We start from the raw sequence: 56804 nt of genomic DNA, 5'->3' as shown, positions 1-56804 counted from the left end.
GCTCGGCTATTGGCCAGTGCCGGTGGAGGGCGAAAACGAAGCACTCGGCGAGGCTGCGCTCGAGGAGATCGAGGCGGTGGCCATCGAACATATCGCCGTGCCGTCGACCAGTGCCGATGCGGGCGAAACGGTATCGAGCTTCGCCGATACCTTCGATCTCGTGGACGAGCCCCCCGCGGACGAGGAAGCCGCCGACGTATCCGGCGACACCGCCACTGCGTCCACGCCCGCCGTGGCCGCTGGCGATGACGACTGGATCGAGATCGAGGAAGAAGTCGAGCAGGAAGTGGGCGGACACGGCATGGCCGAGTTCGCCGGTTTCCAGATCACGGTGGACGGCATCGACGACGAGATCCGCGAGATCTTCCTCGAGGAAACCGACGAGGAAATCGCCAATCTCCGCGCCGGTCTGGGCCACTGGTTGACCGACCCCGAGCGCAGCGACGCACTCGTGCCCATCCGGCGTTCGTTCCATACGCTGAAGGGTTCCGGCCGCCTCGTCGGCGCGCGCCTGCTGGGCGAGTTCGCCTGGAAGGTCGAGAACATGCTCAACCGCGTGCTCGACGGATCCATCGGGCCGCACGAAGGGGTCCAGGCGCTCGTTCGCCATGCCGTCGACGCGCTGCCGCAACTCAAGGCCGCGCTCGAAGGCGATGCCACGCCTGGCGCCCCGATCGCCGCGATCATGGAAACCGCCGACCGCCTGGCGATGGGCGACACCGCCTTCGTCGAAGACGTGGCGCGCAGTTCCATCCATCGCGTGCGCAGCAAGGTCAAGCGCCGCGTGCCTCGCGATACCATCGCCGCCGTGCCGACGGCCGGCTTCGCCGCGTATGGCCAGCCCCCGGCCCCGGCCGAAGACGGCCCGGACGCCATCGAGGCCGCGTTCGACGAACCGGCCTATGTCGCGCCGCCGCTGCCGCCCGTGGACTCGGTCCTTCTGGACATCCTGCGCACGGAAGTCGCGCAATACCTCAACGTGATCCGCGCCAACCTGGCGCGCGCCGGAGACGGCGACCTCCAGGTGGACGACGCCCTGCTGCGTGCCGTGCACACGTTGCACGGCGCGATCGGCATGGTCGACATCCCCGTGCTGATCCAGGTTCTGGCGCCGCTGGAAGGCCTGATCAAGCGTGTTCGCGCCACGGGCCTGCCGTTGAGCAAGGACGGCGTCGACGCATTGACCGACACGGCCGACCTGGTCGACCACGTGATGGAGCAGTTCGACGCGCCCGATCCGCGTGTGCCGGACGTCGTGGCGCTGGCCGCCCGCATCATCGCGCTGCGCGACGAGCAACCAGAAGCCACGGTCGCGCACATCCTCTACGAGCCCGACCCGCTGCCGTTCGATGACGAACTCGTCGAGGGCGCACTGCCGATCGACACGGGCTCCATCGACGCGTTCACGGAAACAGCGGAAGCGTACCTGCCGGAACAGGCGGAAGTAACGAGCGTTCCGTCACTCGACGAAGCACTGATCGCGGAAGAGATCGCGGAAGAAGAAGGCGAGCTTCCGGGGATCGAGCTGGCACCGGTCGAGCCGGTCGGTGGCAACGAGGATTTCACCGCCGAACTGTTGGCGTCGCTCGAAAGCTTCGAAAACTTCGAGATCGATAAGCCGGAAGGCGAGGTCAAGCCGATCCTCGCGTTCGACGCCGAGGAAGACGCCGCCTGGCGTGCGCTGGTGGGCGAGGACACCGAAGCGGAAGCGCTGCCGCAGCCGATGACGCGCGACGGCGAGGTGTTGCATACGGATGGTGGGCTGGTCGAACCGCTCGTCGTCGAGGAAGAGATCGACGAGACGGTGTCGGAGGAGGAAGGGTTCGTCGCGGACGAGTTGCCCGCTTCGCAGGAATCGCCGACAGGGTCGGCTCCCACTGAACCTTCCACTGAAGCTGAACCTTCCAGCGAAGTCGAGCTTTCCGTCGGCACGGATGGGCCTGAGGGTGGGTTCGAGCCGGTGGTTATCGAGGACCAGTCGCACGAGGCATTGGCGGAGCCGGTGCATACGCCGGCCGACGAGCCGGTGGTGGCGCTGGTGCCGGAGTTGCCGCCTTACGCGGATATCGATCCGGACCTGCTCGAGGTCTTCATCGAGGAAGGCCGCGAAATTCTCGACCACGCCGACGCGGCCCTTGCATCGTGGCGTGCCGAGCCGGAGCAGGCGGAGCACGTGACCGCGTTGCAGCGTGACCTGCATACGCTGAAGGGCAGTGCGCGCATGGCGGGCATGGCCGCGGTCGGCGACCTGTCGCATGCGATGGAAGCGCTGCTCGACGCGGTGGCCGGTGGCCAGCGCGAAAGCGACCGTCCCGCCATCGAGGCGACCGAGGCCGGCTTCGACCGTCTGCACGGCATGATCCAGAGCATCGCCCTGGGCAAGCCGATCGGCTTGACCGACGCGGATATCGAACCGTTCGCACGGCTCGCCGGCGCACCGATCGCACCCGACACCGTCACGGCCGAGACGTACCGCGAGGAACGCGAAGCCGCGATCGTCGAATACGCGCCGGTGCTCCCCGAACCGATCCACGAGCCGGAGCCGGCGCAGGCGATCGAACGCGACCTGCCGGAGCTTCTGCCGGAGTTCGAGGAAGAAGAACTCCAGCGTGCATCGCAGGAGCAGATCCGTGTCCGCGCCGACATGCTCGACACCCTGGTCAACCACGCGGGCGAGGTCTCGATCTACCGTTCGCGCCTGGAACAGCAGACGGCGAGCTTCCGTTCCGCGCTCACCGAGCACGAGCAGACGGTCAGCCGACTGCGCAGCCAGCTGCGCATGCTGGAGATCGAGACCGAGGCGCAGATCATCGCGCGCTACCACCAGGAGCACCGCGACACCGGCGTGGCGGCCTTCGACCCGCTCGAGCTCGACCGCTTCTCGCAGTTGCAGCAGTACTCGCGAGCGCTGGCGGAGTCGGTGTCCGACCTTGTCTCTCTGCAGACCATCCTCGACGAGTTGACCCGTCAGTCCGAGAACCTCCTGCTCCAGCAGCAGCGAGTGAACGCGGAACTGCAGGAAGGCCTCATGCAGACGCGCATGTTGCCGTTCGACGCGATGGTGCCTAACCTTCGCCGCACCCTGCGCCAGGCCGCCTCCGACGTGGGCAAGCGTGCGCAGCTGGTGGTGGAGGGCGCCAACGGCGAAATGGACCGCAACATGCTCGACCGCATCAAGGCGCCGTTCGAACACATGTTGCGCAACGCCGTGGCGCATGGCATCGAGCCACCGGAGGCTCGCGAGGCCGCCGGCAAGAATCCCGAAGGCACGGTGCGCATCCAGGTCGCCCGCGAAGCCACCGAAGTGGTGGTGCGCCTTTCCGACGACGGTGCCGGCATGGATCGCGACGCGATCCGCGCCAAGGCGATCGAACGTGGCCTGCTACGCCCGGACGCCCGCGTGTCCGACGACCAGATCTTCCAGCTCACCCAGGTTCCCGGGTTCTCCACCGCGGAGACGGTGACCCAGGTGGCGGGTCGCGGCGTCGGCATGGACGTGGTCGCCAACGAGATCAAGCAGCTCGGCGGCACGCTCGGCATCGAGTCGCAGAAGGGCACGGGCACCACCTTCGTCATGCGCCTGCCGTTCACCCTCGCGGTGACCCAGGCCTTGATCGTACGCATCGGTGAAACGAACTTCGCGATCCCGATGACATCGGTGCATGGCGTGGCTCGCGTGGCGCCGAACGAACTGGCCCATCGCATGGCCGACGATCACCCCAGCTTCGAGTACGTGGGCGAGGATTACGGCATCCACGATCTACCGCAGTTGCTCGGCCTGCACGTGGTGTCGACGCCGGATGAGGGCGACATCCCGCTGCTGCTCGCGCGCTCGGGCGACCTGCGTGCCGCGATCCGTGTCGATGCCGTGCTCGGTTCGCGCGAAATCGTGGTCAAACCGGTCGGTCCGCAGGTGAGCTCGGTGCCCGGCATCCTCGGTGCGACGATCATGGGCGACGGTTCGGTGCTGATGATTCTCGACCTCGCGCCGCTGGTCCGCCACGGCGTGGCGCGCCGCGCGTTCGAAGCCGAAGCGCTGGTGCCGCACGCGCCGCGCGCGCAGGACGAAGTGCGCGTGAAGCCGCTGGTCATGGTGGTCGACGATTCGATCACGATGCGCAAGGTCACCGGCCGCGTGCTCGAGCGGCACGAGTTCGAGGTGATGACGGCGAAGGATGGCGTGGACGCGCTGGAGAAGCTCAACGAGCGCGTGCCCGACCTGATGCTGCTCGACATCGAGATGCCGCGCATGGACGGCTACGAGCTGGCGACGCAGATGAAGGCGGACGAGCGGCTCGCTGGCGTACCGATCATCATGATCACCTCGCGCACCGGCGACAAGCATCGCCAGCGCGCCTTCGACATCGGTGTCGACCGGTACATCGGCAAGCCGTATCAGGAGAACGACCTCATCGTGCAGATCAACGACGTGCTCGGAGTCCACCATGGTTGATCGTGAGTCGAGGGTCGCGTTGCTGTTCGATGACGGCAGCCTCTCCGCGCACCTGCGCGAGGCGCTCGTCGAGCAGGGCGCGCGCATCGTCTACGAATCCGACCTCGGCTCGTTCGCGCCCGCCGAGCTGGTCGGATCGTCGGCGAACGTCGTGGTGGTCGATCTGGACGATCCCAGCGATGCGGACCTCGATCGACTCTACGATACGGTGGAGGGTGGGCATCCGCGCCTCGTATTCAACGATGCCGACGTGAGCCGCAAGCTGGAAGGCTGGGACCGTGCCCGCTGGGCGCGTCACCTCGCCGCGAAGCTCGTCGGCGAAATGGCGCAGGACCCGCCGCGTCCCGAAGACGCGCGCGCCATCGAACCGCGCGTGGCCGCCATGGCTGGTGTCGCCGCGCCGGCAGAGGTCGTCTTCGACGAGCCGCTCGTGGACGATCTCGCGATCACCGGTAGTCATGGCTATCCCGAGACGTCGATGGTCGAGGCCGACATGGCCGCGGCCGGCACGCCCTACGACGTGGGCGGCGGCGCCGACGAGTTCGTCGACGAACTGACTTTCTCGACGCCTTTGTCCGATGCCGACGCGGAAGACCTCGACGCCGATCCGGCCGACCTCGCGGCGGAACTCGAAGCACTGCTCGCCGATACCGACGCGGCCTCGCTAGACGAGTCCGACGGCCTCGACCTGCCTTCCACGCCCGTCGAACTGACCGAGCTGGCATCGCTCGACCTGTCCGGATTCGAGGTGATCGAGGAAGAACCCACACCCGCGCCCGCCCCGGAAAACGGCTTCGACGCCAGCCGCTTCAGCCTGGAGTCGATCGACGACGAAACGTCGCCGGAGGCGATCCGCGAACCGGCCGAGTCGTTGCAGATCGAAGGGCGCGCGACCGAGTACGTGCCGCCGCCGGTGCCCGAATGGGACCTGGTCGACCACGACACCATCGTTGCCGAACCCGTCGCACGCGTCGCACCAGCCGACTTCGGCATCGAGACCATCAGTGCCGCCGAATACCTTGCGCAGGACGTGGTCGACGATGGCTCGCATGGCATCGAATCCGGATTCACGCTCGAACTGGTGTCGATGGAGGAAGCGGTGGCCCCATCCACCGACGGCCAGTTCTCCCATGAGATGTTCCTCGAAGCGGCACCACGCGCGGTCCGCCGCGTGATCGCGCTGGCGGGCGCGCGGGAGAGCGAAGCCTCGATCGCCGCTTTCCTTGCGGCGTTGCCCGAACGCCTGCCAGGTGTCCTGCTCGTGGCGGCACACCACGACGGCGACTCCCAGGCGTTCGCTGCCCGCCTGGGTCGCGCGCGCGTCGCCGGTGAGCGTTCGCATACCGTCCATGGCGAATGCCTGGTCGTGCCCCGTGGCTCGCATGTGCAGATTCGCCGCGACGGCAGCGTCACCGTACGTGACGACGGCAGCGCCTCCAGCGCGGTGGGCCCGTCGATCGACGGCATCCTCAGTACGATCGCCGGTGGTTTCGGCGCCGACGCGCTGGCGATCGTCTTCGCCGGGCGCGGCAACGACGCCGTCGCCGGTGCGCAGGCGGTCTATGACGCCGGCGGCCGCGTATGGGTCGAGACCGTGCCGCCGGAAGACGAGGCGGGCCACATGGTCGCCGGCGTTCGCGAAGAACGCGTGGCCGGCTATGCCGGCGACGTGCAGGCGCTGGCGCAGAAACTGATCGAGGAATTCCCATGAGCGAGCCGTTACCGCGCGAAATCCGCTGCGTCCTGATTCCCAGCGGCGGCGTCCGCTTGCTGCTGCCCAATGCCGCCGTCGCCGAAGTGATCACGCTCGCGGGCGTGGAGCCCGTGGCGGACGCGCCAGCCTGGTTGCTCGGCCGGATCGCCTGGCGCGGCTGGAGCATCCCGCTGGTCAACTTCGACCATGTCGCCAGCCTCGCCGACGACGCACCGCCCCAGGCATCACGCGTGGCCGTGCTCAAAGCGGTCGGCCATCGGCCGGACATGCCTTACATCGCGGTACTCACGCACGGCTTCCCGCGCCTGACCACGCTCAACGCGGAACTGCTGTTGCCCACGCATGACGGGCATGAGCTGCCGTTCGGCGTGCGCGCTCGCGTACTGGTGCGCGACGATACGGCGGTGATTCCCGACCTGGATCAGTTGGAAGAAACCCTGTCGGAAATGCTGGCGGAAGCCTGAGTCGATTCTGTCGTAGGGCAAACCCCAAGCCCGGTGGGAGCCGACCCTGTCGGCGATCCCGCGGCAGCGGGCCAGGTTACGGCAAACACCCATCGCCGACAGGGTCGGCTCCCACCTTGAGCGGATGCCACAAAAGCCGCCGCAGGGGGCTTGACGTGTAATTGAGAATCATTATCATCAACTCCGCACCCTCAATCGCGGAGTCCCGATCATGCTGCTTCGAACGCTCCCCCTTTCCGACAATGGCGGCCGCGAGAAGGTCGTCCCGCTTCGTGTCGCTCCCATGGTCACGCGCCGCATCGAGAGCAAGAACCTGCTCGATGGTTCGCGCGAACTCGTCATCGAGCACCAGGGCAGTGAGTACCACCTGCGCCTGACCCGCAATGACAAGCTGATCCTGACCAAGTAAACGCAGCTTCTCCCCGACGCCAAGCCACGCGGGTTCTCCCCGGACCGCCCAGCCAGGCATCCCTCGACCGCTTTCGTCACCGGGAGACGTCATGTTCGGCTGGCTCGCATCCTTCGGCGTTCACTCGCGCGCCCGTTCCACCGCCGCCACCACGCGCTGGCTGGCGCTCGCGCCACGCAGCCTGTTCGAAGGGCTGGGGCAACTGGGCGGCGTGCTCTACCTCGCGCCACGCTTGGCGTCGTGTCCCGGCCAGACTGAACCCGCTCGCGGCTGCCTCGTCGAGTCCGCCGATCTCGCGCCGCTTCTCGCAACGCGTTACGTGGGCCTCACCTGTGCCATCACCGCCGAAGGTCCGCGCGAATGGATCGATTGCGTGAATGGGAAGGGCGGCACGGTGGCTCGTATCTATCTACTGCCGGATACCGACTATCTCGCCTGGGATGGCCTCTTCGCCGATGCCTTGCCCATCATCGAACCCGAACGCGGCACGCCGGACCGCGAATGGATGCGCGCGTCACGCGCGCGCATCCTCTCCTTCACCCGCCGCCGGCTCGCCGGTTTCACCGTCCTGGGTACGTGCGAGGTGCCCGTGTCCTCGCTTGGCCGCGGCGTGGCGCGCGACATCGCCGTCTCGGAGTCGGTAGGCATCTGACCCGGCGAGAGTTCCTATTCGATGATCTTCGCCACGATGCCGGCGCCGATAGTGAGGTCGCCTTCGCGGATCGTAAAGCGCAGGCCCTCGTCCATCGCGATCGGGTAGTCCAGCCTCACTCTGATCGTCGCGATGTCGCCTGGTATCACCGTCTCCACGCCTTCCGGCAGCTTGATCGAACCGGTCACGCCCGCCGTGCGCAAGTGGAACGTCGGCTGGTCATTGCCCGAGAACGGCTTACCGAGCCCGCCTTCGTCATGGGTCAGGACGTACACCTCACCTTCGAATTCCTTGTGCGGCGTCACGGTACCCGGTTTAGCCAGGACCTGACCACGCTCGACGGCTCTATACTGCAGGCCACGAGCCGCCACGCCGATGTTGTCACCGGCCTGGGCCTGCTCCCGGAGTTTGCGGGATATCTCAACTCCTGTGACCGTCGTGGTCTGGGTGTCCGTCACACCGACCAGTTCCATCAGGTCACGCGTCTTCACGATGCCGCGCTCGACGCGGCCGGTCAGCACAATGGCAGGACCCGAGGACATGGACACGTCTTCCACTGCCATCAGGAATGGCTTGTCGATATCGCGTTCCGGGTCCGGAATCCAGGCGTCCAGCGCATCCACCAGCTTGATGATCGATGGCACGCCAAGCTCCGACTGATCATCGTCCAGTGCGAGAGGCGCAGAACCACGTACGACCGGTGTGTCGTCCCGCGAGAACCCGTAGCTGGACAGCAACTCTCGCATTTCGAGTTCTCTGCGACTGGCCAACCCGGGATCATCGCTCCCATCCCACATGTTCAGAAACACGACGATGCGCGACACACCCGCATGTCGCGCGAGCCGGATCTGCGCTTCCGCCTGCGAGGCAGCACCGTCTAGGACCCCGCAGACCAGTATCGCGCCTTCGATGGAGGAGGGAGGAGCAATCAGGTACTTGGCGCAATCCAGGTGGTCTGGAAAGTCGAGGTGAGCGTACCTCCTGACCGCGGAATCGTATTCCACGCGAGCGCCTGCCAGCCGTACCCCATGCGCGCCCTGCAACGGTTGCCCGGAAAGCGATTCATAGGTGCTGAACTCACCGGCAAAGCGCTCCGCTCCGACCTTTGTCAGGCTTGCCGTCAGCGTGGTCTTCCCTTGGCCTGCCTCGCCGAGGGTGACGATCGTGAATTGCTGATTTCCATTCGCCATGGCTTTCGACCTCCGTTGTCGTTGACGATTCCCTGCGGCCTCACCCTACGCCGATGGCGCACCTCGTCCATAGCTCGTCGGTTGTAGGGTTGTCCGCCCCACGCAGTGTCCGCCGATCTGTCCGCGGACACAGAATGGTTGTCGTCGTAGTGAAGTACATGTTTGATGCATATGGTGTTTTTAGCTTGGCACGTCGCTTGCTAATTCTCCCCGCAAGCAGCCCAGGAAAGCCACCATGATCCGCGATACCTCCGCCCAGGACCGTCTCGTCGAAGTCCGTCCGAACCATCGTCGCAAGCTGATCTACGCCGCGGCCGGCGTGGCGGTGGCCATCGCCATCGCCCTGGCGGCGCCGAGGATGGCCACGATGTTCTCGGCCGACTCATCGGTAAGCGCTTCGCGCTTGTCCTTCGGCACGGTGACACGCGGTCCTTTCGTTCGTGACATCGCGGCGGAAGGCAAGGTGGTCGCGGCGGTAAGCCCCACGATGTATGCCGCTTCGGCGGGCGCCGTGGTGCTGAAGGTGCACGCGGGCGACGTGGTGAAGAAGGACCAGTTGCTGGCCGTCATCACCAGTCCCGAACTGACCAGCAAGCTCGCCCAGGAAAAATCGGCGGCGGATGCCATGGAGGTCGAGTTCCTGCGCGCCCAGATCGATGCGAAGAAGAAGCGCTCCGAGCTGCAGAAGGCCTTCGACAACGCCACCATCGACCAGACCGCCGCCGAGCGCGACCTCAAGCGCTACCAGACGGCGTTCGACAAGGGCGCCGTGCCGGTCGCCGACGTCGACAAGGCGAAGTCCACCCTGGATAAGGCGGCCGTGACGGCCAAGCACGCGAAATCCGATCTCGCGATGGACAACGACAGCCTCACCTTCGACGTGCAGGCGAAGAAGCTCGCCCACGATCGCCAGGTGCTGCTGGTCACCGACCTGGAACGCCAGGTTGAAGACCTCAACGTGAAATCGCCGGTCGACGGACAGGTGGGCCAGTTGTTCATCGCCGAGCGCGCGACCGTCGCCAAGGACGCGCAATTGCTCAGCGTCATCGATCTTTCCGCGCTGGAAGTGGAGATGAAGGTCCCCGAAAGCTTCGCGCGTGACCTCGCCATCGGCATGCCCGGCGAGATCTCCGGTAACGGCAAGACATGGAACGGCAAGGTCAGCGCCGTGTCGCCGGAAGTGGTCAACGGCGAAGTCGCCGCGCGCCTGCGCTTCGACGGCGAAACACCCCAGCAGCTGCGCCAGAGCCAGCGGCTTTCGGTGCGCATCCTGCTCGACAAGCGCGACAACGTACTCACCGTGCAGCGCGGTTCCTTCGTCGATGAAAGCGCGGGGCGCTATGCCTTCGTGGTCAACGACGGCATGGCCGATCGCCGCGACATCCGTGTCGGTGCGAGCAGCATCGACAAGGTCGAGATTCTCGACGGCCTGAAGGAGGGCGACAAGATCGTCATCTCCGGCGCCGATACCTTCGGCGACGCCAAACACGTCGCCATCAGCCGCTAACAGAGGGAAAACCCATGCTCAAGATGACCCATCTCGCCAAGGTCTACCGCACGGAAGTCGTCGAGACCTACGCCCTGCGCGACTTCAACATCGACGTGAAGGAAGGCGAGTTCGTCGCCGTGACGGGCCCCTCCGGCTCGGGAAAAACCACCTTTCTCACCATCGCGGGGTTGCTGGAGACTTTCACCGGCGGCCACTACCACCTCGACGGCGTCGAAGTGAGCCAGCTCGACGACAATGCCCGTTCGCGCATCCGCAACGAGAAGATCGGCTTCATCTTCCAGGCCTTCAACCTGATTCCCGACCTGAACGTGTTCGACAACGTGGAAGTTCCCTTGCGCTATCGCGGCATGAAGTCGGCCGAGCGCAAGCAACGGATCATGGACGCGCTGGAACGCGTGGGCCTCGCCTCCCGTGCCAAGCATTACCCGGCCGAACTGTCCGGCGGCCAGCAGCAGCGCGTGGCCATCGCCCGCGCCCTCGCCGGTTCTCCGCGCCTGCTCCTGGCGGACGAACCGACCGGCAACCTGGATACGCAGATGGCTCGCGGCGTGATGGAACTGCTAGAGGAGATCCACCGCGAAGGCGCCACCATCGTCATGGTCACGCACGATCCGGAACTCGCCGCCCGCGCGCAGCGCAACGTGCACGTGATCGATGGCCAGGTGGTGGATCTCGCGGAAGAACCGCGTTTCCACGCCCACGCCCACCTCGCCAATTCCTGATCCAGCGTCCGCCGTTCCGGGGGGAGTCCCATGTTCAGCTACTACCTGCAGCTCGGCCTGCGCAGCCTGCGCCGCAACCCGATGCTCACCGCCTTGATGGTGATGGCGATCGGCTTCGGCGTCGCCGCGTCCATGACCACGTATTCGGTGTTCCGCGCCACGGCACGCGACCCGATCCCGCAGAAGTCCAGCGTGCTCTTCAATACGCAGCTGGATGCCTTCGGCCCGGAGAACATCGAGAAGGGCGAACCGGCGGGGGCGTTGACCTATAAGGACGCGACGGCGTTGTTCCGTGCGCACAAGGCCAAGCGCCAGACCATCATCTACCCGGTGAGCGTATCGGTCATTCCCGATGATCCGGCGCGTTTGCCCAGCCGTGAAGCCGCCTATGCCGCGGGTTCGGACTTCTTCCCCATGTTCGACGTGCCCTTCATCCAGGGTGGCGGCTGGACGACGGACGACGACGAGAAGCACGCCAGCGTCGCCGTGATCACGAAGTCCACGAACGACAAGTTGTTCAATGGCGCCGCGAGCGTGGGCAGGCAGATCAACCTGGATGGCCGCCTGTTCCGCATTACCGGCGTGATCGAGGACTGGGCGCCGCAACCCTTGTTCTTCGACGTATGGAATACGGGCGGTTTCGATGAAGGCGCCTCGGTCTACATTCCGTTCACCCGCGCGGTCGATTTGCAGATGAGCACCAACGGCAATAACAATTGCGTGGCCGAGCCGGCCGAGGGTTGGGCCAATTATCTCCAGTCGGAATGCATCTGGCTGTCGTTGTGGAGCGAGCTGCCCACGAAGGCCGATGTCGACGCGTATCGCGACTACGTGGCGGGCTATGCCGCCGAGCAGCAGCGTGCCGGGCGGTTCCGCTGGGCGCCGAACGTGAGGGTCCGCGACGTCGTGGATTGGCTGGACGCTGAACACGTGGTGCCGCCGGAATCACAGGTGTCGCTGGTGGTCTCGCTGGGCTTCCTGGTGATCTGCCTGGTCAACACCGTGGGTCTATTGCTGGCGAAGTTCATGCGCCGCGCCCCGGAGATCGGCGTACGCCGCGCGCTCGGTGCCTCCCGCAGGGACATCTATGCGCAGTTCCTCATCGAGGCGGGGACCATCGGCGTCGCCGGAGGCATCCTCGGGCTGTTGCTGACCGGCCTGGGTGTGCTGGGCGTCGGCCTGGTCTTCCCCGAAGAGATCGCCCGCCTGGCGACGCTGGACCCGGTCCTGATCCTGCTGACGCTCGTCGTCGCGATCGTGGCCTCCGTCGTCGCCGCCTTCTATCCCACATGGCGCGCCGCCCAGGTCCAGCCGGCCTGGCAGCTGAAATCCAACTAAGGATATGATCATGCAGATCAAGCCCATTCTCGCCGCGCTGCGCCGGCACAAGGCAGGCACGATCCTCATCGCCCTGCAGATCGCCCTTACCCTCGCCATCGTGTGCAACGCGCTGTTCATCGTGCACGAGCGCATCGACCGCGTGAACCGGCCAACCGGTATGGACGAGTCGAATGTCGTCGTCGTGCAGAACCGGTACGTCGGATCACCGCCGAACTTCGTGCCGCTGATCAAGACCGACGTGCAGGCGCTGCGTTCGATCCCCGGCGTCGAGGCGGCCTATACGACCAACTCGTTTCCGCTGCGCCGGGGCGGTTGGTCGACAGGCATCCAGACCAAACCCGACGGAACCAAGGACGGCCTGCCGACCGCCCTCTACTTCGGCGACGAGCAAACCTTGAAGGCCCTCGGGGTGCGCCTCATCGCGGGGCGTAACTTCAATCCTGGCGAGGTCGTCATCGTACAGCCGCAGCAGCGTCCCGCGCCGCCGCAAGTCATCGTGACCAAGGCGATCGTCGACAAGCTGTTCCCGAATGGCGATGGACTCGGCAAGACCATCTACCTGTCTAAGGGCAAGCCGTCCACGATCATCGGCATCGTCGACAAGCTCACCGTGCCGTGGATCGATTTCGACCACATGGACAACGTGACGATCATGCCGCTGATCTTCAACAGCGGTTACCAGCACTTCGTGATTCGCACGCGTCCCGGCGAGCAGGATGCCGTCTTCAAGGCCACGGCGAAAACCTTGTATGGGGTCAACCGCATGCGTGTCCTTTCGGAAAAGACGGGTGTGCGGACGTTCGACATGGTCCGCAGCAGCGCGTACGAGACCGACCGCGGCATGGCGATCCTGATGAGCGTGGTCTGCGGCGTGTTGCTCGCGATCACCGCCGCCGGCATCGTCGGCCTGTCCAGTTTCTGGGTCGGGCAGCGGCGCAAGCAGATCGGCGTGCGCCGCGCATTGGGGGCGCGCCGGAGCGATATCCTGAGTTACTTCATGACGGAGAATTTCCTGATCGCCCTGGCCGGCGTGGTGCTGGGCGTGATCCTGGCGGTGGGCATGAGCCAGTGGATGTTCACGCACTTCGAAATGAAGCGGCTTTCCTTCACCTACGTGTTGGTCGGTGTCGTGGTTCTCCTCGGCCTGGGCCAGGTCGCGGTATTCGCGCCGGCGCTGCGTGCGTCGAAGGTGTCGCCGGTGGAAGCCACGCGCAGCGTCTGATACTGGGAAATTCGATGTTCGGTTACTACCTGGAGCTCGCCTTGCGCAGTCTCCGGCGGAGCAGGGCGCTGACCGCGCTCATGATCCTCGCCCAGGGAATCGGGGCGAGCATGACCACCCTGACGGTACTGCACGTGCTGTCGGGGGACCCGCTACCAGGACGCAGCGGATCGATCTTCCCCCGGCCCTTCGGGCGGCGTCCGTGCCCCCGGTGGTGGCGACCGTGGATAGAATGGTAAGAAGTGCCGGCGGGGACGCAACCTTTTCGCCGGGAGAGGCATCCATGGCTGCATGCGAAGGGACAAGATGCGCTGCGTATTGATCATCGACGACAACCCCGCCGTGGGCGAGGCGCTCTCGCTTGCGCTCAGCTTGCGCGATATCCGCCCCCTGGTGGCTTTGACGCCGGACGACGGGCTGGCCACGCTGGCGCGCGAACGCGTCGACGTCGTCATCCAGGACATGAACTTCACCGCCGATACCACCTCGGGCGAGGAGGGCGTGGCGCTGTTCAAGGCGATTCGTGCCCGCCACGCCGATCTCCCGGTGATCCTCCTCACGGCCTGGACGCACCTGGAGGCCGCCGTCGAGCTGGTGAAGGCCGGTGCCGCCGATTACCTGGCCAAGCCATGGGACGACACCAAGCTTCTCGCCACGGTGGAGAACCTGCTCGAACTATCCGAGTCCACCCGTGAGGTGACCCGCGCGCGCGTGGAGCGCCGCCGCCGCCGCGAAGCCCTGGAAAGCCGCTACGAGCTCGATGGCCTGGTCTTTGCCTCCGAAGCGATGAGCCGCACCATCGAACTCGCTTGCCAGGTCGCGCGTTCGGACGTACCGGTGCTCATCACGGGCCCTAACGGCGCGGGCAAGGAGCGTATCGCGGCCATCGTGCATGCCAATTCGGCGGTGCGTCGCGGGCCGTTCGTGGCGGTGAACTGTGGCGCGTTGCCGGGAGAGCTGATCGAAGCCGAGTTGTTCGGTGCCGAGGCCGGCGCGTACACGGGTGCGAACAAGGCACGCGAAGGCCGCTTCGAGATGGCCGATGGCGGCACCTTGTTCCTCGACGAGATCGGCAACCTGCCGTTGCCGGGCCAGATGAAATTGCTGCGCGTGCTCGAGACCGGGCAATTCGAACGGCTGGGTTCCGGACGTACACGTCACGCCAAGGTGCGTGTCGTGAGTGCCACGAACGCGGACCTGAAGGCGATGATCGCGGCGGGCACCTTCCGGGAAGACCTCTACTACCGGCTCAACGTGATCGACGTGAACCTGCCGCCGCTGTCGGAGCGCAGCGACGACATTCTTCCCCTCGCTGAATTCTTCCTCGATGGGCGGGCCACGCTGAGCGAGGATGCGCGGGAAGCGTTGTTGGCCCACGCATGGCCGGGCAACGTGCGCGAATTGAAGAACGCCATCGCGCGCGCGGCGCTGCTGGCCGCGGATGGCAAGATCGAGCCTGTCCATCTCAACCTGCCGCCACCGGCTGCCACCGCCAGCCGCAATCTCGACGAACCCAGCCGCGAATCGGTCGAGGCCGCACTGGCCTCGGCGGGCGGGGTGGTCAGCCGTGCGGCGAGCAACCTGGGCCTTTCACGACAGGCGCTTTACCGGCGCATGGAGCGTTACGGGCTGGCGGTCTGATACGTTCGCCGGCATGAAGACTCTCTCGCTCGAAGGACGCATGACCCTCGTCGTGGCCGGTTCGGCCATCGTCGGCGCGATGGTCTTCGCCGGCGTATCCATCTGGCCGTTTCCTCAGGTGCTGGCATGGATACGCGCGGTGCCGGAGAAGGGTGGCAAGCTGCCCGCCGTGCCGCCCATCGAGCCCTTCGACGGCGGCACGGCGCTGATCATCTGCCTGCTGGTGCTCCTGCCCCTTTCGGCCTGGGTGGCGCATGCGCTGGTGGAACCGTTGCGGCGCCTCATGCGAGCACTCGAAAGCGCGGTGGCGAGCTATCGCGATGGCGATTTCAGCATGTCCATCGGCACCTCCCGGCGCGATGAGCTCGGTGACCTGATCCGCATGCACAACGCGCTGGGCCAGACCCTGCGCGACCAACGGCAACACCTCGCCCAGCGTGAACTGCTGCTCGACACGGTGGTGCAGAACACGCCGGTGGCGCTCGTTCTCACCGATCCGAGCGGCAAGGTGACTTATGCCAACATCGCGGCACGGCACCTCTTCAACGAGGGACGAGCGCTGGCCGGCCTGGATTTCGATACGGTGCTGGCGGCGATGCCGGAGAGCCTGCGCGACGCCGCGGCCGGTGGCGAGGACGCCTTGTTCTCGGTGGAGATGGACGGCAGCGAGGAAACCTTCCACCTGTCCCAGCGGGGCTTTCGCTTGCAGGGCCGTCCGCACCGGTTACAGCTCTACCGGCGCATGACGCGTGAGTTGTCGCGTCAGGAAGTGCACACCTGGAAGCGGGTGATTCGGGTGATCAGCCATGAGCTCAACAACTCGCTGGCGCCGATCTCGTCGCTGTCGCACTCGGGCGCGGAGCTGGCGCGCCGTGGCGATCTCGACCGGCTGCCGGGGGTGTTCGCCTCGATCGGCGACCGCGCGAAGCACCTGCACAGTTTCATCGCCGGGTACGCGAGTTTCGCGAAGTTGCCGACACCGCAGTCGCGGGCGGTGCCATGGGGGCCCTTCCTCGATGCGCTGGCGTTGCACGCGCAGTTCCGCCTCGCCTCGCCGCCGCCCGAGCAGCCGGGCTGGTTCGATCCGACCCAGGTGGAACAGGTCCTCATCAACCTGATCAAGAACGCCCACGAAGCGGGCGGCGATGCCGCCGAGGTGTCCGTTGCCGTGCACCAGGTCGGGCGCGACACGCTGATCGAGGTAGCCGATCGCGGTCCGGGCATGAGCGAGACGGTGCTCGCTCAGGCCCTGCTGCCGTTCTATTCCACCAAACGTTCGGGTACCGGCCTCGGACTGGCCCTGGCCCGGGAAATTTCGGAAGCCCATGGCGGGCGCATCGCGCTGGCCAATCGCGAGGGCGGCGGCCTTCGCGTCACCCTGGTGCTGCCTGCCGGTTCGCCCTGAGGCGCTTCGCCTATACTCCCGGAACATACCGGGAGAGGGAGAGACAGGGCCATGGGAAATATCGTCGTCGCGCTGGTCGTGGTGGTCGTCGCCATCATCGTGCTGGCCAAGCTCATTCGTATCGTGCCGCAAGGCTACGAATGGACGGTGGAGATGTTCGGCAAGTACACCGGCACGCTCAGCCCGGGCCTGCATTTCCTCATCCCGTTCGTCTATGCGATCGGGCGCAAGATGAACATGATGGAGCAGGTGCTCGAGGTGCCGTCGCAAGACGTCATCACCAAGGACAACGCCGTGGTCCGCGTGGACGGCGTGGTGTTCTACCAGGTACTCGACGCGGCCAAGGCCGCCTATGAAGTGGCCAACCTCGAAATGGCGGCGCTTGCGCTGATCATGACCAATATCCGCACCGTGCTCGGCTCGATGGACCTCGACGAGAGCCTGAGCCAGCGCGACGCGATCAACGCCAAGTTGCTCGGGGTGATCGACGAAGCCACGCACCCGTGGGGCGTCAAGGTGACGCGTATCGAGATCAAGGATATTTCGCCCCCGCGCGACCTGGTTGACGCCATGGCGCGGCAGATGAAAGCCGAGCGCGAGAAGCGCGCGAACATCCTCGACGCCGAGGGTTTTCGCCAGGCGGCCATCCTCAAGGCCGAAGGCGAGAAGCAGTCGGCGATCCTCGAAGCCGAGGGAAAGAAGGAAGCGGCATTCCGCGAAGCGGAAGCACGCGAGCGCCTCGCGGAGGCCGAAGCCAAGGCCACCACGATGGTCTCGCAAGCCATCGCCGGCGGCGACGTGAACGCCTTGAACTACTTCGTCGCCAACAATTACGTCGAGGCGCTGAAGGAAATGGCCAAGTCGCCCAACCAGAAGACCCTGCTGCTGCCCATGGAGACCACGGGCATCCTCGGTTCGCTGGCGGGTATCGCCGAACTCGCGCGCGATTCGCTCGCCTCGCAGCAACGCGCGCCGGTGGATAACGCGAACCGTACGCCGCCGCTGCCGCGCTGACCGCCATGGACCAGATCGCCGTGCATTACCTCTGGTGGATCGTCGCGCTACTGTTGATCGGTGGCGAGGTGATCCTGCCGGGCTACTTCATGTTGTGGATCGGCATCGCCGCCGCGGCCATGGGCGTGGTCATGCTGTTCTTCCCGGAGATGACCGCGCTGGCCCAGGCGGTGCTGTTCGTGGTGTTCGCCTTCGTGTCGTGCTTCGTCTACTGGAAGGTGGTGCGGCCTCGCCTGGAGCGGATCCCGGCGGGCAACGAGCGGCTCAACCGCCGGGGCGAGCAGCTGATCGGGCAGTGCTACACGCTGTGCGAGCCGATCGTGCAGGGCCGTGGCAAGGCCAGGGTGGGCGATGGCATGTGGCTGGTCACGGGGCCGGACCTGCCCCTCGGCGCGACAGTGGAGGTGATCGGCATCGATGGCACGACCCTGCGCGTGAAGGCGGTGGATGTTGGCTGATGCCGCGCCGCTGACCGTGCCGGTGGGTTTCGCCACCACCGCGATCAACACCCGCATCGCCTTCCTCACCGAACTGGCGCGGCGGCTGCACCAGTACGGGACCACCGCACCTCGTCTCGAGACCGCCATCAGCCGCTCGGCGCAACGGCTGGGGTTGTCGGCGGAGGTTTGGTCCAGCCCCACCGCGATCATCGTCTCGTTCGCCGACCTGGGGCAGGGCGAGGAGAGCGTCGCGCAGGTCACCCAGGTGATGCGGCTTCCCCCGGGGGATGTGAACCTCGGACGGCTCTGCGAGGCAGACCGCATCGCCGACGCGGTGATCGACGGGCAGATGGAACTGCGCGAAGGATTCCATCTGCTGCGCAAGCTCGGCGCGCCGGAAACCTTCCGTGCCGAGCTCGGCGTGATCGCCAGCTATGGCCTGTGCGCCGCCAGCGTCGTGGCCTTGTTGCTGCATAGCGCGTGGCCCGACCTGGTCACCGCCGGCGTGATCGGGGTGATCATCGGTCTCATCACCGTCGCCTCGGGCAGCCGTCCGCGGCTGGCCGCGGCGAGCGAAGCCATCAGTGCCATGGTGGCCACGATCATCGCGACGGTCGTCAGTGCCTACATCGTGCCGCTGGCGCTGAAGTCGGTGATCCTGGGCAGCCTGATCGTCCTCCTGCCCGGCATGGCGCTGACGACGGCAGTGCGCGAGATTTCGAGTCAGCATCTGGTGGCCGGGGTCGCGCGCATGGGCGGAGCGGTGGCGACCCTGCTCAAGCTCACGTTCGGCACCGTCGCGGCCAGCCAGTTATGCGAAGCGTTCGGCATCGAGCCCCGCAACTACGCGCTGCCGCCTTTGCCGGGCTGGGCGGATTGGCCGTCGCTGATCCTGGGCGCGTTTTCGTTCGCCATCCTTTTCCGTGCCGCCCGGCGCGACTGGCTGGTGGTGATGGGGGCCGTGGTGCTGGGTTACCTCGCCACGCGCTGGGGCGGCAGTATTTCCGGATCGCTGCCGGGAGCGCCATTCGGCGTTTTCGTGGGTGGCCTGCTGCTGGGCTCGCTGAGCAACGTATACGCGCGCTACGCGCAGCAACCGGGAGCGGTGGTCCGCGAACCCGGGATCATCCTGCTGGTGCCGGGGTCGGTCAGCTTCCGCAGTGTGTCTTACCTGCTGGATCGCGACGCCTCGCTCGGCATGGACACCGGTTTGCTCGGCGTCACGCTGCTCGTCTCGCTGGTGGCCGGCCTGTTGTTCGGCGACCTGATCGTCGCCCCCCGCCGCTCACTCTGATCGAGTGGTTGTGGGACAGCTCAAGGTGGGACCGCTGTAGGTGGGACCGCACCAGGGGTGGGACCGCAGCAGGTGGGAGCCGACCCTGTCGGCGATTGGGTGCTTGCCGCACGCTGGCCCGCTGCCGCGGGATCGCCGCTGAAGCGGCTTCCCACCCGGTAGCGGTTTCCACCCGGCCCGGTAGCGGTTTCTCCAATGGGGGGCCCCTCAAAGCGGGGCCCCACCAGCCGTCAACTGGCGTATTGCGCCACGCCGTTGCCGAACGACCAGTTTTCCTTCTTCACTTCGACGAGACTCACGAAGACATCGCCCGGCTTCACGCCCGGCGTCTTGCCGAGGTTCTCGGCGATCGCCTTGTACAGCGCCTTCTTCTGCTCGAGCGTACGTGTGTCGTTGAAGGTGATCTGCACGATGACGATGTCGTCGCTTCGTTCGATACCGAGATAATGGGCGTCGTAGACGAGCCCTTCGGCATCATGCTCGGCGATGACCTGGAAGCGGTCGTCGGCCGGTACGCCGATACCGACGAGGGCATCGTGAACGGCATTGCCCAGGGCGGTGCGGTAAGCGGCATCCTTGCCGCGACGTAGATCGATTCGAACGAGAGGCATGGGCGGCTCCTGGCGGTGAACGCGTTAGACCAGCAGATCTTTTTCCTTCTTGCCGGCCTTCAATGCCTCGTTGAACCAATTCGGGCGCTTGCCACGACCCGACCAGGTCTGGGTGGGATCGGCGGGATTGCGATACTTGGCGGCCACGGTGGTGCCGACACGCTTCGACTTGGGCGCGCGTGCACCGAATACGTCGTCGAAGGTGAAACCTTCCGCCTTGATAAGCGCGTTGATTTTCTCGCGCAGCTTGCTGACCTTTTCCTTGCGCAGTTCGTTCTGGCGAACCTGTGCCTTGGTGATCAACTCATTGAGCTGGTTGTGATTGAGGCTCTTGATATCGACGGCCATTGGCATCTCCGGGTTATTGCCTGATTTGGGGTTTCGCATGGGCTATTGGCCCTTCTTGATAATGCGAACGCCGGAATTGTGACCTAATTGACCGAATAATGGCAGTGCGTCGAAAGCGGTGTCGGCTAATGGGAAGCGATTATCGGATTAGCCTTACAGCGGTGAACAAGGCAAGCACCCATCGCCGCTGAAGCGGTTCCCACAACAGCATCGGGTAGACCGATCTGGAATGAACCTGGTGGGAGCCGACCTTGTCGGCGATCTCGCGGCAGCGGGCAAGGTTGCGGCAAGCACCCAATCGCCGACAGGGTCGGCTCCCACCGAAGCGGAGCCCCCACCGAAGCGGAGCCCCACCGAAGCGGAGCCACACCGAAGCGGAGCCACACCGAAGCGGAGCCACACCGAAGCGGAGCCACACCGAAGCGGAGCCCACCGAAGCCGAGTGCTGTTTCAGCCGAGCAGCGCGAAAAGCTCTTCGCGAGTGACGTTGCGTGCTTCGCTGTCGGTGCGTGCGCGGTATTCGAACGTACCCGCTTCGAGCCCGCGGCCGCTTACCACGACGCGATGCGGCACGCCGATCAGTTCCATGTCGGCGAACATCGACCCAGGGCGCAGGCCGCGGTCGTCGAGGGCGGTTTCGATGCCTGCCTGTGACAACTGTTGATAGATCGACTCTGCGGCTTCCGCCACGGTGGCGTCGTTCTTCGGATTGATCACGCAGACGACCACGCGCCAGGGCGCCATGGCCTCGGGCAGGATCATGCCGGCCTCGTCGTGGCGCTGTTCGATGGCGGCGGCGACGATGCGGCTGACGCCGATGCCGTAGCAACCCATATACATCGTGCGCATCTTGCCCTGGTCGTCGAGCACGCCCGCGCCCATGGCTTCGGCGTATTTCTGGCCGAGCTGGAAGATATGCCCGACCTCGATGCCGCGGCCGAGGCGGATCGTGCCCTTGCCGTCGGGCGAAGGGTCCCCGTCGACGACCTTGCGGATATCGGCGACGCGGTTGATCCGCGCGTCGCGCTGCCAGTTGGCGCCCGTGTAATGCGTACCCTCCTGGTTGCCCCCGCAGACGAAGTCGGCGAGCACCGCGGCGCTGCGGTCGACGACGACCGGGATGGATTCGGGCAGCCCCACCGGCCCGATGAAGCCGGGACGCGTACCGGTGGCGGCGAGGATCTCCGCTTCGCTGGCCAGTTCCGACTCGTCAGGCAGCTCGGGAAGGTGGGCGGCCTTCACTTCGTTGAGTTCGTGGTCGCCGCGCACGCACAAGGCGACGAGGCCTTCGCGGCCGCGGACGAGGATGGTCTTGACCACCTGCGACGCGGGAACGCCGAGGAAGGCCGTGATTTCCTCGACCGTGCGCTCCTTCGGCGTATCGACACGAACGAGATCCGCCGACGGCGCGTGGCGCTCGGTGGAGGGCGCGACGGCCTCGGCCAGTTCGATGTTGGCCGCATAGCTGGACGCGTCGGAGAAGGCCAGGGCGTCCTCACCGGAATCGGCCAGTACCTGGAACTCGTGGCTGGCGCTGCCGCCGATGGCGCCGGTATCGGCGTCCACCGCGCGGAACTCGAGGCCGAGGCGGGTGAAGATGCGCGAATACGCCTCGTACATCACCTTGTAGGTTTCGCCGAGCGATTCCTGGGTGAGGTGGAAGGAGTACGCATCCTTCATGAGGAACTCGCGCGCGCGCATCACGCCGAAACGCGGACGGATCTCGTCGCGGAACTTCGTCTGGATCTGGAAGAAATTGAGCGGAAGCTGCTTGTAGCTCTTCAGCTCGTTGCGCGCGAAGTCGGTAACGACCTCTTCGTGCGTCGGGCCGTAGCAGAACTCCTGTTCCTTGCGATCCTTGATCTTCAGCAACTGGCCGCCGAACTTCTCCCAGCGCCCGGTCTCTTCCCAGAGCTCGCGCGGCTGCACGGACGGCATCAGCATCTCGACCGCGCCCGCACGGTTCATCTCCTCGCGGACGACCTTTTCCACCTTGCGCAGCACCCGCAGGCCCAGTGGCGACCAGGTATAGAGGCCGGAGGCGAGCTTGCGGATCATGCCCGCGCGAAGCATCAGCTTGTGGCTGACGACTTCCGCGTCGGCGGGGACTTCCTTGACGGTGGCGAGGTGGAACTGGCTGAGGCGCATCTGCAAGCGATCCCGACGGTAAAGTCGGGATTATAGGAGGTTTCCGGCTTACCGCCGCCTCAGCTCTGGCAGTACAGCGTCATCTGCGCCTGGGCGGTCTTGATCTGGCTTTGCCGCGTGGCGTCGTCGACCTGTCTGACGCCGCCCTTGCCGTCGTCCATGGTCACGACCTTCTCGTTGTTGAGGATGTCGAGGTTCTTGCGCAACTGGCCGCAGAGCTTCTGCCGGTTGGCCGGGGTGTCGTCGTTACCGGCCGCCGCCTTCGTGCCGTTCGCGCCGCTGGAGGCCGTCGCGCTCGCCGCCGGGGCGGGAGCCGGGGCCTCGGCGGTGCCCGAGGTCTTGATCTTCTCGTACTTCACGCCGCCCGGCGGGGGCGCGTCGGCGTAATGGGTGACGCCCTGGGCGTCCTTCCATTTGTAGGCCTGGGCGAAGGCCAGGGGGCAGACCGACACGAGGAGTGCGAGAACTAGGCAACGGCGCATGCGGGTTTCCGGCTGGCTGGATGAGTGGCGCAAACAAGTATCACCCGGCGTAGGGGGGCGCAAGCGACGTGGGTCGCGGTTCCCGCCAGCGGTCGCGGCGCAGGCCCGGCGCCGCGCCCCGACTGACGCTTGACGGCGCCTGGGCTACACTGTCGGCCCATGTCACGGAATGGCCCATGAGCGATCCGATCCAAGTCCGGGGGCCGCGTCACCGCGGTATCTACCTGCTTCCGAACCTGTTCACGACGGGCGCCATGTTCGCCGGGTTCTACGCGATCGTGTCCGCGATCAACGGGCACTATGGCGTGGCCGCCCTGGCGGTCTTCGTGGCGGGCATCCTCGACGGGATGGACGGCCGGGTGGCGCGCATGACCAACTCGCAGAGCGAATTCGGCGTGCAGTACGACTCGCTCTCCGACCTGGTCAGCTTCGGCCTCGCTCCCGCGCTGGTCATGTACACGTGGGCGCTGTCGTCGCTCGTGGCCTATGGTCCGGTCTGGGGCAAGATCGGCTGGGCGGCGGCCTTCATCTACGCCGTGTGCGCGGCGCTCCGGCTGGCTCGCTTCAATACCCAGGTCGGCGTGGCCGACAAGCGCTATTTCCAGGGGCTGGCCAGTCCCGCGGCCGCGGGACTGTGCATGTCGTTCGTCTGGACGATGGAAAAGTTCGACATCCCAGGGCCGTCGGTGGCGTTCTTCGCCATGCCGCTCGCGGTGATCGCTGGCCTGCTCATGGTCAGCAACGTGCGATACTACAGCTTCAAGGCCTGGCCCAAGGGCGACCGCGTGCCGTTCATCTGGCTGATCGCCGCGGTGCTGATCGTGGTCCTGCTGCTCATCGACACGGCCCGCGTGCTGTTCGCCGTGGCGGTGATCTACACCGTTTCCGGTCCCGTGATGACGCTGTGGGGCCGCGCCGCGCATCGCCGGCGCGCCCGCCGCCACGCCAAGGCCTCGGAGTAAGCGCGATGTCCGCCGTGCCCGAACGCCGCCAGCGCCTGCTCAGGGTGATGGGTGTCACGCCCTGGCGCCTGCGGCTCGGCGAGGCGTCGACCGGGGCGGCCACCCCTGCGAACGACGAACCGGCGCCGGCCGGCGACCGCGTACCTTGCGTAGTGATCCTTCCGGCGGGGGCGAGCGGACGCGAACAAGACCTGATCGGCCGCGCGTTGCGCGCTTTCGGGAACACGACCGCACGCGCCGCACGGTTGGAAGCGGGCGAACGCGGTCTGGGCGAGGTGCCTGCCGCCGCGGCTTACCTCGTCTTTGGCGAAGCGCAGGCCCGGGCGCTGGGCCGCGATCTTCCGGCAGCCGTGATGAGCGCGGCACACATCGTGCTGGTGGACACGCCGGCGGCGATCGTCGCCGACCCTGCCGCGAAACGCAGGCTCTGGAACGGCTTGCGCGCGCTTGGACGTGCCCTGCGCGGAGCCTGAAACCATGGTCGCCGTGGCTCTCCCCTCCACTGAAGTACGCGCGATGCGCCGCGAGGATCTCGATGCCGTCGTGGCGATCGAGCACGCGTCGTACGAATTTCCCTGGAGCGCGGGCATCTTCCGCGACTGCATGCAGGCCGGGCACAACTGCTGGGTGATCGTCCATGAAGGCGATATCGCCGGCTACGGCATCCTGTCCGTGGCGGCGGGCGAGGCGCATGTGCTCAACGTCTGCATCGCCACGGCCCACCGCGGCCTCGGCTACGGCCGCCGGATGATGCGCCGCCTGATCGATCTCGCGCGCTGGTATGGCGCGGAGCGGATCTTCCTCGAAGTGCGGCCGTCGAACCCCGTGGCGAAGGATCTGTACGATTCGCTGGGATTCGCCGAGATCGGGAGGCGGCCTTCGTACTACCCGGCAAGGGGTGGCCGGGAGGATGCGATCGTGATGGCTTTGGATATGGTGCCGGGTGGGTGAGGTGGCGGGTCCGGATTCCCCCTACTCACCCCTCCCGCAACAACGCCATCGGCGAGGTTCGCAACACCCGGCGCGTACCGAACAGCCCGATCGCCATCACCACCAGCGCCGCGAGCGCGGCGGCGCCGACCAGCGGCCACAGCGGCGGCACGAAATGCTCGATGCGGAAGACCGCCTTGCCCAGCCAGAGTCCGGCTCCCGTCGCGCCCAGCGCGGCGGTCAGGCCCGCCACCAGTCCCAGCAAGGCGAATTCGCACGCGGCGGCGGCGCGCAACTGCGCGCGCGTGGCGCCCAGCGTACGCAGCAAGGCCGCTTCCTTCCGGCGCTCCTGCGCGCTGGCCGCCAGCGCCGCGGCGAGTACCAGCGCACCGGCCAGCAGACTGAAGCCCAGCACCCAGCGGACCGCGCTGCCGACGCGGTCGACGATTTCGCGCACGCGGTCGAGCAAGGCGTCGACATCGATCAGGCTCAGGTTGCCGTACTCGCGCGATACCTTGGCCAACTCGTCGGCGTGACCGCGCGGCAGGTAGAAGCTGGTCAGCCAGGTATGCGGCAGTTCGCTCGCATGGGCCGGATCGAGCAGCAGGAAGAAGTTGACCCGGAACGAACTCCAGTCCACCTGGCGCACGCTGCCCACGCGCGCGTCGAGCGTGCCTTCGCCCACTTCGAAGCTCAGCGTGTCGCCGAGCTTGAGATGGAAGCGGTCGCGCCACGACGTATCGACCGATACCTCCGCCTGCGCGGGCGAAGGGCCGGCCCAGCGGCCTTCGACCACCTGGTTCGAGGGCGGCAGATCGGCGCTCCACGACAGGCGTAGCTGCCGGTCGGCGGATTCCTTCGCCTCACCGTCCGCGAAGGCGATGCTGTCGATCGGCTTTCCGTTGATCGCGGTGAGCTTGCCCACGGCGAGCGGCATCATGTTGGTTCGCGTCGCGCCCATGCGTTCGAGCGCGCGGGCGAATTCGTCGCGCTGGTCGTCCTGCAGGTTGAGGGCGAACCAGTTCGGCGTGTCCACAGGGAGCTCGCGGCGCCAGCCGTCCAGCAACGAGGGCGCGATCACCGCGAGCAGGAGCAGTGCGCAAAGCCCGAGCGAAAGCGCCGTGGCCTGAACGAGGGAGAGACCACGGCGGCGCGCCAGTGCGGCCAGTCCGAGACGCAGGGCCGGATGGGCGCCGGGCGCCACGCGCCGCGCGATCACCAGGAGCAACGCCGAGAGCAAGGCCGCGACGACCGCCACGCCCGCAAGGCTGGCGGCGAGGATGCCTGCCAGCTTCGCGGAATCGCTCTGTACCCAGACCAGGGCGATGGCGGTGACGAGGGGCACGAGGTACAGCACGTCGAAACGGCGTACGCGCCGCTGCATGGATTCGCGGAATACCGCCATGGGGGGCACTTCGGCCAGACGCACGAGGGGAGGCAATGCGAAGCCGGCGAGGACCGCCAGCCCCATCGCGGCGGCCGCGAACGCGGGACCCCATGGCAACGTGGTGGGAATGTTGTCGAACAGCTGGCGCGCGAAGTACCAGGCGCCCTGCGCCAGGCCGAGCGCGATGGCCATGCCCAGCGCGGCGGCCGGCAGGGCCAATGCCGCGAGCGTGGTGACGAGCAGGGCCGCGACACGCCGGCGTGGAGTCCCCAGCGCGCGAAGCAGGGCTACTTCCGAGGCCTTGCGGCGAGCGTAGCGCGCGGAGGCCAATGCGATCGCCACGCCGGCGAGCAAGGCCGACAACAGGGCGGTCAGGCGGAGGAAGGCGCTGGCGCGATCGAACGCGGTGCGCATCCGCTCCTGCATTTTCTCCGGAGTGATCAATTCGCCGCCCTGCGGCAGCGCACCACTTTCGATACGGGCGCGCCATGCGGCCACGGCGGCGGGAGGCCCGGATATGAGCAGGCGGTGACGCGCGCGGCTGCCGACGGAAAGCAAACCGGCCTCGCTCGCATCGTCAAGGTTCATCAGCGCTCGCGGCGCGAGCGCGAACAACTCGCCGCCGTCCGGCTGGCGCACGAGCTCCGCCGTGACATGCAGGTCGCGGCCCCCGATCTGGATCGTATGGCCGGCCTGGATACCGAGGCCGACCATCGCCCGGTGGTCGAGGAAGACCTCGCCGCGCGCGGGGCCGCGCGCCGTACGGTCGCGGCCATCCGCTCCGCGCACCTCGAGGGTGCCTCGCAAGGGATAGGCGCCGTCGGTGGCCAGTACATCGAGCAACTGGCTGCGTTCGCCGACGAAGGCCACGCTGCGGAACGCCGCGCCGCGCGTCGCGGCCAGTCCGTCGGCGCGTGCCGAATCGAGCATCGGTTCGGGAAGGGGCGCAGGCGCGGATACGCCGAGGTCGCCCCCGATCAATTCGGCCGCGCTGACCAGGATGCCGCGCTCGATACGGGTGGAGAGGGTCGCGACCACGCCGAGCGCGATCACCGCCAGCACCAGCGACGCGGCCAGCGTGCGCAGTTCCACCAGGTGCCACTCACGTCGCAGCGTACGCAGGGCGAGCCGGAAGATGTTCACGCGGGCACCCCGAGGCGGCCTTCGTGCAGTTCCGCCGAACGGGCGCAGCGGGCGGCCAGGCGCGCGTCGTGGGTGACGAGGATGAGCGTCGTGGCATGTTGCCGGTTCATCTCGAAGAGCAGATCGCCGATGTGCTCACCGGTGTGCTGGTCGAGGTTGCCCGTGGGCTCGTCGGCGAAGAGGATGCGCGGCCGGTGGACGAAGGCGCGGGCCAGGGCGACGCGTTGCTGTTCCCCGCCGGAAAGCTGGGCCGGGTAATGGCGGCGCCGGGCGCCGAGGCCGACCGAGTCCAGCGCGGCGTGGGCGCGCTCGCGTGCACCGTTGTCGCCTTCCAGCTCAAGGGGAAGCATCACGTTCTCCTCGGCGGTCAGCGCCGGGAGCAGGTGGAACGACTGGAAGACGAAGCCGACCAGACGCCGGCGGACGGCTGCCCGGGCTTCTTCGTCCATGGCTTCCAATGCCTGGCCGTCGAGCCGGATGCTGCCGGCGCTGGGAACATCCAGGCCGGCCAGCAGTCCCAACAGGGTCGTCTTGCCCGATCCGGACGCGCCGACGATGGCGAAGCTCTCGCCCTCCGCGACCCGCAGGTTCACCCCGGAAAGGATGTCCAGCTGGCCCTCCGGGCCGAAAACCGACTTGCTAACATCCGCTACTTCGAGAAGAACACGGGAAGAATCGCTCATGCGTCGTTGCCTGGTCCTGTTGCTGTTCGTCTGGTGCGCCGTCGCCTCCGCGGCGGATGCGCCGCGCAAGGTGCTGGTGCTCGGGGACTCGTTGTCGGCGGCGCACAACATTCCGGTGGAGGCCGGCTGGGTGCGTTTGCTGGACGCCCGCACCTCGAAGATGGCGACGCCATGGACGATGGTCAATGCCAGCATCAGCGGGGAAACCTCCCTGAGCGGCCGCAACCGGCTGCCCGCCCTCCTCGAGAAGCAGCGCCCCGCGGTGGTCGTCATCGAACTGGGCGCCAACGACGGCTTGCAAGGGCTTCCGCTGAGCAAGCTCGCCGACAACCTCGACGCGATGATCGCCTCGGCGACGCGAGCAGGGGCGAGGGTGCTGCTCCTGGGTATCGAACTGCCCGTGAACTACGGCCCCCAGTACCGCGATGGCTTGCGCAAGGTCTACGCCGACGCGGCGAAGAAACACGGCGTGGCCCTGGTGCCGTTCCTGCTCGAGGGAGTGGCGCTGGATCCGGCATTGATGCAGGACGACGGACTGCATCCGACAGCGGGCGGCGAGCCACGTGTCGCGGAAAATGTATGGAAGGCGCTAAGCCCGATGCTGCGTTAGACGACGCCCTCTCCACGTTGCGTTACCCACAATGAATCTTGTTTTCGGTCTTCACGCTGTTCTCACCGGTCCGACCGTTAACTCTTCACATTTGTGAATCACCAGAGGAGTGGAGCGATGAGTACACGCGACGAACAGGCCGGTTTGATCCTTCTCGTCGAGGACAATCGCCAGATCGCCGAGATGGTCGGTGAATTCCTGGAGCGCCGGGGATACTCCGTCGACTATGCCGCCGATGGCGTCAGTGGCCTGCATCTCGCCGTTTCCAACAGCTATGACGTGATCGTGCTGGATCTCATGTTGCCGGGCATGGATGGCCTCGATGTATGCCGCAAGCTGCGCAAGGACGGCAAGAAGTCCACGCCGGTGCTGATGCTCACGGCGCGTGACACGCTGGAAGACAAGCTCGTGGGTCTCGAGGCAGGTGCCGACGACTACCTCGTGAAGCCTTTCGAAGTGCGCGAACTCGAAGCGCGCCTGCGCGCCCTGATCCGCCGCGACCGCCGCCAGGTCTCGTCCGAGGTGCTCAACGTGGGCGACATGACCCTCGATACCGCGACCCTGCGTCTCACCCGTGGCGGCCAGGAACTCACCGTCTCGCCGATCGGCCTGAAACTCCTGGCCATCCTGATGCGCGAATCCCCGCGCGTGGTCAGCCGCCGTGACATCGAACGGGAGATCTGGGGCGACACGCTTCCCGACTCCGACACGCTGCGCTCGCATCTGTACAACCTGCGTCGCGTGATCGACAAGCCGTTCGACCGGCCACTGCTGCACACGATCCATTCCGCGGGTTACCGGTTGGCCGACCTCGATTCCGAAGTCGCCGCGTCGCAAACGGCATGAAGCGGGGGCGGGTTCGGAACTGATCGATGGAAGGCAGGGCACCGCAGGGGACCAGGCGACGGCGCGGATCGTTCCGCGCGCGTATCGCGATCGTCTTCGCATTGCAGACGGCCGTCGTCGTCATCGCGTCGCTGATGGCCGCGAACAACGTCGCGCCCATCGGCGCGGCGATCGCGATCATGCTTTGTTCCGGCGGCCTCGCGTGGCTCGCGGTGTCGCGGGAGTGGATTCCCGTGGCGGCGTTGGCACGGCTGCTGGAAGGCTGGGATCCCGATCGTCCCGACATGGAAGGCCTCGACCGGGAAAACGGAAGGCAAACCGATGGCGACGTCTCGTCGCTGATCCGGGGCTTGCACGGCCTCGCGACACGCATCGAGGGCTTCGGCGAGCGCGAGCGCAATTTCACCCGCGATGCGAGTCATGAACTGCGCAGCCCGCTCACCGTCATCAAGATGTCGTCGGACATGCTTGCCGACGAGACCGAGCTTTCTGACTTCGGGCATCGTTCGCTGGAGCGTATACGCCGTTCCACGCGCGAACTCGAAGCGCTGGTCGAGGCGTTCCTCATCCTCTCGCGGGAATCCGACCAGGGTCTCGCCGAAGAAGATTTCGTGGTGAACAACGTCCTGCGCCAGGAAGTGGATTATGCGCGCGAGCTGATCGCGGGGCGTCCGGTGGAATTGATCCTCGACGAGCCGGCTTCATTCGCATTGCACGCTTCGCCGCGCGTGTTCGCCGTGCTGTGCGGCCAGTTGATCCGGCATGCCTTGCAGCAGACCGACCAGGGCACGATCGTCGTGACCGTGATGCCTGGCAGCGTGAGTGTGATCAACCCGGCGCTCGACACGCCCGAAGCCGGTAGCCGCAGGCACGCGTCGGTGGACCGGCACGGATTCGACCTGGCCATCGCGCGGCGGCTGTCGGACAGGTTCCAGTGGCCGCTGGAACTGCGTTCCCTGCCGGGCGCGAGCCGCATCGCCAGCGTGCGGTTTCCGCATCCGCAGCCCGTGGAGGCGTGAGGTCGGAGCCATCGCCGACAGGGTCGGCTCCCACCCGATTAACCGCAATCGGGTGGGAGCCGGCTAACCGGCGATGCTCTTGCCCCGGTGGGAGCCGACCCGGATTGCTGGTGGGAGCCGACCCTGTCGGCGATGGCCCTGGCCTCAGTCCACCAACCGCGCGATCCGCCCCGCATCCAACGCGCCACTGACCCCTTTGCGCGTCCCATCCGCCTTGATCGCCAACGTCCGCGGCGTTTCCCCACCCCAGGTCGGATCGATGAGGAAATTGATCCGTTCCGGGGTCGCATCCGCGTAAGCACGCGAAGGCACGGCATCGAGGCCCGCCGCTTTCAGCCGCGCTTCCAGCGCCGGACTTTCACTGATCGGATCGGTGGCGACGAAGACCAGTTCCACATCCGCGTGGCTGCGCTGGAAGGCGGCCAGCGCCGAAAGGTTTTCCTCGCAATAGGCGCAATCCAGCGACCACAACGCGAGCAAGCGCACGCCCTTGACGGGTGCCGCGACCAGGACCTGCGTCCCCGCCGCGTTCAATGCCGAAGGCGCGGCGGCGAATGACGGCATCGCCAACAGGCACGCAAACGCGGCGGTCACGTATTTCATAGCGCCTCCGTCGGCACGAGGCGGAATGTTCCGTCCGGGTTCCAGGCGACGAAAGCCCGGTGGCGCCAGAGCAGCAGCTTCGGCCAACCGGACCCACCCTCGTCGTGGGCGATGGCGCGGGCTTCCGTGAACGTCGCGCCACCATCGGACGATTCTCGCAACATCAACTCCAGGCCCTTGGCCGACACCTGGTGGTACGCGACCCACACATGCTTCCCATCCACTGCGATGTCGGCGTGCGAGGCGCCCGCCGTCGCTATCGTCGCAACGTGGCCGGGTTCGCCACCCGGATGCAACTGGCCATACCACACCGTCGCCTTGCCGTCGGCCGCGCTGAACCAGACGGCGTGGCGCGTTCCGCTCGCGTCGATCGCGAGCGACGGGCCATGGTGCGGACAGCCTTCGATGTGCCACTGGGTGAAGGTGGCGCGCTCGACCGTCGGCACGCCGCTCCCAGCGGGCAGGTTGGCGAAGGCATGGTCACGGATGTTGTCGCCGTAGATCGCCCGGAAGAACGCGTCGATCGTGCCGTCGGGTGCTCGCGCCATGGCGATCCGGCAGCACTCGCAACTTTGGTCGACGATCTTGCGCTCGCGCGCGAACGTGGCGCCGCGGTCGCCCGACCAGCTGTAGTAGGTGGCCGCACCCAGATAAGGCGTGTGCTTCGCCTTCGCCGCCTCGACATCGCGTTTGTCGATCCAGGCGACGATCACGTTGCCCTTGCCGTCGACCGCGAGCGAATCGAAGCGATGGGTGATCTCGGCGCGATCGGCATGCACGGTGATCGGCGCATCGAAGTGTGCGCCACCGTCGAGGGAGCGCGAAAAGCGTACGAAGCCCGTCCACGGAAGCTTGCGTGGCTGCGACCAGGTCACGTAAAGCTCGCCTTTCGGCCCCAGGGCGATCTTCGGCCGATTTTCGCCTTCGGCGTAGATGGGTTCGCCCGTGGGGTTGACGATGGTGGATACGGTGAAGCTACGGCCCATGTCGTCGGAGCGCCGCGCGCGGACGTGCTTGCCCACCGTGTCGACGACCCACAGGTGGCCGGACGCATCGAACGTGGCGTCGAACCCCAGAGGCGCCTCGTGGCCCATGGCCATGCCTGCCATGCCATCGTGCGTCTGCGCCGTGCTCGCGCAGGAAAGAATCGAAGCAAAAACGAGGGCGGGGAACTGGCGCATGATCAATGCTCGTCGGGCCGTTCACGTACGGGATGCTTGCTGAGCTTGCGCTGCAGCGTACGGCGGTGCATGCCGAGGCGGCGTGCAGTTTCCGAGATGTTGCCCTCGCATTCGGTCAGGACCCGTTGGATGTGCTCCCATTCGAGGCGGCGCAGCGGCAGCGGCGCGTCGGGTGCGTCGACCAGGTCGTCGAGATCGGCCGGGCCTGCATCGCCGTCGAGCAAGGCGCGGACCACGGCATCCGCATCCACCGGCTTGGCCAGGTAATCGTGGGCGCCACGCTTGATGGCCTCCACGGCGGTGGCGATCGAGGCATAGCCGGTGAGCAGGAGCACGCGCATGTCCGGAACCAGCGATTGCAGCTCGGGAATGAGGCGCAGGCCGTTTTCGTCGCCGAGCTTCAGGTCGAGCACGCAGTAACGCGGTTGGTGGCGGCGGGCGAGGGCGCGCGCATCGTCGGCGTTATCGCTGCTGATCACCTCGAACCCACGCGAGGTGAGGGCGCGGCCGAGGACGCGGGCGAAGGTGGGATCGTCATCGACGATCAGCAGCGGGCGCCCGCCGGGGGGGACGAGGTCGTTCATGCGTGGTCTCCAATGACCGGAAGAGGCAGGCGCAGGCGCATTTGTGCGCCGTGGCCGGTATTGCTTGCGGAAAGCTCGCCGTCGAGGCGTTCGGCGGTCGCTTCGGCCAGGGCCAGGCCGATGCCAAGGCCGGTCGCCTTCTGCGACAGGCCGAGCGTGCCGAGTTCGTCGAACTCGTCGAAGCCCGGGCCTTCATCGGTGACCACGAGTTCGAGCCATGGCCCGATGACGCCGATCTCCAGCGTCACGGCGGTGCTTTCGTTCAGCGCGGACGCGTCGGCGGCATTGTTGAGCAGGTTGATCAGGGCATGGCGCAACCCCGGCGGAGAACGCAGCGCGATGCGTCCGGCGCCCGGCTCGAGGGTGAGGGACACATCGGCCTCGGGCCGGAGCAACTGGAAACGTTCCAGGCAGCCGTGGATGAATTCGTCGAGGGTGACTTTCTCGGGCACCTGCGACAGCTGCGCCTGGCCGAAGGCGACCATCTCACGGAGGATCGTCCGGCAGCGTTCCACCTGTCCCTGCAGCAGGTCGAGGTCCTCGCCCAGCGCATTGTCGGTGGCGTGTTCGCGGCGGATCTCCGGGAGGAGCGTGCGCATCGTCGACAACGGCGTGTTCAGTTCGTGCGCCGCGCCCGCGGCCTGCGTGGCGATGGCCAGGATGCCCTCGTCGCGCAAGGCGCGCTCACGCACGCGTTGCACTTCGCCCTGTTGCACGCGGATGGCCTTGGCGAGGTTGCTGATGAAGACGCCGAGCAGGATCGCCATGATGACGAAATTGACGCCCATGCCAGCGACGTACAGGTCGAAGTCCAGGCTCTTGTTGCCGAGTGTCGGCAGCGGCAGGTGGTAGGGCACCAACAGTACGTAAGCCACGCCGGTGAGGATCGCCACCAGCGACACGCCGGCGATCGACAACGCAGCGGCCGACAGGGCGATCGGAACCAGGAGCAGCGTGACGAACGGGTTCGCCGCGCCGCCTGTGAAATACAACAGGTAGCCGAGCACCAGCGTGTCGGCGGCGATATGCACGATGGCCTCGCCCTCGCTGACCTTCCACGGCATGCCGAGCCGGAACGACGCCGCCGCGGCGAACACCGCGAGGACGCACACGCCGATCATCAGCGGCAGGAGGGGGATATCCAGCTTGAGCAGGGTGACGCAGGAAAGGATCGCCACGCTCTGCCCGGCGATGGCGCAAAGACGGAGCCAGGCGAGCGTGCGCGCGAGCGCGAAGGGACCGGAGCGGGACGATGGCATGCGCAGATTGTCGCTCACGGTAAGTCTCTTCGTGGCGAAAGGGCCGCTCTGCAGTGGAGCGGCCCTTCACCGCGTCACAGGTCTTCGTTATGTACGGGCGGCACCGGCGGCACGTTGGCCAGCGCGTGGTTCAGCGACAGCTTCTTCATCAACGGCAGCATGGCGACGGCGATGGCGGTGCAGACCAGGCCCACGAAGCCCAGCTTGTTGAACAGGCTGGTGTAGATCGCCAGCGATTCGAGCGGGTTCGTGATGTTGTCCGGGATGGCGGCGTAGTTGGCGACGACGCTGCCCATGTACTGCGAGACACCGGATGCCACGTAATAGGCACCCATCATGAAACCACCCATGCGTGCCGGCACGTAGCGCGCGATCATGGCCAGGCCGAGGCCGCTTACCAGCACTTCGCCCAGCGAATACAGGCCATAGCCCCAGACCATGTACCACGACGAGATCGCACCGTTGATGGCGGTGGTCGCGCCCAGCCCGTACATGAAGAAGCCGGCGGCGACGGCGGCGAAGCCGAGCGCGAACTTGGCCGCGACCGGGAAATCCTTGCCGTGCTTGCCCAGGGAGTTGTAGATCCAGACCAGGATCGGCGAAAGGATGACGATCCAGATCGCGTTGAGCGACTGGAATTGTTCCGGGATCCAGCGGAACAGCTGGAAGCCGAACAGGTTGAAGTCGAGATCGACGTTGCGCTGGGCGAACAGGTTCAGCGACGTCGACATCTGCTGGTAGAAAATGAAGAAGAAGATCGTTTGCACCGTGAGCACCAACGCCGCGATGAGGCCCGCGCGTTCGCCCGGTTCGCTGGAGCGGATCAGGTGGACGAAGATGCCGAGGATCACGATGCCGGCGGCATAGACGCAGGCCTCCGCCACGCCCTGGTTCTGCAGGATGTACGCCGAGGCGGCGATGATGAGCAGGCCGCCCACGATCACGCCGAGCACGTTCTTCAACACCGGCGGGCGTTCGTCGCAGTCGGAACCGATGTGGGCCAGGGTGCGGCGCATGAAGAAGTAGTTGACCAGGCCCAGGATGAGGCCGATCGAGCAGACGCCGAACGCGGTGTGCCAGCCGAGCGCGTCGCCGTAATGGGCGCCCACGTAATCGCGGATCCAGGGCGTGAGCAGCATCGAGATCGTCGAGCCGATGTTCACCGCCATGTAGTAGATGGTGAACGCGCTGTCGATGCGGACCTCGTCGCCTTCGTAGATCTTGCGTACGAGGTTGCCGGCGTTCGGCTTGAACAGGCCGTTGCCGAGGATGATCACGCCCAGGGCGAGATACAGGAAATAGGTGTTGTTCGTCGGTATCCAGAGCAAGGCGTAGCCGAACATCAGGACCACGGCGCCACTGAGCATCGTGCGGCGCGTGCCGAGGAACTTGTCGCCGATCCAGCCGCCGATCGCGGGGGTGGCATAGATCAGGGCGGAAGCCGCGCCCCAGACGAGGTTGGCGTCGACGTCGGCGAAGCCGAGCTTCTTCACCATGTAGGTGACCATCAGCACCTGCATGCCGTAGAAGCCGAATCGCTCCCACATCTCGATGAGGAAGACCGTGCTGAAGGACTTGGTCTGTGAAACGGGCGGGTTCTGGATTGCCATGTATTTTCCGGACACATTGGAAACAGCGAACCGGGCTTTCGCCCGGTTCCCGTCGCCGTGACCCTGAACGGATCACAACCGTTCAAGCGTAATACAAATGGTCCGCCCGGTTGTGCTGCGGCGCCAGAGGGGCGCGTCGATTCGCCACGGGCGCGCGGTGCGGCATAAGCCGGAGCCAAGGCGGCCTGTGGCATGATACCGGCCCATTCCCAGCGCCCATCCAGACCCGATGCCGCAGTGTTCGCAAAATCCTGTCGTCCGGACCACGGGTCCGGCCTCGTCGCGGGCGGCCTGACCGCCCATGGCATCGACGGAGCGGCGCGGGCCGCGGCAGATCTACGCGGCGTTCCTTTGGTCAATGAAGGGCCTGCGGGCCGCCTTCCGGCACGAAGCTTCCTTCCGGCTTGAGGTTTTTCTCGCGGTCGTGGTCGTCCCCCTGGGTCTCTGGCTGGGTCAGGGCGCGGTCGAGAAGATCGTCCTCATCACCTTTCCGATCCTGGTCCTCTCGGCCGAACTGCTCAATTCGGCCATCGAGGCGGTGGTAGACAAGGTCAGCCCGGAATTCCACGAACTGGCCGGCCGGGCCAAGGACATGGGCTCCGCCGCCGTGTTCCTGCTGCTGGCCATGGTCGTGGTGACCTGGGGCCTGATCCTCGTCCCCCGGTTCCTGGGCTGAGGCCGGCCGCCCCACCGCGGTCCGGTCGTCCGCAAGCGCGGGCTTTAGGGTAAGTTGTTGCGGGCACACCTCAAGGAACCGTCCGCCATGAAGACACTCGTCCGCGCTTTCGCACTCCTACTTATCGCCGGGTTCCTCTCCGGCTGCGGCTACAACGCCATCCAGCGCGAGGACGAGGGGGTAAAGGCCGCCTGGTCCGAAGTGCTGAACCAGTACCAGCGCCGCGCCGACCTGGTGCCCAACCTGGTCAATACCGTGAAGGGCTACGCCCAGCACGAGGAGCGCGTGCTCACCGAGGTGACCAATGCCCGCGCGAAGGTCGGCCAGACCCAGATTACCCCCGAACTGCTCAACGATCCGGAGGCGCTGGCCAAGTTCCAGGCCGCCCAGGGCCAGCTGACCAGCGCGCTCTCGCGCCTGATGGTGGTCAGCGAGAACTATCCGCAGCTCAAGGCCGACGGTTCATTCCGCGACCTGCAAGCCCAGCTGGAAGGGACGGAAAACCGCATCACGGTCGCACGCAACCGCTACGTCGCCGCCGTGCAGTCGTACAACACGCTGATCCGCTCGTTCCCGAACAACCTGACCGCCAAGGTCATGGGTTACCAGGTCAAGCCGAACTTCAGCGTCGAGAACGAGAAGGCGATCTCGACCGCGCCGACCGTCGATTTCGGCAGCAACCCGGCCCCGGCTACCTCGGCCGGCCGCTGATGCGTCGTTTCGCGGCGGGGCTGTTGCTCGCCATCGCCCTGCTGGTGCCGCCCCTGGCGGCACTGGCGGACGACGCCGTCGTGCCGAAGCTCACCCGCCATGTCACCGACCTCACAGGCACCCTGACGCCCCAGCAGGTCGACCAGCTGGATGCCCGGCTGGTCGCGCTGGAGAAGGCGAAGGGATCGCAGGTGGTGGTCGTGATGGTGCCGACCACCCAGCCCGACGACCTCGAGGGCTATTCGCTCAAGGTCGCGGAGACGAACAAGGTCGGCCGGGAAGGGCCGGACGATGGCGTGCTGCTCCTGCTGGCCAAGAACGACCGGCGGGTTCGCATCGAAGTGGGCTACGGTCTCGAAGGAGCGCTGCCCGATGCGATCGCGTCGCGAATCATCCGCGAATATATGGCGCCGAAGCTCCGCGCTAACGATTATTACGGCGGTATCGACGAGGCGCTGAACGCGATCACGCAGATCGTGCAGGGCGAGGCTCTTCCCCCGCCCGTGGCACCCGACGAAAGCCATGAGAAGCGGCGCGGTGGAAGCGGGCTGCTCCTGCCGCTTATCTTCGGCGTGATCTTCCTGCGCGGCATCCTGGGGCGCGCGCCGCTGGGCGTACGCATGCCCCTCGGTGGCGCGATCACCGGTGGCCTCGGCTGGCTGTTCCTGCATTCCATTCTCGGCGGCGTGCTCGGATTGGTCGCCGGTGCCGTCCTGATGGCCATTCCTTTCGGCGCCGGCCGGTCGATCGGCGGCGGTGGCTGGGGTGGCTTCGGTGGTGGCGGATTCGGCGGCGGTGGTTTCGGAGGGGGCGGCGGCTTCGGTGGCGGCGGTGGAGGCGGCTTCAGCGGGGGCGGCGGAAGTTTCGGTGGCGGCGGCGCGTCGGGGAGTTGGTGATGGACATGCAACGTATCGCGACCAACCTGTTCGGCGCGTGGTTCCAGATCGGTCGACAGTTCCCGCCCGCGACGCTCGATGCCATCGCGAAGACGGTGTCCGAAGGCGAGGGAAGACATCGTGGCGAATTGCGCGTGGCGATCGAATCGCGCCTGCCGTTTTCGGCGGTCGCCGCGGGTGTTACCGCGCGCGATCGCGCGGCGATGCTGTTCTCGCACCTGCGCGTCTGGGATACCGACGACAACTGCGGAGTTCTTCTTTACGTGCTGCTCGCCGAACATCGCATCGAGATAATCGCCGACCGCGGCATCGCGAAAGTCGTGACGCCGGCCGAGTGGGCCGCGATCACCACGCATATACGCGACGAATTCGCCCAGGGACGCTTCCGCGAAGGCCTGCTCACCGGCGTGTCGGAAGCCGGCGCCTTGCTGGCGAGGCATTTCCCCGGCGACGGCAAGCCGCGCGAGAACCAGCTACCGGACCGCCCCCTGGTCCTCTGACAGAGCTTTGGTGGGAGCCGGCCTTGTCGGCGATGGGCGCTTGCCGCGACCTGGCCCGCTGCCGCGGGATCGCCGACAAGGTCGGCTCCCACCAGTGTTCGACAAAAAAAGGGCCGCCCGGATGGGCGGCCCTTTTCGCGTCCGCGTCGCCGAAGCGACGCTTGGCAGGTCTTACAGGCTGAAGTCGTACTGGACCATCAGACGCAGGTAGCGCGGCGTCTGGTAATAAGTCGGCACGCGATAGGTCGTGCTGTAGTACGTCTGGTCCGCACCGTTCTCGGCGATTTCGTTGATCGCGGTGGGCTTGTCGTTGTTGAACAGGTTGATCAGGTCGAGCTGAACGGTCAGGCCCTTGGCATAAGCCGGGGTGTAGACGACGTTCGGGCTGACCGACCAGTTCCACGGCAGGCGCTTGGCACGGCCACGACCCGAGATCTTGCCTTCGCAGTAGAAGAACTCGGAGTTGTAGCTCGGGATGCCGCCAACCGTCTCGTCGCCGCCGCCGAAGCAGCTGGTCGGACGACCCGATTCGAGCAAACCGTTCACACCGACCGACCATTCCGGCGTGATCTTGTAACCGCCGTAGATCTTGAAGCTGTGGCGACGATCGTTCGGCAGGTAGCCGGTCGCGCCGACCATCAGTTCCGGATAGTCGAACGCGCTGGTCGTGCCGGTGTCGTCCTGACCGTTGTCCGACTTCACGAGACCTTCGGTGTTGCCGCGGTTCTTCGACCAGGTGTACGACGCATTGACGTACCACTTGTCGGTCGCCTTCTCGGCCGAGAGCGTGACGGCTTCGTACGTGCGCTTGGCCTTCTCGCCGAACGCGGTGCCCGGGATGGACACGTTGCGCAGGACGCCGCTGCCGTCGAGGTCGACGTCGATGTTGACCTTGCTGCCCGGGTTGTAGATGAAGCAGCCCGGCATGGTCGACGGCGGGGTGAACTGGTCGCCATTGGCGTCCATGTCCAGGCCGATCGACTTGCCATAGGCGTAGAACGGACGCCAATCGCAGGTGTCGTCGATGGCGTTGTTCAGCTTGCGGTACGTGGCCTTCGCGCCGACGACCCAGTCGTTGAGGAACTCGTTGTCGCTGGTGATGCGGTGCTGGAAGCCGAGGATGAATTCATCCTGCGAGTACGGCTTCAGATCCTTGGTGGCGACCGAGCGCGGATCCGGCGTGCTGCCGTTCTCGCCGTTCACGATGGACTGGCCGCTGAGCGGCGCGCCCAGGGTCGGAACGCCCGTGACCGGATCGATCGACGAGTATGAGAAGTTCTGGATCGTGTAGTACGACGCGGTCGCGGCGCGCAGAGCGACGTTCGCGGCGATCGGCAGCGAGTAGCGGCCAGCCGTACCGAAGATCTTCGTCGTAGAGTCACCGAACAGATCCCACGAGAAGCCGAGGCGCGGCTGCCAGATGTTGCCCTGGCGGACGAAGTTCTCGGCGGCGCCGTTCTTGTTGTTGAACGAGTCGTTGCGCACGCCGATGTAGGCGAGGAACTTGTCGGTCACCTGCCAGTTGTCCTGCAGGTACCAGGACTTCTGGTCGATCGCGACCGAGCCGCCCGTGCGGTAGTTATACTGCGACACGTAATCGGTGCCCGCGGCGTTCGTGCGGTAGTAGTACAGCGCGCCACCCGCGTAGCTCTGGCCGGAATCGGACTTCCACTTCTCACGTGAGTAACCGCCGGCGATATCGTGGTCGCCGATCTTCCAGTCGAGGTCGACGCGGTAGGCCGTGCGCTGGTCTTCGCCGTTGAAACGGTCGATGGTGCTGGCTAGGTAGCACGAATGGACCGGGTCGGTCACGCCGCTGAGCGTGCTGGAACGACGGTCGATCACGTACGGGCAACCGGAATTGGCGCCGTTGATGTCACCGTTGTACTTGGTGACGGTGCCGTCCGCGCTGACATAGTCCGAAGAGTTCTTGCTCTTCATCTTGCCCCACTGGGCGGACAGGGTCAGATCGTCGGTGAGGTAGCTGGTGTACTTGAAGATGTTGACGTCGCCACCGGTCTTCACATGGCGACGGCCGAGGTAATCATCGGTGAAGGGCTTGCCCTCGCCGTCGATCTCGGAGTTGTAGTAACGATTCGTCGTGTGCTTCGTGTTGTTCATCCCCGTCCACTCGAGGATGTTCGAATCGTTGATGTTCCAGTCCAGCTTGATCAGGTAGAACGGATCGCTGTACGTGTTGCGCTGCGCGGCGGCCGAGCTGGTGGCGCCCGGGTAGGCGGTTTCGGTTTCGCGGTGCGACTGGAAGATGCCGTAGAAGAACAGCTTGTCCTTCACCAGCGCGCCACCGAGCCACGCCGAATAGACGTTGTCGTTGTCGTTGTTCTTCTGGTAGGTGCGGTAGAGGTTGCCGTCCTTGGTGTGCGTGGTCGGCTGCTGCTCACGACCCCAGGCGGGGGTGTAGACCCAGCTCGCGCCACCCTTCCACTCGTTGGTGCCGCGCTTGGTGATCACCGAGGTCACGCCGCCGGTGGAGAAGCCGTACTGCGCACCGTAGCCGCCGGTCTGCACGTCGAGCTGCTGGATGGCCTGGAAGGGCACTTCCGAGAACGACAGGTTGTTGTACAGGTTGGTGACGTTGAAGCCGTTGACGTAGTAGCTGTTCTCGGCGACCGAGGCGCCACCGAACGACGGCAGGTTGCCGAAGGCGGAGTCGCCCTTGACCGTGCCCGGGGTGAGCGCGGCGACGTCGACGACGTTGCGCGGCACGGGCAGGCTGTTGAGCTGGTCGGCGGTGAAGCTGGTGCGCGACTCGACGGAAGCGACGTCGATCGCGGCGAGGGCGTTGGCCGACACGGTAACGGTGTCGAGTGCCTGCGCACTGCCGTCGGACGTGGCCGGCGCGGCGAAGTTCACCTGCGCGGACTGGCCGGCGACGACGTTGATGTCGCGGCTGGAAACGGTCTGGCCGTTCTGCTGCACGTTGATGCGGTAGCTGCCGATCGGCAGCGACGAGGCGCGGTAGCGGCCGTCTTCGCCGACGGTGACGGTGCGCGAGGCACCCGAGCCGAGGTTCTGGATCTGGATGGTCTGCGACGCCGCGGCGCTGCCGTAGATGTCGCCGACGGTGCTCTGCGCATAGGCGGTGCCGGCCAGCAGGCAGGCGCCAAGTGCCGAGACGAGCGCGGTGCGCTTGAACACGCGAGAGCGCGCGAACAGGGTGGTGCTTGTCATGAGGTCAAAGTCTCCCTGGCCCTGCTTTGCGGCAAGGCTGAACAGCTTGTAGTAGCGCCGCGAGCGGCACTCGTTTGTGGGGGTAAACAGGGTCTGGAGTGTGGGGACACTCACGTCGCGCCAACCCGGGGCGCCATGCGACGTAACGCGAACATAACGCGAGGGTCATGCTACTGCAAGAGTTTGAGACCGATTCCTATCCAGACCTGCGGAAATGCACTGGATCGTGCGAAGTAAGGAATTTCCTGCGTGCGGCATGGTGCCGCACGCTTGCCGCTCAGAACTTCTGCTGGTAGCCCACGTAGAAATAGCGGTCGATATCGAACGCGGGATTGTAGGGCGGGCTGCCGCCGCCAGCGCTCGACACGTTGTAGTAGAACGGCCCCTTGCGACCGAACACGTTGTTCACACCCAGCCGGATATTGCCGTTCCATGGTGCCTGCCAGCGAAGCTGGAAATCGTGGAAAGCGACGCCGCCCTTCCTGCTGACGCCGGTGACGCCGGTCAACGCGTTGAGTTCGCCGGGACGGTTGCATTCCACATCCGTCGACCAGCATGAATCCTTCAATCCTGAAAAATACCGCGTCGTCCACGTCGCGCCGAAGCGTCTCCACGACCAGTCCAGCGAGAGGTTGGAACGCACGCGGTAGAGGCCCTGTACGCCACTCATGTAGCCAGCCAGGTGGCGCGGCCCGGCGCCAGGGCTGCTGACCTGGGTGTAGTCCTTCAGATAGGTGCTGTCCGAAAGCAGCGTGAACTCGCCATAGCGGGTTTCCGGGAAACGATAGTGCATGCCGAGGTCGTAGCCCTCGGTGCGCAACGTGCCCAGGTTGGCGAGGCTTTCGTCCAGGGCGGCGATGTGGCCGTCGGCGGCGCGCGTGAAGCGCCCGCACCAGGTGGGATCGTTGCGTACGTAGCAGAAATCGAGGATGTCGCCCGCGAGGATTGGCATGATGACATCGCTGATGTCGATCTTGTAGTAGTCGAGCGTGATGTCGAGCCCGTCGACATAGCCAGGGCTATAGACGAGACCGGCCGTCCGCGTGATCGACGATTCCGGCTTCAGGGCCGGATTGGCGCCGGTGCGGAAGGCCGTCGGGCTTTGTCCACCGGTCGTCGAACCGATCTGCGCGCCGGACTGGTCGATCTGCCGGTAGTTGGCGGGCACGCCCGCTGCGCCACAGCGCGCGCGTACGGCGGCATCGGTGGCCGATGCGCCGAAGGCGCTGTCGCAGGGATCGAGGAAGCTCTCGAAGCTCTCGCTCGATCCGGCATAGAGATCCGCCACGGTGGGCGCCCGGAATCCCTGGGCATAGGTCCCGCGTAACAAGAGGTCGTCGAACGGCTTCCAGCGAAAGCTGTACTTGTTGTTGGTGCGGCCGCCGAACGCGGAGTAATGCGAATAGCGGGTGGATGCGTTCACCGCGAGTTCGCGCGCCAGCGGCAGGTCGGCGAGCAAGGGTACGTCGAATTCGAGATACGCCTCGTTGACGATGTAGCCGCCGTTGGTGGGGTCGCTGGCGAGTTGCGTGGTCAGGCCGGCGGAGTCCGCCGGATCGGGGGTGTAGCGGCCGTTCTCGCGACGATGCTCCAGGCCTCCCGCGGCGCGAAGCGTGCCGGCGGGAAGGTCGAGCAGGCCTCCGGTGAGATTGGCGACCATGTCGTTGGTGCGGGTGACCTGGCGGGCGGTGGTGGTGGACGCCACGTAGTTCCACACCGCGTCGGGCGTGCCACCCGGCCCCGCCAGGATGTTCCATGGCACGCAGCCCGTTGCGCGGTCGGCGGCATCCGCACAGGCGGCCTGGCCGTCGATCGTGGTCGTGGGCCCCAGCGCCTTGCGTGCGTTCACCAGGTTGATGTTGCCGCTCGTGGTCCGGCTCGCGCGCGTCTCGGAGTAGGCGTAGGTGACATCCCAGTTCCAGGCGTGATCGATCCACTGGAACGTGCCCTCGGCACCGGCATCCGCATGCAGGCTCTTGCTCTTGGCCCAGATCATCCGTGGAAGTTCGGTGGTTCGCCGGAAGAACGGCGTGGCGTAGCCGGGGAAGGGGTTATATGCGTTCTCGGGATCGATGAACAAACCTTGCTGGCGCCCGGCCCCGCTTTCCAGCGGATAGCCAGCGGCCTGGCTGCGCGTGTCGCGCACGCCGTAGCTGGCCATGCCGCGCAGGGCGACGTCGTCGGTGAGGTTGTAGCGGCCCGTGCCGAACAGGTTGCGCAACTTGCTGCCCGCGCGGAAGGTCATGTCCTGCGCGGTCGAATACTTGTCCGCGTTGCTGCCGACATTGTAGGGGTGGTAGTTCGCGAGATTCGACGTATCGCCCACCACGCCGCCGTCATGGTTCACGACGTAGCGGCTTCCGGTGAGAGGATCGACCACGCCGCCGTAAGGGCCCGTACCGTAGCCATCGTCGGGATGCCTTGGGCCATAGGCGGTACCGGTGATCGAACGCTTGCCGTCGCGCAGCGCATCGGCGTCCTCGTAGCTCGCGCCGAGGATGATCGATCCGCGCTGGTCGCTCTTGCCCCAGGTGAACGTGCCGTTTTTCTGGGCGCCGTCGCCCTTGCCGTTGACGCCGTAGAAGACGTCGGCGGACGCGCCTTCGAAACGGTCGGTGGTGATGATGTTCACCACGCCGCCGATCGCGTCCGATCCATAGATGGACGACGCGCCGTCTTTCAGTACTTCGATGCGTTCCACGATGGAAACGGGGATGGTCGAGAGGTCGGTCAGTCCACCGAGGCTGCTGGTCCAGCGGCGCCCGTTCACCAGGACCAGCGTGCGCACCGCGCCCAGGTTGCGCAGGTTGGCGTAGCGGCCACCGGCGTCGTTATCCGAGGACAGCGTGTCCTGAGGGGTGATTTCCGGCATGGAAGCGGATGGCATGCGGGCGACGATGTCGCCCAGGCTGGTGAGGCCCGTGGCGCGGATGGCCTGGCGGTCCATGGTGAAAACCGGCTGGGCGGTTTCCACGTCGGTCCCGCGGATGCGCGAGCCGGTGACCGTGACATTGACCGGAGCCAGCATCTCGGCGGAGGAAGGCGCCGTTTGCTGCGCCCTCGCGGTGACAAGCGGCAACGCAGCCAGGAGCGAAGACGCGAGCACCATGCGTCGCAGCGCGACATGGCGCCGGTGCTCCGAACTGACGTGCATACCCCATGACCTCCCAAGCCCCGCCATACCCCACCCGGGCGCGACGATCACGCGACCATAACGCCTGGGGTATGGCGGGCGCAACCGCCGGAGCCGGGCGGGGCGGGTGGTCTATGGGGCGACGGCAGCGGCCGCTGCCTGGCCGCTGCCGATGTTCTTCTCCAGGAATGCCTGCAACCGGTTGTAGAACTCCTCGATGTTCTCCGGCTTCACGAAGCCATGCCGCTCATCGGGTTTGGTCAGGGTTTCGTAGGGCTTGTGCGCGGCGTCGAGCGCTGCCCGCATGGCCTTGAACTGGGCGAAGGGCGCGCGTTCGTCGTCCTCGCCGTGGACCAGGAACACCGGTACGTCGATCTTGTCGGCGAGGTGCGTGGGCGAGTTCGCGGCGAGGTCGGCCTGGTCTTTGCCGATGACCGTGGTGAGATAGCTGCGGCCCGACTTCCTGTCCTTGATGTCGCCCTTGTTGTACATCATGTCCAGGTCGTAGATGCCGTCGTAGCCCACGGCGCACTTGAACATGCCCGGTGCGCGCACGGTGGTCATCATCGCCGCGTAGCCGCCGAAGCTGGCGCCATAGACGCAGACGCGCCTGGGATCGGCGAAGTTCTCGGCGATCGCCCACTTCACGCCATCGATGAGGTCTTCCTGGATGCGGGTTCCCCACTTCAGGTAACCGGCTTGCTCGAATTTGCTGCCGCGCCCTCCCGAACCGCGGTAGTTCACCTGCAGCACGAGGTAGCCGCGGTTGGCCAGGAACTGCGCGTCGTCGTCGAAGAACCAGTCGTCGGAGATGCCGTGCGGCCCGCCGTGGGGAACGAGCACCATCGGCAGGTTCGCTTCGTTCCGGCCCTTGGGGAAGGTGAGGATCGCTTCCAGTTCCATGCCATCGCTGGCCTTGAAGCGCATGGGCCGGCGTTCGGCCATCTGTTTCGGATCGATCCAGGGTTTCGCGTCGAATAACTTGCTCACCTTGTAGGTCCTGGTGTCGATGAGCATGTAGCGGCCAGGCTCGCGATCGCTGGCCACCTTGAACATCAGCTGGCCGCCGTCTTCGCTGAAGTCGACGAAGCTGAGGAAGCTGCCGGGGAATTTCTGCGATAGGGCCATGTGCAGCTTCGAGATCGGCGCCTGCGGATCGATGTACGTGGCCTGGGGCACGCCGGTCGTCGCGACGGTGCCGAAGGGACGCAGCGGTGCCGGTGTCCACAGGCCCGACGAGGCGACCTCGCTGAAGTCGTCCTTGCGAATCACGCGCAAGTTGCCGCCGTCCTCGTCCTGCTCGACGAACTCGCCGCCCTTGCCACCCGGGCTGAAGACCGCGTAGACGCGGTTGCCGTTCCCGGCGACGGTGGCCACCGGGGTGAAGTTCTGGCGTTCTTCACTCGCCTGCAGCTTGGTCCAGCCACTGCCGTCGCGGTGGAACACCACCCACTTGAAATCATCGTCGGTTCCGAAGGCGAAGCGGGGCGTGCCGTCCGGCGCGATCATGAAGCTCATGCGGCCGATGCCGATGTCGGCCATCTGCCTGCGTGCGCTGGTCCTGGCGTCGACGTCGTAGAGCGTGCTGCGGTCCTGGTCGGCCCATGCGGTCGCGCGCATGTAGAAGTGGCCGTTGCTTTGCACCGGAGCGCCCTCGATCGTGCCCCAGCCACGGTCGAGCGCGCGAGTGGCGGCGCGCTTGCCGTAGGCCTCGAAACCGTAGAGGTAATCGGGGTTCTTGCCGTCCACGTCGATCGCCATGAGTTCGCCGGTGTACGAGGCGGCGCCGATCGAGCCGTCGACCTTGCCGCGCGCCACCACGAGGCGGGTGGGGCTGGTCCAGATCATGTCGGCCGGCATCTCGTACGGCGGCATGCGGATGAGGGTCGCGGGCTTGCTCATGTCGCCCACGCGGTAGATCGCCAGGCCATGGTTCTTGCCATCGGGATCGTGGTAGGCGAGCGAGACGTATTGTCCGTCCGGAGACAGGCGCGGGCTGGTCAGCGGCATGCGCCGGGCGAAGTCGCTGACCGGGATGAGGTCGGTGGCCACGGCGGTGGCCGAAGCAAGACAAAGCGCGGCCACGATGGGCCGCACGAAGCGGTACGTCATGAATTCCCCCTGGTTCGATGGATCCGTATCGTGTCGTCCCCCCGGACGATCTCCGATGGCCGATATAGCCGATCGGCGCCTCCACGGCAAGCCGACCTTCGGTCATGGCGGGGCGGTACACTTGGCGCCTGCTTTCGATCCGGGCACGCCATGGCCACTCCGTTCGTCGTCAATATCAAGTCCGTCGCCTTTTCCCTGGGCCCGATCAAGGTCCACTGGTATGGCCTCATGTACCTGGGTGGCTTTCTCGGCGGATGGGCGCTCGGCGAATACCGCCGCCGGCAGGGCCGCCTGCCGGTCAACGCCGACCGCTTCGGCGACCTCATGTTCTACGCGATGATGGGCGTGGTGATCGGCGGGCGGGTCGGCTACATGCTGTTCTACACGGCGATCAACTGGATCTGGACCGATCCGCTCGCGATCTTCCGCATCTGGGACGGCGGCATGTCGTTCCACGGCGGGCTGCTTGGCGTCCTCGCGGCCGGCCTGTGGTGGTCGCGGCGCAATGGCGTGAAATTCTTCGACACCGTGGATTTCGTGGCACCGCTGGTGCCGGTCGGCCTGGGCCTCGGCCGCCTGGGCAACTTCATCAATGGCGAACTCTGGGGCAAGCCGACCGACCTGCCGATCGGCATGATCTTTCCGAACGCTCCCGACGCGCTGCCCCGGCATCCGAACCCGCTCTACGAGTTCGCGCTCGAAGGCGTGGTGATGTTCACCGTGCTGTGGCTGTTCTCGATGAAGCCGCGTCCGCGCTACGCGGTATCGGGCCTGTTCGGGCTGCTGTATGGCTGCTTCCGCTTCGCCGTGGAATTCGTTCGCGTGCCTGACGCGCAACTGGGCTATATCGCCTTCGGCTGGCTCACGATGGGGCAGATACTGTCGCTGCCGCTGATCGCGGTGGGCATCTTCCTGCTGCTGCTTTCGCGCCGCGCACCCTATGCACCCGTCGCGGTCGTGCCCGCGACGGCCAACTGATATCGTCTTCGCCATGCAGCCCTATCTCGATCTCCTCCGTCACGTCCTCGAGCACGGCGCCGAGAAATCGGACCGCACCGGCACCGGCACGCGCAGTGTGTTCGGCTGGCAGATGCGCTACGACCTCTCGAAGGGTTTCCCCCTCGTCACCACGAAGAAACTGCACCTGAAGTCGATCGTCCACGAGCTGATCTGGTTCCTGCAGGGCGATACGAACACCGCCTACCTCAAGGAGCACGGGGTAAGCATCTGGGACGAGTGGGCCGACGCCAACGGCGACCTCGGTCCCGTCTACGGGCGCCAGTGGCGCGCATGGCCCACCGCCGACGGCAAGGCCGTCGACCAGATCGCCTGGGTGGTGGACGAGATCAAGCGCAATCCGGATTCGCGCCGGCTGATCGTCTCGGCGTGGAACGTCGGCGAGTTGCCGAAGATGGCGCTGATGCCGTGTCATACGATGTTCCAGTTCTACGTCGTGAACGGGAAACTCTCGTGCCAGTTGTACCAGCGCTCGGGCGACATCTTCCTCGGCGTGCCGTTCAACATCGCCAGCTATGCCTTGCTGACCCACATGGTCGCGCAGGTGACGGGCCTGGAGCCGGGCGATTTCATCCATACCCTGGGCGACGCGCATCTGTATTCGAACCACGTCGAGCAGGCGACGAAGCAGCTGGCGCGCGAACCGCGTCCATTGCCGAAACTGGTGCTGAACCCCGACGTCCGCTCGCTCTTCGACTTCCGCTTCGAAGACATCGGCATCGTCGATTACGATCCGCATCCCGCGATCAAGGCCCCGGTGGCGGTGTAAGTCAAACGGCCGTTAGTTCCCCCCTCAGGCGCGGAGGACTACTATCCGCTGCGCATGGGCCGCGTGCCCGACCGATCCGTCTTTGACTGCGAAGGAAGTTCCATGGCCGTTCACCTGGTTGCCGCGCTCGATGAAAACTTTGCCATCGGCAAGCAGGGAGGGCTCCCGTGGCACCTTCCCGACGACTTGAAGTACTTCAAGCGCCTGACGATGGACAAATCGGTGCTCATGGGTCGCAAGACCGCGGAGTCGATCGGCCGGGCACTGCCGGGGCGCGTGAACTACGTGCTCTCGCGCAAGGGCGTGGCGCCCTTCCCGGGACAGATCACGGTGCGCTCGGTGACCGAGGCCCAGGCCAGCTGCGGCCACACCGGCCTCATGGTGATCGGTGGCGGCGAAGTATTCCGCGAGGCGCTGCCGTACGCGCGCAGCCTGTACCTCACGTGGGTCTATGCGGCGGTGGACGGTGCGGACGTCTTCTTCCCCGGGATCGATTTCAAGGAGTGGACCGAGGTCGCCCGCGTGCACCACGCGGCGGACAAGGAGCACCCCCACGCCTTCGACATGGTCGAATACGTCCGGAACGTTTGATGCGCGTCGTCGCCGGCGTCCTCGTCGACGGCAACGGACGGATCCTCATCGCGCAACGCCCGCCGGGCAAGCACCTGGCGGGCCTGTGGGAGTTTCCGGGCGGAAAACTCGAGCCGGGTGAACCGGCCGCTGCGGCGCTGGAGCGCGAGCTCGACGAGGAACTGGGGATCACGGTCGATCCGCAGTCGTTCGAAGCGCTGATCCGCGTGCCGTGGCATTACGGCGAGCGCAAGATGTTGCTGGAGGCCATGGTGGTTCGCGCCTGGAGCGGCCAGCCCAAGGCGCTGGACGCCGCCGCCATCGCATGGCACGAGCCCTGGTCGATCGATCCGGCGGTCCTGGCACCCGCCGACCGGCCGATCCTGGCGGCCGTACGCTTGCCCGGGCACTACGCGATCACGCCGGCCCAGGCGACGCCGGATGAGGCAGTCGCCGGCTTACTGGAGGCCCTGGCTCGCGGAGAGCGGCTCTTGCAGCTGCGCCTCCCTGCGCAGTCGCTGGAAACCGTGCGCCACGTGGCGGCGCGCGTGTTGTCCGAGGTGCGGCGTTGCGGAGCGCACTTGCTGCTCAATCGGGATATCGAAGGCGCGCTGTCGTTGGGCGCTGGCGTGGGAGTGCATCTGGGCTCGGGGCAACTGCGCGACATGGTGGAGCGGCCTCTTCCGTGGACGAGTGTCGTCGGCGCCTCTTGTCATGATGCGGAAGAACTTGCGCTCGCCTCGCGGCTCGGCTGCGATTTCGCGACCCTGTCGCCCGTCCTGCCGACGGCGAGCCATCCCGATGCCGAGCCGTTGGGTTGGCCACGTTTCGCGGGGCTGACCGAAGCGGCCTCACTGCCGGTCTATGCGCTGGGTGGACTCGTGCTTGGCGATATGGCCGAGGCGCGGATGCACGCGGGACAGGGCATTGCCGGCATTCGTGGGTTTTTCCAAGGTTCGTGAGCGCTGGAAGCGCCGCTGAAGCGGCTCCCACAAGAGTCTGCCGAGGTAATTCCTCAGCATCCGCTGCCGCGGATCGCCGACAGGGTCGGCTCCCACCCGGTTGCCGCTGCCTGGTGGGAGCCGACCCTGTCGGCGATGCTCTTGTGCGAGCCGCTTCAGCGGCGATGCTTCTACTTGGACTTCAGGCGCGCTACCAGCGCTTGCAACACCGCCTGCGTTTCCTCGCCGAAGAAATCGTCGATGAAGCCGGGATCGAGCAGGTTCGACGTGTCGCCCCATACGGCGACGAGGTCGGCACGGGCGATGCCCCGCGTGCGCAACATGGCCTTCGGTGGCAGCTTGAGCAGGTCGCCTAGCCAGTTCACGGCGCGCGTGACCACCTGCTCGACCGTGGCCAGTTCATCGACCAGTCCGATCGCGTGGGCCTGTTCGGCGTCGACCATCGCACCGGCCACCAGCAAGCGCTCGGCGCGGTACGCGCCGACGATGCGGCGCATCGCGAACTGAATGGGCTCCGGAACCGACAGGCCCACTTGCACCTCGTTGAGCCCGATCTTGTACGGGCCGTGCGCCATCACGCGGTAATCGCAGAACAACGAGACCACCGCGCCGCCCGCCGGGCTGTGACCGGTGATGGCGGCTACCGTGGGAACGCGCGACGCGGCGATGGCGCCGCAGAGGGCGAAGAACTCGTCCCAGAATTCGCGTACTCCCGCCCGGTCCCGCTGGAGCAGGGCGGGCACGTCCACCCCGGCGGAAAACATGCCCTGTGCGCCCGAGAGCACGACGCCACGCGCGCCGTTGGAAGGAGCTTCCACGATGGCATCGCGCAACGCCCGGACCAGGGCGATATCGAACGCGTTGACCGGTGCGCGGGCCATGCGGATCTCGTGGATGTCGCCGTCGTGCAGGAGGATGTCGAGCATGTCGTTGTCCGTGGTGTGGATGGAGTGGCCGCGTTATTTCGGCAGGTCGGCATCTGTCCAGGTGTAGCGCACGGCGTAGTCGAGGTCCGCGCTGCCGTTGGCCGGCACGTCGACCTTGAACTCCAGCAGTTCCGGCGAGACCTTCGACGGCTTCACGGACGATGATGTCACCGTCCATGCGCGCCAGCGGCCGGGGTGCTCGCGCACGACGATGGTGCGGGCGGTGTCGCCGGCGTTGGTCAGGTGGATACGCATGCCTTCGTCGATACGGTGCGCGGCGGCATCGGCCGTGAAGGCCGTCTGCTCGCGCGTGGCGGCGAGGTCGAAGGCGTTGCCGAGCGAGACGGTCGTGTCCTTGTTCTTCGGCGTGTCGTCCAGGTGCCCTTCGCCCAGGAGTTCGGCGTTGCCGTCGCGGTCGGTCGTAAGCACACGCACGTAACCGGCGGGAAGGGCATCGAACGCCTTGAAGCGCAGGTTCGAAACGACCGGTACGCCGTTCATCGGGAGGCCGATGTCACGCTCCATGCGTGGCTGGGGCGGTTGGTAGGCCATGCCGGTGTCGTACACGGCCTCGCGCTGGCAGTCGAGCGTCCGGCTGTCGTACAGCGGCGTCTGCGTGACGCTGCCATCGGGCAGGTCGACCGCCGTGGGCAAGGTGTAGGTGCGCAGGTCGCCGAGAGTCGCCTGACGCGGTTCGTTCGATGCCATGTCCATGGCTGCCATGGGTGCCGGTGCGCGGGCCATGAACATCTTTTCCCGCTGCGGCGGTGCCTTCGCGCGACGGGCATCGCCGGCGACGAGCTTGAGGGACACGTCCTTCCAGTCGCGCCCGCTACGGTTGGCGATGCTGGCCGCGGCGTCGAAGCTCATGCGGCAGCTGGTACCGGGCGTGAGCGTGGCGACGTAGGCGCCGCGCCAGCCGAGGCCGGAGGTCGGGTAGTCGAGTTGCGCGCTGGTCGAACCGGACGAGCCGCCGGTGACGCGCACCTGCAAGGTCGAGCCGCGGGCGAAATCCGTGGCGTCCGCGGCTCGGAGGGCAGCGTACTGGCGGATCAGGGTGGCCTGGCCGTTGGCTTCGCGTACGACCAGTGCGTCGCCACCGCGGACGAGCGTGCCGGTGACGATCGGCTGGCCGGTGTCGCCGATCACACTGACGTCATGGCCGACCAGGCCGGCGACGGCGCCGTCGAAACCCTGGCCGAGCAGCAGACGCTGCGACACCACGCGGGTGTTCTTGCCGGGAAAGCGCAGCGACATGGCCTCGCTGTCCAGCGCCGAGGGCAGGCCGTCGATGGAGAGGTCTTGCACACCGCCTTTCAGGTCGAACGCGCGGCGTTCGTGGACGACGGCATAACCGTCACCGGACACGGTGTCTCCGCCGGTGGAAAAGAGCTGGTCGCCGTCCGCGCGGTAAAGCGTGAGCGCGGTGCGCTCATCGGCGGCGAGGGCGGGCAGGGCGACGGCGCAGGCGATCGCGAGTACGAGGGGGCGGCGCAACATGATTCACTCTCTCCGTGGGTGACCGGAGCGATCATACCGTCCGGATCTGAATCCGCGCGATCTTGCGAAACACGGCAGGCCCCGAATCCGGAGCCCGCGACTTGACTCAGCCCCTTTCGGCTTCCGCCACCGCGTCGCGGATCACTTGCGGCACCCCGACCGGACGGCCGTTCTTCGGATCGACCCAGACCATCGTGACGCTGCCGTCGCAATGGATCCTCGTGGCATCGTCGGTGGACACGATACGGTGTCCGATGGTCATCGAACTGGTGCCGATGCGATTGACGAACAGCTCGATCTGGATATCCGCAGGGTACTCGATCGGCATGCGGTAGTTCAGTTCGCTACGCGCCATCACCGGTGTGCCGTCGTCGCCGTACCACTTGCCCGGCAACTGCTCCAGCCACTTGATGCGAGCCTCCTGGAGATAGACCAGGTAGTTCGCGTTGTTGACGTGGTTGTAGGCGTCGAGATCCTGCCAGCGCACGTCCATCGGTGTGATGAACAGCGGCAACGGAGCGGGGGTGGTCGAGGCTTCAGTGGTCATGCGGTTCTTTTCTTCTTCACGCCGGGGGCCGCCTTCGCGGCCGTTTTCTTCGTGGTGGCCTTGCCGACCGCCTTCGTCGTCGCCTTCGCGACGGGCCTGGACGGCTTCAGGTGCGGCAGGAGGAAACGTCCGGTATGCGATGCCTTCGTGGCGGCCACCGTTTCCGGCGTTCCGCTGACGAGGATGCGTCCACCGCCCGCTCCGCCCTCGGGGCCGAGGTCGATCAACCAGTCGGCCGTCTTGATGACGTCGAGGTTGTGCTCGATCACGACCACGGTGTTGCCGTGCTCCACGAGCTTGTGCAGTACGTCGAGCAGTTGTTCGATGTCGTGGAAATGCAGGCCCGTGGTGGGTTCGTCGAGGATGTAGAGCGTGCTTCCCGTATCCCGCTTGGAGAGTTCCTTCGATAGCTTCACGCGCTGCGCTTCGCCGCCGGAGAGCGTGGTGGCGCTCTGGCCGAGCTTGATGTAGTCGAGGCCGACGGCGCGTAGCGTCTCCAGCTTGCGCGCGATCACCGGCACGTTCTCGAACAGCTTGAAGGCGTCTTCAACGGTCATGCCGAGCACGTCCGCGATGGTGTGTCCCTTGTAGAGCACTTCCAGCGTTTCGCGGTTGTAGCGCTTGCCATGGCAGACGTCGCAAGGCACGTACACGTCGGGCAGGAAATGCATCTCCACCTTGATCATGCCGTCGCCTTCACAGGCTTCGCAGCGGCCGCCGCGCACGTTGAAGCTGAAACGGCCGGGGGTGTAGCCGCGCTGGCGCGATTCGGGGACCTGCGCGTACAACTCGCGCAAGGGTGTGAACAGCCCCGTATACGTCGCCGGGTTCGAACGTGGCGTGCGGCCGATCGGCGACTGGTCGATATCGACCACCTTGTCGAACAGTTCGAGTCCCTCGATCGATTCGTACGGCGCCGGTTGCTCGCTGGCGCCGTTGAGTTCCATCGCGGCGAGGCGATAGAAGGTGTCGTTGATCAGGGTGGACTTGCCCGAACCGGACACGCCCGTGACGCAGGTGAAGGTGCCGACCGGAATGCGTACGTCGACGTCCTTGAGGTTGTTGCCGGTCGCGCCCTTGAGTTCGATCCACTGGTCGTCGCGTGCTTCGCGGCGTTTCGTGGGCACCTGGATGCCACGCTCGCCACTGAGGTACTTCGCCGTGACCGATCGCGGCGACGCCAGCACTTGCTCCAGCGTGCCTTCCGCGACGATATGACCGCCATGCACGCCGGCACCCGGGCCGATGTCGAGGATGTGATCGGCGGCGCGGATGGCGTCCTCGTCGTGTTCCACCACGATCACCGTGTTGCCGAGGTCGCGGAGGCGGGTGAGGGTGCCGAGCAGGCGCTCGTTGTCGCGCTGGTGCAAGCCGATGGATGGCTCGTCGAGCACGTACATGACGCCGACGAGGCCGGCGCCGATCTGGCTGGCCAGCCGGATGCGCTGTGCCTCGCCACCCGACAAGGAGTCGGCCTGGCGGTCGAGCGTGAGGTAATTGAGGCCGACGTCGTTGAGGAAGGTCAGGCGCTCGCGAATCTCCTTCACGATCTTCACGGCGATCTCGCCACGCCAGCCCGGCAGCTTCAGCTTCTCGAAGAACGCCAGGGCATTGTCGATCGCCAGCGAGGCCAGCTCGGGGATCGCGCGATCGGCCACGAACACGTTGCGCGCCGAGGGGTTGAGGCGCTGGCCGCCGCAGTCCGGACACGGATGGTCGGCGATGTAACGAGCGAGTTCCTCGCGCACCGCGGCGGATTCCGTCTCGCGGTAGCGGCGCTCCAGGTTCGGCAGGATGCCCTCGAACTTGTGCTCGCGCGTTACCTTGCCCCCGCGCTCGGTGATGTAGCGGAACGGGATGAGTTCGCGGCCAGAGCCGTTGAGCACGGCGTTCTGCACCGACTTCGGCAGTTCGCGCCAGGGCGTCTCCGGATCGAAGCCATAATGCTTCGCCAGCGACACGATCATCTGGTAATAGTAGGCGTTACGGCGGTCCCAGCCGCGGATGGCGCCGCCGGCGAGGCTGAGCTCGGGGTGTCCGACCACACGCGAGGGATCGAAGACCTGGGTGACGCCCAGGCCGTCGCAGGTCGGGCAGGCGCCCACGGGGGAGTTGAACGAGAACAGGCGCGGTTCGAGTTCCGGCAGCGAGTAATCGCACATCGGACACGAGAAGCGCGAGGAGAACAGCTGCTCCGTTGCCTTCTTGTCGTCCATGTCGACCAGGATCACGATGCCGTCGCCGAGGCGCAACGCCGTCTCGAACGACTCGGCCAGGCGCTGCTTGATGTCTTCGCGCGGACGGAAGCGGTCGATCACCGCTTCGATGGTGTGCTTCTGGCGCAGCGTCAGCGGCGGGACGGCGTCGAGGTCGTAGACCTCGCCATCGACGCGCGCGCGGACGAAGCCCTGGGCGCGCAGTTGCTCGAAGACCTGCACGTGTTCGCCCTTGCGCTCCCGGATGACCGGCGCGAGGAGCATCCAGCGCTTGTCCGGGTCAAGCGCCATGGCCGTGTCGACCATCTGGCTGACGGTCTGTGCTTCCAGGGCGATGCCGTGGGTCGGGCAACGGGGCGTACCGACGCGCGCATAGAGCAGGCGCAGGTAGTCGTACACCTCGGTGATCGTACCGACGGTGGAGCGGGGATTATGCGACGTGGACTTCTGCTCGATCGAGATGGCCGGCGAGAGGCCTTCGATCGTGTCCACGTCCGGCTTTTCCATCATCGAGAGGAACTGCCGCGCGTAGGCGGACAGTGACTCGACGTAGCGTCGCTGGCCTTCGGCGTAGATCGTGTCGAAGGCGAGCGAGGATTTGCCGGACCCGGACAGTCCCGTGATCACGATCAGGCGATCGCGGGGCAGGTCGAGGTCGATATTCTTGAGATTGTGCGTGCGGGCGCCGCGGATGCGAATGCTGTCCATGTGCCGACGTAAATGGGGGAAGTCGCTGACTATACCAAGGGTTTTCGGCCTTCATTCCGTATCGACCTTTGACAAGTCATCACATTTGTTATGCGGGACCGGAACCCTGCCGGATGTGGGTTACCCGGGCGGCCGCGCACGGCTACCATGACCCGGCCCCCGGGGAGGGGTCGAAGCCACCCATTCGAAGAGGAAGACACGCATGCGTAAGTGGACAGGGATCGCTGCCGGCCTGGTGCTGGCGGGTTGTGCGGGCCAGGCGCTGGCGGCGCCGCCCTCGGAGCAGCAGGTGCGCCAGCTGATGGACGCCGTCGGCATGGGCCGCATGCTCAGCCAGATGAACAGTCAGATGGCGGGCGTGATGCAGAACGCGTTGCCCTGCGTGCCGGCCAGCTACTGGCAGGGGTTCGTGGACGCCAACGCCACCAACCAGTTGATCGGGCGGATGGTGCCGGTCTATCAGAAGCATTTCACCGCCGAGGATATCGACGG

General features: G+C 66.2%; 48 protein-coding genes and 1 pseudogene (2 of these 49 only partly in view). 30 read left to right on the top strand and 19 right to left on the bottom strand.

Annotated features, from left to right (window positions below; genetic code table 11):
* The 5 genes from QFZ41_RS04585 to QFZ41_RS04565 all read left to right on the top strand — a co-directional run.
* Positions 1 to 4453, top strand: the 3' portion of a protein-coding gene (locus QFZ41_RS04585) for an Hpt domain-containing protein (protein ID WP_429197662.1). Its footprint begins 1694 nt before the window's first position; only the last 4453 of its 6147 coding nucleotides appear in the window; its start codon lies beyond the left edge, outside the window; its stop codon occupies positions 4451 to 4453.
* Entirely contained in the window at positions 4446 to 6164 is a 1719-nt protein-coding gene (locus QFZ41_RS04580; RefSeq protein ID WP_429197661.1) for a chemotaxis protein CheB, read from the top strand. The genes QFZ41_RS04585 and QFZ41_RS04580 overlap by 8 nt, the downstream gene beginning before the upstream one ends.
* Positions 6161 to 6631 carry a chemotaxis protein CheW gene (locus tag QFZ41_RS04575; RefSeq protein WP_429197660.1) on the top strand — a complete coding sequence of 157 codons (471 nt, stop codon included), beginning with the start codon at positions 6161 to 6163 and terminating at the stop codon, positions 6629 to 6631. The genes QFZ41_RS04580 and QFZ41_RS04575 overlap by 4 nt, the downstream gene beginning before the upstream one ends.
* A 211-nt stretch (positions 6632 to 6842) precedes the next feature.
* On the top strand, positions 6843 to 7040 hold the full coding sequence (hemP, locus tag QFZ41_RS04570) for a hemin uptake protein HemP (RefSeq protein ID WP_429197659.1): 198 nt from the start codon (positions 6843 to 6845) through the stop codon (positions 7038 to 7040).
* A 91-nt stretch (positions 7041 to 7131) separates the two neighbouring features.
* Positions 7132 to 7692 carry a hypothetical protein gene (locus QFZ41_RS04565; protein ID WP_429197658.1) on the top strand — a complete coding sequence of 187 codons (561 nt, stop codon included), beginning with the start codon at positions 7132 to 7134 and terminating at the stop codon, positions 7690 to 7692.
* Positions 7693 to 7706: 14 nt separating this feature from the next.
* Here the strand turns inward: QFZ41_RS04565 and QFZ41_RS04560 are convergent, their stop codons facing one another.
* Entirely contained in the window at positions 7707 to 8882 is a 1176-nt protein-coding gene (locus QFZ41_RS04560) for a GTP-binding protein (RefSeq protein ID WP_429197657.1), read from the bottom strand.
* Positions 8883 to 9117: 235 nt separating this feature from the next.
* Between QFZ41_RS04560 and QFZ41_RS04555 the strand changes: the two genes are divergently transcribed.
* The 10 genes and pseudogenes from QFZ41_RS04555 (at position 9118) to QFZ41_RS04510 (ending at position 19471) form a co-directional block, all read left to right on the top strand.
* On the top strand, positions 9118 to 10389 hold the full coding sequence (locus tag QFZ41_RS04555; RefSeq protein WP_429197656.1) for an efflux RND transporter periplasmic adaptor subunit: 1272 nt from the start codon (positions 9118 to 9120) through the stop codon (positions 10387 to 10389).
* A 14-nt stretch (positions 10390 to 10403) separates the two neighbouring features.
* A complete protein-coding gene (locus tag QFZ41_RS04550; protein ID WP_429197655.1) occupies positions 10404 to 11114 on the top strand; it encodes an ABC transporter ATP-binding protein in 711 nt (236 codons plus the stop codon).
* Between the two features lie 30 nt (positions 11115 to 11144).
* Positions 11145 to 12452, top strand: coding sequence for an ABC transporter permease (locus QFZ41_RS04545; RefSeq protein WP_429197654.1), 1308 nt, complete (start codon positions 11145 to 11147; stop codon positions 12450 to 12452).
* Positions 12453 to 12462: 10 nt separating this feature from the next.
* On the top strand, positions 12463 to 13677 hold the full coding sequence (locus QFZ41_RS04540) for an ABC transporter permease (protein WP_429197653.1): 1215 nt from the start codon (positions 12463 to 12465) through the stop codon (positions 13675 to 13677).
* Between the two features lie 14 nt (positions 13678 to 13691).
* A pseudogene (locus tag QFZ41_RS04535) lies at positions 13692 to 13856 on the top strand (ABC transporter permease); the annotation flags it as partial.
* A gap of 127 nt (positions 13857 to 13983) precedes the next feature.
* The gene (locus QFZ41_RS04530; protein WP_429197652.1) at positions 13984 to 15318 is read left to right on the top strand and encodes a sigma-54-dependent transcriptional regulator; all 1335 of its coding nucleotides are present in this window, start codon (positions 13984 to 13986) and stop codon (positions 15316 to 15318) included.
* Between the two features lie 13 nt (positions 15319 to 15331).
* A complete protein-coding gene (locus tag QFZ41_RS04525; RefSeq protein ID WP_429197651.1) occupies positions 15332 to 16723 on the top strand; it encodes a sensor histidine kinase in 1392 nt (463 codons plus the stop codon).
* A gap of 51 nt (positions 16724 to 16774) precedes the next feature.
* On the top strand, positions 16775 to 17737 hold the full coding sequence (locus tag QFZ41_RS04520) for an SPFH domain-containing protein (RefSeq protein ID WP_429197650.1): 963 nt from the start codon (positions 16775 to 16777) through the stop codon (positions 17735 to 17737).
* Between the two features lie 5 nt (positions 17738 to 17742).
* A complete protein-coding gene (locus QFZ41_RS04515; protein WP_429197649.1) occupies positions 17743 to 18195 on the top strand; it encodes an NfeD family protein in 453 nt (150 codons plus the stop codon).
* Complete coding sequence (locus tag QFZ41_RS04510; protein ID WP_429197648.1) at positions 18185 to 19471, top strand: threonine/serine ThrE exporter family protein; 1287 nt, start codon at positions 18185 to 18187, stop codon at positions 19469 to 19471. The genes QFZ41_RS04515 and QFZ41_RS04510 overlap by 11 nt, the downstream gene beginning before the upstream one ends.
* A gap of 230 nt (positions 19472 to 19701) precedes the next feature.
* On the opposite strand, the gene QFZ41_RS04505 is transcribed toward QFZ41_RS04510, so the two are convergent.
* The 4 genes from QFZ41_RS04505 to QFZ41_RS04490 all read right to left on the bottom strand — a co-directional run bounded on the left by QFZ41_RS04505 (position 19702) and on the right by QFZ41_RS04490 (position 23060).
* Positions 19702 to 20082, bottom strand: a complete 381-nt coding sequence (locus tag QFZ41_RS04505; RefSeq protein WP_429197647.1) for a tautomerase family protein — start codon at positions 20080 to 20082, stop codon at positions 19702 to 19704.
* A 24-nt stretch (positions 20083 to 20106) separates the two neighbouring features.
* Positions 20107 to 20430, bottom strand: a complete 324-nt coding sequence (locus tag QFZ41_RS04500) for an H-NS family nucleoid-associated regulatory protein (protein WP_429197646.1) — start codon at positions 20428 to 20430, stop codon at positions 20107 to 20109.
* 450 nt (positions 20431 to 20880) lie between these two features.
* Entirely contained in the window at positions 20881 to 22578 is a 1698-nt protein-coding gene (locus QFZ41_RS04495) for a proline--tRNA ligase (protein ID WP_429197645.1), read from the bottom strand.
* A 59-nt stretch (positions 22579 to 22637) separates the two neighbouring features.
* Complete coding sequence (locus QFZ41_RS04490; protein WP_429197644.1) at positions 22638 to 23060, bottom strand: DUF4124 domain-containing protein; 423 nt, start codon at positions 23058 to 23060, stop codon at positions 22638 to 22640.
* Between the two features lie 176 nt (positions 23061 to 23236).
* On the opposite strand from QFZ41_RS04490, the gene pssA reads away from it, so the two are divergent.
* Genes pssA through rimI form a run of 3 tightly spaced genes read left to right on the top strand, consistent with a single transcriptional unit; the run spans position 23237 to position 24973 of the window.
* Positions 23237 to 24022, top strand: coding sequence for a CDP-diacylglycerol--serine O-phosphatidyltransferase (pssA, locus tag QFZ41_RS04485; RefSeq protein ID WP_429197643.1), 786 nt, complete (start codon positions 23237 to 23239; stop codon positions 24020 to 24022).
* Between the two features lie 5 nt (positions 24023 to 24027).
* A complete protein-coding gene (locus QFZ41_RS04480) occupies positions 24028 to 24495 on the top strand; it encodes a hypothetical protein (RefSeq protein ID WP_429197642.1) in 468 nt (155 codons plus the stop codon).
* 4 nt (positions 24496 to 24499) lie between these two features.
* The gene (gene rimI / locus QFZ41_RS04475) at positions 24500 to 24973 is read left to right on the top strand and encodes a ribosomal protein S18-alanine N-acetyltransferase (RefSeq protein WP_429197641.1); all 474 of its coding nucleotides are present in this window, start codon (positions 24500 to 24502) and stop codon (positions 24971 to 24973) included.
* Between the two features lie 25 nt (positions 24974 to 24998).
* On the opposite strand, the gene QFZ41_RS04470 is transcribed toward rimI, so the two are convergent.
* Positions 24999 to 27482: an ABC transporter permease gene (locus tag QFZ41_RS04470; RefSeq protein ID WP_429197640.1), complete on the bottom strand. Its 2484-nt coding sequence runs from the start codon at positions 27480 to 27482 to the stop codon at positions 24999 to 25001.
* On the bottom strand, positions 27479 to 28165 hold the full coding sequence (locus QFZ41_RS04465; RefSeq protein WP_429197639.1) for an ABC transporter ATP-binding protein: 687 nt from the start codon (positions 28163 to 28165) through the stop codon (positions 27479 to 27481). Before QFZ41_RS04465 ends, QFZ41_RS04470 begins: the two co-directional genes overlap by 4 nt.
* Here QFZ41_RS04465 and QFZ41_RS04460 point away from each other — a divergent pair.
* The 3 genes from QFZ41_RS04460 to QFZ41_RS04450 all read left to right on the top strand — a co-directional run bounded on the left by QFZ41_RS04460 (position 28164) and on the right by QFZ41_RS04450 (position 30640).
* Positions 28164 to 28775: an arylesterase gene (locus QFZ41_RS04460; protein WP_429197638.1), complete on the top strand. Its 612-nt coding sequence runs from the start codon at positions 28164 to 28166 to the stop codon at positions 28773 to 28775. The two genes, QFZ41_RS04465 and QFZ41_RS04460, sit on opposite strands and share 2 nt — an antisense overlap.
* 117 nt (positions 28776 to 28892) lie before the next feature.
* Positions 28893 to 29621 carry a response regulator transcription factor gene (locus tag QFZ41_RS04455; RefSeq protein WP_029213612.1) on the top strand — a complete coding sequence of 243 codons (729 nt, stop codon included), beginning with the start codon at positions 28893 to 28895 and terminating at the stop codon, positions 29619 to 29621.
* Positions 29622 to 29647: 26 nt separating this feature from the next.
* Positions 29648 to 30640 (top strand): sensor histidine kinase, encoded by a 993-nt coding sequence (locus QFZ41_RS04450; protein ID WP_429197637.1) that lies wholly within the window; start codon positions 29648 to 29650, stop codon positions 30638 to 30640.
* A 144-nt stretch (positions 30641 to 30784) separates the two neighbouring features.
* On the opposite strand, the gene QFZ41_RS04445 is transcribed toward QFZ41_RS04450, so the two are convergent.
* From QFZ41_RS04445 to QFZ41_RS04425, 5 genes are all read right to left on the bottom strand, one after another.
* Positions 30785 to 31243: a hypothetical protein gene (locus QFZ41_RS04445; RefSeq protein WP_429197636.1), complete on the bottom strand. Its 459-nt coding sequence runs from the start codon at positions 31241 to 31243 to the stop codon at positions 30785 to 30787.
* Entirely contained in the window at positions 31240 to 32424 is a 1185-nt protein-coding gene (locus tag QFZ41_RS04440) for a sialidase family protein (protein ID WP_429197635.1), read from the bottom strand. The genes QFZ41_RS04445 and QFZ41_RS04440 overlap by 4 nt, the downstream gene beginning before the upstream one ends.
* A gap of 2 nt (positions 32425 to 32426) precedes the next feature.
* Positions 32427 to 33008 (bottom strand): response regulator transcription factor, encoded by a 582-nt coding sequence (locus QFZ41_RS04435; RefSeq protein WP_429197634.1) that lies wholly within the window; start codon positions 33006 to 33008, stop codon positions 32427 to 32429.
* A complete protein-coding gene (locus tag QFZ41_RS04430; RefSeq protein WP_429200180.1) occupies positions 33005 to 34267 on the bottom strand; it encodes an ATP-binding protein in 1263 nt (420 codons plus the stop codon). Before QFZ41_RS04430 ends, QFZ41_RS04435 begins: the two co-directional genes overlap by 4 nt.
* Positions 34268 to 34341: 74 nt before the next feature.
* The gene (locus QFZ41_RS04425; protein WP_429197633.1) at positions 34342 to 35877 is read right to left on the bottom strand and encodes a peptide MFS transporter; all 1536 of its coding nucleotides are present in this window, start codon (positions 35875 to 35877) and stop codon (positions 34342 to 34344) included.
* A gap of 301 nt (positions 35878 to 36178) precedes the next feature.
* On the opposite strand from QFZ41_RS04425, the gene QFZ41_RS04420 reads away from it, so the two are divergent.
* The 4 genes from QFZ41_RS04420 to QFZ41_RS04405 all read left to right on the top strand — a co-directional run bounded on the left by QFZ41_RS04420 (position 36179) and on the right by QFZ41_RS04405 (position 38660).
* Entirely contained in the window at positions 36179 to 36553 is a 375-nt protein-coding gene (locus QFZ41_RS04420; protein ID WP_429197632.1) for a diacylglycerol kinase, read from the top strand.
* Between the two features lie 87 nt (positions 36554 to 36640).
* Positions 36641 to 37264 carry a LemA family protein gene (locus tag QFZ41_RS04415; protein WP_429197631.1) on the top strand — a complete coding sequence of 208 codons (624 nt, stop codon included), beginning with the start codon at positions 36641 to 36643 and terminating at the stop codon, positions 37262 to 37264.
* The gene (locus tag QFZ41_RS04410) at positions 37264 to 38160 is read left to right on the top strand and encodes a TPM domain-containing protein (protein ID WP_429197630.1); all 897 of its coding nucleotides are present in this window, start codon (positions 37264 to 37266) and stop codon (positions 38158 to 38160) included. Before QFZ41_RS04415 ends, QFZ41_RS04410 begins: the two co-directional genes overlap by 1 nt.
* Entirely contained in the window at positions 38160 to 38660 is a 501-nt protein-coding gene (locus tag QFZ41_RS04405; protein WP_429197629.1) for a TPM domain-containing protein, read from the top strand. The genes QFZ41_RS04410 and QFZ41_RS04405 overlap by 1 nt, the downstream gene beginning before the upstream one ends.
* 171 nt (positions 38661 to 38831) lie before the next feature.
* On the opposite strand, the gene QFZ41_RS04400 is transcribed toward QFZ41_RS04405, so the two are convergent.
* From QFZ41_RS04400 to QFZ41_RS04390, 3 genes are all read right to left on the bottom strand, one after another.
* Positions 38832 to 41852: a TonB-dependent receptor gene (locus QFZ41_RS04400; protein ID WP_429197628.1), complete on the bottom strand. Its 3021-nt coding sequence runs from the start codon at positions 41850 to 41852 to the stop codon at positions 38832 to 38834.
* A gap of 277 nt (positions 41853 to 42129) precedes the next feature.
* Positions 42130 to 45006, bottom strand: coding sequence for a TonB-dependent receptor domain-containing protein (locus QFZ41_RS04395; protein WP_429197627.1), 2877 nt, complete (start codon positions 45004 to 45006; stop codon positions 42130 to 42132).
* Between the two features lie 111 nt (positions 45007 to 45117).
* On the bottom strand, positions 45118 to 47097 hold the full coding sequence (locus QFZ41_RS04390; protein ID WP_429197626.1) for an alpha/beta hydrolase family protein: 1980 nt from the start codon (positions 47095 to 47097) through the stop codon (positions 45118 to 45120).
* Between the two features lie 150 nt (positions 47098 to 47247).
* Here QFZ41_RS04390 and lgt point away from each other — a divergent pair, with 150 nt between their 5' ends.
* The 4 genes from lgt (at position 47248) to QFZ41_RS04370 (ending at position 50415) form a co-directional block, all read left to right on the top strand.
* Positions 47248 to 48075 carry a prolipoprotein diacylglyceryl transferase gene (gene lgt / locus QFZ41_RS04385; protein ID WP_429197625.1) on the top strand — a complete coding sequence of 276 codons (828 nt, stop codon included), beginning with the start codon at positions 47248 to 47250 and terminating at the stop codon, positions 48073 to 48075.
* 13 nt (positions 48076 to 48088) lie between these two features.
* A complete protein-coding gene (locus QFZ41_RS04380) occupies positions 48089 to 48883 on the top strand; it encodes a thymidylate synthase (RefSeq protein ID WP_429197624.1) in 795 nt (264 codons plus the stop codon).
* Between the two features lie 102 nt (positions 48884 to 48985).
* Positions 48986 to 49474 (top strand): dihydrofolate reductase, encoded by a 489-nt coding sequence (locus QFZ41_RS04375; protein ID WP_429197623.1) that lies wholly within the window; start codon positions 48986 to 48988, stop codon positions 49472 to 49474.
* On the top strand, positions 49474 to 50415 hold the full coding sequence (locus tag QFZ41_RS04370; RefSeq protein WP_429197622.1) for a Nudix family hydrolase: 942 nt from the start codon (positions 49474 to 49476) through the stop codon (positions 50413 to 50415). Before QFZ41_RS04375 ends, QFZ41_RS04370 begins: the two co-directional genes overlap by 1 nt.
* A gap of 170 nt (positions 50416 to 50585) precedes the next feature.
* Here the strand turns inward: QFZ41_RS04370 and QFZ41_RS04365 are convergent, their stop codons facing one another.
* The 4 genes from QFZ41_RS04365 to uvrA form a co-directional block, all read right to left on the bottom strand.
* A complete protein-coding gene (locus QFZ41_RS04365; protein ID WP_429197621.1) occupies positions 50586 to 51341 on the bottom strand; it encodes an enoyl-CoA hydratase/isomerase family protein in 756 nt (251 codons plus the stop codon).
* A 33-nt stretch (positions 51342 to 51374) separates the two neighbouring features.
* Entirely contained in the window at positions 51375 to 52841 is a 1467-nt protein-coding gene (locus QFZ41_RS04360; RefSeq protein WP_429197620.1) for a DUF4139 domain-containing protein, read from the bottom strand.
* A gap of 106 nt (positions 52842 to 52947) precedes the next feature.
* Entirely contained in the window at positions 52948 to 53388 is a 441-nt protein-coding gene (locus tag QFZ41_RS04355; RefSeq protein ID WP_429197619.1) for an acyl-CoA thioesterase, read from the bottom strand.
* Complete coding sequence (uvrA, locus tag QFZ41_RS04350) at positions 53385 to 56312, bottom strand: excinuclease ABC subunit UvrA (RefSeq protein WP_429197618.1); 2928 nt, start codon at positions 56310 to 56312, stop codon at positions 53385 to 53387. The genes QFZ41_RS04355 and uvrA overlap by 4 nt, the downstream gene beginning before the upstream one ends.
* A 202-nt stretch (positions 56313 to 56514) precedes the next feature.
* On the opposite strand from uvrA, the gene QFZ41_RS04345 reads away from it, so the two are divergent.
* Positions 56515 to 56804, top strand: partial view of a DUF2059 domain-containing protein gene (locus tag QFZ41_RS04345; RefSeq protein WP_371022065.1) — the 5' portion only. Its footprint extends 235 nt past the window's final position; only the first 290 of its 525 coding nucleotides appear in the window; the start codon lies at positions 56515 to 56517; its stop codon lies off the right edge, out of view.

This window comes from Luteibacter sp. W1I16 (assembly GCF_050434905.1).
In the GTDB taxonomy this organism is placed as follows: Bacteria; Pseudomonadota; Gammaproteobacteria; order Xanthomonadales; family Rhodanobacteraceae; genus Luteibacter.
This window is presented reverse-complemented; position numbering and strand designations above follow the sequence as displayed.

What these genes read in the sequence shown, in the direction of transcription:
- QFZ41_RS04575 (WP_429197660.1), top strand. Translation starts at nt 6,161, where the DNA reads ATGAGCGAGCCGTTACCGCGCGAAATCCGCTGCGTCCTGATTCCCAGC.
- QFZ41_RS04430 (WP_429200180.1), bottom strand. Translation starts at nt 34,267, where the DNA reads ATGCCATCGTCCCGCTCCGGTCCCTTCGCGCTCGCGCGCACGCTCGCC.
- QFZ41_RS04550 (WP_429197655.1), top strand. Translation starts at nt 10,404, where the DNA reads ATGCTCAAGATGACCCATCTCGCCAAGGTCTACCGCACGGAAGTCGTC.
- QFZ41_RS04360 (WP_429197620.1), bottom strand. Translation starts at nt 52,841, where the DNA reads ATGTTGCGCCGCCCCCTCGTACTCGCGATCGCCTGCGCCGTCGCCCTG.
- QFZ41_RS04580 (WP_429197661.1), top strand. Translation starts at nt 4,446, where the DNA reads ATGGTTGATCGTGAGTCGAGGGTCGCGTTGCTGTTCGATGACGGCAGC.
- rimI (WP_429197641.1), top strand. Translation starts at nt 24,500, where the DNA reads ATGGTCGCCGTGGCTCTCCCCTCCACTGAAGTACGCGCGATGCGCCGC.
- QFZ41_RS04425 (WP_429197633.1), bottom strand. Translation starts at nt 35,877, where the DNA reads ATGGCAATCCAGAACCCGCCCGTTTCACAGACCAAGTCCTTCAGCACG.
- QFZ41_RS04395 (WP_429197627.1), bottom strand. Translation starts at nt 45,006, where the DNA reads ATGCACGTCAGTTCGGAGCACCGGCGCCATGTCGCGCTGCGACGCATG.
- QFZ41_RS04495 (WP_429197645.1), bottom strand. Translation starts at nt 22,578, where the DNA reads ATGCGCCTCAGCCAGTTCCACCTCGCCACCGTCAAGGAAGTCCCCGCC.
- QFZ41_RS04515 (WP_429197649.1), top strand. Translation starts at nt 17,743, where the DNA reads ATGGACCAGATCGCCGTGCATTACCTCTGGTGGATCGTCGCGCTACTG.
- QFZ41_RS04565 (WP_429197658.1), top strand. Translation starts at nt 7,132, where the DNA reads ATGTTCGGCTGGCTCGCATCCTTCGGCGTTCACTCGCGCGCCCGTTCC.
- QFZ41_RS04365 (WP_429197621.1), bottom strand. Translation starts at nt 51,341, where the DNA reads ATGCTCGACATCCTCCTGCACGACGGCGACATCCACGAGATCCGCATG.
- QFZ41_RS04355 (WP_429197619.1), bottom strand. Translation starts at nt 53,388, where the DNA reads ATGACCACTGAAGCCTCGACCACCCCCGCTCCGTTGCCGCTGTTCATC.
- QFZ41_RS04400 (WP_429197628.1), bottom strand. Translation starts at nt 41,852, where the DNA reads ATGACAAGCACCACCCTGTTCGCGCGCTCTCGCGTGTTCAAGCGCACC.
- QFZ41_RS04415 (WP_429197631.1), top strand. Translation starts at nt 36,641, where the DNA reads ATGAAGACACTCGTCCGCGCTTTCGCACTCCTACTTATCGCCGGGTTC.
- QFZ41_RS04520 (WP_429197650.1), top strand. Translation starts at nt 16,775, where the DNA reads ATGGGAAATATCGTCGTCGCGCTGGTCGTGGTGGTCGTCGCCATCATC.
- QFZ41_RS04460 (WP_429197638.1), top strand. Translation starts at nt 28,164, where the DNA reads ATGCGTCGTTGCCTGGTCCTGTTGCTGTTCGTCTGGTGCGCCGTCGCC.
- QFZ41_RS04410 (WP_429197630.1), top strand. Translation starts at nt 37,264, where the DNA reads ATGCGTCGTTTCGCGGCGGGGCTGTTGCTCGCCATCGCCCTGCTGGTG.
- QFZ41_RS04540 (WP_429197653.1), top strand. Translation starts at nt 12,463, where the DNA reads ATGCAGATCAAGCCCATTCTCGCCGCGCTGCGCCGGCACAAGGCAGGC.
- QFZ41_RS04445 (WP_429197636.1), bottom strand. Translation starts at nt 31,243, where the DNA reads ATGAAATACGTGACCGCCGCGTTTGCGTGCCTGTTGGCGATGCCGTCA.
- QFZ41_RS04370 (WP_429197622.1), top strand. Translation starts at nt 49,474, where the DNA reads ATGCGCGTCGTCGCCGGCGTCCTCGTCGACGGCAACGGACGGATCCTC.
- QFZ41_RS04420 (WP_429197632.1), top strand. Translation starts at nt 36,179, where the DNA reads ATGGCATCGACGGAGCGGCGCGGGCCGCGGCAGATCTACGCGGCGTTC.
- QFZ41_RS04490 (WP_429197644.1), bottom strand. Translation starts at nt 23,060, where the DNA reads ATGCGCCGTTGCCTAGTTCTCGCACTCCTCGTGTCGGTCTGCCCCCTG.
- QFZ41_RS04440 (WP_429197635.1), bottom strand. Translation starts at nt 32,424, where the DNA reads ATGCGCCAGTTCCCCGCCCTCGTTTTTGCTTCGATTCTTTCCTGCGCG.
- QFZ41_RS04390 (WP_429197626.1), bottom strand. Translation starts at nt 47,097, where the DNA reads ATGACGTACCGCTTCGTGCGGCCCATCGTGGCCGCGCTTTGTCTTGCT.
- QFZ41_RS04465 (WP_429197639.1), bottom strand. Translation starts at nt 28,165, where the DNA reads ATGAGCGATTCTTCCCGTGTTCTTCTCGAAGTAGCGGATGTTAGCAAG.
- QFZ41_RS04480 (WP_429197642.1), top strand. Translation starts at nt 24,028, where the DNA reads ATGTCCGCCGTGCCCGAACGCCGCCAGCGCCTGCTCAGGGTGATGGGT.
- QFZ41_RS04405 (WP_429197629.1), top strand. Translation starts at nt 38,160, where the DNA reads ATGGACATGCAACGTATCGCGACCAACCTGTTCGGCGCGTGGTTCCAG.
- QFZ41_RS04525 (WP_429197651.1), top strand. Translation starts at nt 15,332, where the DNA reads ATGAAGACTCTCTCGCTCGAAGGACGCATGACCCTCGTCGTGGCCGGT.
- QFZ41_RS04555 (WP_429197656.1), top strand. Translation starts at nt 9,118, where the DNA reads ATGATCCGCGATACCTCCGCCCAGGACCGTCTCGTCGAAGTCCGTCCG.
- QFZ41_RS04375 (WP_429197623.1), top strand. Translation starts at nt 48,986, where the DNA reads ATGGCCGTTCACCTGGTTGCCGCGCTCGATGAAAACTTTGCCATCGGC.
- QFZ41_RS04530 (WP_429197652.1), top strand. Translation starts at nt 13,984, where the DNA reads ATGCGCTGCGTATTGATCATCGACGACAACCCCGCCGTGGGCGAGGCG.
- QFZ41_RS04380 (WP_429197624.1), top strand. Translation starts at nt 48,089, where the DNA reads ATGCAGCCCTATCTCGATCTCCTCCGTCACGTCCTCGAGCACGGCGCC.
- QFZ41_RS04500 (WP_429197646.1), bottom strand. Translation starts at nt 20,430, where the DNA reads ATGGCCGTCGATATCAAGAGCCTCAATCACAACCAGCTCAATGAGTTG.
- QFZ41_RS04560 (WP_429197657.1), bottom strand. Translation starts at nt 8,882, where the DNA reads ATGGCGAATGGAAATCAGCAATTCACGATCGTCACCCTCGGCGAGGCA.
- QFZ41_RS04545 (WP_429197654.1), top strand. Translation starts at nt 11,145, where the DNA reads ATGTTCAGCTACTACCTGCAGCTCGGCCTGCGCAGCCTGCGCCGCAAC.
- uvrA (WP_429197618.1), bottom strand. Translation starts at nt 56,312, where the DNA reads ATGGACAGCATTCGCATCCGCGGCGCCCGCACGCACAATCTCAAGAAT.
- lgt (WP_429197625.1), top strand. Translation starts at nt 47,248, where the DNA reads ATGGCCACTCCGTTCGTCGTCAATATCAAGTCCGTCGCCTTTTCCCTG.
- QFZ41_RS04455 (WP_029213612.1), top strand. Translation starts at nt 28,893, where the DNA reads ATGAGTACACGCGACGAACAGGCCGGTTTGATCCTTCTCGTCGAGGAC.
- QFZ41_RS04510 (WP_429197648.1), top strand. Translation starts at nt 18,185, where the DNA reads ATGTTGGCTGATGCCGCGCCGCTGACCGTGCCGGTGGGTTTCGCCACC.
- QFZ41_RS04435 (WP_429197634.1), bottom strand. Translation starts at nt 33,008, where the DNA reads ATGAACGACCTCGTCCCCCCCGGCGGGCGCCCGCTGCTGATCGTCGAT.
- hemP (WP_429197659.1), top strand. Translation starts at nt 6,843, where the DNA reads ATGCTGCTTCGAACGCTCCCCCTTTCCGACAATGGCGGCCGCGAGAAG.
- pssA (WP_429197643.1), top strand. Translation starts at nt 23,237, where the DNA reads ATGAGCGATCCGATCCAAGTCCGGGGGCCGCGTCACCGCGGTATCTAC.
- QFZ41_RS04505 (WP_429197647.1), bottom strand. Translation starts at nt 20,082, where the DNA reads ATGCCTCTCGTTCGAATCGATCTACGTCGCGGCAAGGATGCCGCTTAC.
- QFZ41_RS04450 (WP_429197637.1), top strand. Translation starts at nt 29,648, where the DNA reads ATGGAAGGCAGGGCACCGCAGGGGACCAGGCGACGGCGCGGATCGTTC.